Annotated in this window: 51 protein-coding genes (2 of these 51 only partly in view); 41 read left to right on the plus strand and 10 right to left on the minus strand. The window is 67.5% G+C overall.

Annotation, left to right across the window (positions count from 1 at the left end):
* A protein-coding gene (locus tag G341_RS22980; protein WP_081622455.1) for a TetR/AcrR family transcriptional regulator crosses the window boundary here: on the plus strand, positions 1-374 show its 3' portion. 235 nt of this gene lie to the left of the window's left edge; 374 of the gene's 609 nt are visible here — the last part of the coding sequence; its start codon lies off the left edge, out of view; its stop codon occupies positions 372-374.
* Between the two features lie 43 nt (positions 375-417).
* On the opposite strand, the gene G341_RS22985 is transcribed toward G341_RS22980, so the two are convergent.
* The gene (locus G341_RS22985) at positions 418-1,458 is read right to left on the minus strand and encodes a hypothetical protein (protein WP_155826829.1); all 1,041 of its coding nucleotides are present in this window, start codon (positions 1,456-1,458) and stop codon (positions 418-420) included.
* A gap of 25 nt (positions 1,459-1,483) precedes the next feature.
* The gene (locus G341_RS23955) at positions 1,484-2,572 is read right to left on the minus strand and encodes a hypothetical protein (protein ID WP_018178436.1); all 1,089 of its coding nucleotides are present in this window, start codon (positions 2,570-2,572) and stop codon (positions 1,484-1,486) included.
* Positions 2,573-2,735: 163 nt separating this feature from the next.
* On the opposite strand from G341_RS23955, the gene G341_RS21355 reads away from it, so the two are divergent.
* Positions 2,736-3,218 (plus strand): hypothetical protein, encoded by a 483-nt coding sequence (locus tag G341_RS21355; RefSeq protein WP_155826830.1) that lies wholly within the window; start codon positions 2,736-2,738, stop codon positions 3,216-3,218.
* Between the two features lie 28 nt (positions 3,219-3,246).
* Here G341_RS21355 and pgi read toward each other — a convergent pair whose 3' ends face one another.
* Entirely contained in the window at positions 3,247-4,938 is a 1,692-nt protein-coding gene (gene pgi / locus G341_RS0107170; RefSeq protein WP_018178438.1) for a glucose-6-phosphate isomerase, read from the minus strand.
* 14 nt (positions 4,939-4,952) lie between these two features.
* A complete protein-coding gene (locus G341_RS0107175; protein ID WP_018178439.1) occupies positions 4,953-5,249 on the minus strand; it encodes a chorismate mutase in 297 nt (98 codons plus the stop codon).
* A 67-nt stretch (positions 5,250-5,316) separates the two neighbouring features.
* Between G341_RS0107175 and G341_RS0107180 the strand changes: the two genes are divergently transcribed.
* Positions 5,317-7,170: a hypothetical protein gene (locus G341_RS0107180; RefSeq protein WP_018178440.1), complete on the plus strand. Its 1,854-nt coding sequence runs from the start codon at positions 5,317-5,319 to the stop codon at positions 7,168-7,170.
* 58 nt (positions 7,171-7,228) lie between these two features.
* The gene (locus G341_RS0107185; protein WP_081622456.1) at positions 7,229-9,703 is read left to right on the plus strand and encodes a UvrD-helicase domain-containing protein; all 2,475 of its coding nucleotides are present in this window, start codon (positions 7,229-7,231) and stop codon (positions 9,701-9,703) included.
* On the opposite strand, the gene G341_RS21360 is transcribed toward G341_RS0107185, so the two are convergent.
* A complete protein-coding gene (locus tag G341_RS21360; protein WP_162140705.1) occupies positions 9,700-10,650 on the minus strand; it encodes a M23 family metallopeptidase in 951 nt (316 codons plus the stop codon). The genes G341_RS0107185 and G341_RS21360 overlap by 4 nt on opposite strands.
* A 294-nt stretch (positions 10,651-10,944) precedes the next feature.
* Here G341_RS21360 and sucC point away from each other — a divergent pair, with 294 nt between their 5' ends.
* From sucC to G341_RS0107220, 6 genes are all read left to right on the plus strand, one after another.
* Positions 10,945-12,108 carry an ADP-forming succinate--CoA ligase subunit beta gene (sucC, locus tag G341_RS0107195; RefSeq protein ID WP_018178443.1) on the plus strand — a complete coding sequence of 388 codons (1,164 nt, stop codon included), beginning with the start codon at positions 10,945-10,947 and terminating at the stop codon, positions 12,106-12,108.
* 12 nt (positions 12,109-12,120) lie between these two features.
* Positions 12,121-13,023, plus strand: coding sequence for a succinate--CoA ligase subunit alpha (gene sucD / locus G341_RS0107200; protein WP_018178444.1), 903 nt, complete (start codon positions 12,121-12,123; stop codon positions 13,021-13,023).
* 104 nt (positions 13,024-13,127) lie between these two features.
* The gene (locus G341_RS0107205; protein ID WP_026303366.1) at positions 13,128-13,841 is read left to right on the plus strand and encodes a DUF5336 domain-containing protein; all 714 of its coding nucleotides are present in this window, start codon (positions 13,128-13,130) and stop codon (positions 13,839-13,841) included.
* Positions 13,842-13,902: 61 nt separating this feature from the next.
* Positions 13,903-14,289 (plus strand): DUF2834 domain-containing protein, encoded by a 387-nt coding sequence (locus G341_RS0107210; protein ID WP_081622458.1) that lies wholly within the window; start codon positions 13,903-13,905, stop codon positions 14,287-14,289.
* Between the two features lie 56 nt (positions 14,290-14,345).
* Entirely contained in the window at positions 14,346-14,951 is a 606-nt protein-coding gene (locus G341_RS0107215; protein ID WP_018178446.1) for a TetR/AcrR family transcriptional regulator, read from the plus strand.
* 13 nt (positions 14,952-14,964) lie between these two features.
* Entirely contained in the window at positions 14,965-16,401 is a 1,437-nt protein-coding gene (locus G341_RS0107220; RefSeq protein ID WP_155826832.1) for a hypothetical protein, read from the plus strand.
* A gap of 66 nt (positions 16,402-16,467) precedes the next feature.
* On the opposite strand, the gene G341_RS0107225 is transcribed toward G341_RS0107220, so the two are convergent.
* The 3 genes from G341_RS0107225 to G341_RS0107235 form a co-directional block, all read right to left on the minus strand.
* Entirely contained in the window at positions 16,468-16,872 is a 405-nt protein-coding gene (locus tag G341_RS0107225) for a DUF4189 domain-containing protein (protein WP_018178448.1), read from the minus strand.
* A gap of 52 nt (positions 16,873-16,924) precedes the next feature.
* A complete protein-coding gene (locus tag G341_RS21365) occupies positions 16,925-17,683 on the minus strand; it encodes an LppX_LprAFG lipoprotein (RefSeq protein WP_018178449.1) in 759 nt (252 codons plus the stop codon).
* Between the two features lie 161 nt (positions 17,684-17,844).
* Entirely contained in the window at positions 17,845-21,426 is a 3,582-nt protein-coding gene (locus G341_RS0107235) for an indolepyruvate ferredoxin oxidoreductase family protein (RefSeq protein WP_018178450.1), read from the minus strand.
* Between the two features lie 349 nt (positions 21,427-21,775).
* On the opposite strand from G341_RS0107235, the gene G341_RS0107240 reads away from it, so the two are divergent.
* Complete coding sequence (locus G341_RS0107240) at positions 21,776-23,518, plus strand: APC family permease (RefSeq protein WP_018178451.1); 1,743 nt, start codon at positions 21,776-21,778, stop codon at positions 23,516-23,518.
* A gap of 80 nt (positions 23,519-23,598) precedes the next feature.
* On the opposite strand, the gene G341_RS0107245 is transcribed toward G341_RS0107240, so the two are convergent.
* The gene (locus G341_RS0107245) at positions 23,599-25,167 is read right to left on the minus strand and encodes a purine-cytosine permease family protein (RefSeq protein WP_222836589.1); all 1,569 of its coding nucleotides are present in this window, start codon (positions 25,165-25,167) and stop codon (positions 23,599-23,601) included.
* 467 nt (positions 25,168-25,634) lie between these two features.
* Here G341_RS0107245 and G341_RS0107250 point away from each other — a divergent pair, with 467 nt between their 5' ends.
* The 23 genes from G341_RS0107250 to G341_RS0107360 all read left to right on the plus strand — a co-directional run bounded on the left by G341_RS0107250 (position 25,635) and on the right by G341_RS0107360 (position 50,651).
* Complete coding sequence (locus G341_RS0107250; RefSeq protein WP_018178453.1) at positions 25,635-25,838, plus strand: hypothetical protein; 204 nt, start codon at positions 25,635-25,637, stop codon at positions 25,836-25,838.
* A gap of 8 nt (positions 25,839-25,846) precedes the next feature.
* Positions 25,847-27,256 carry an amidase gene (locus G341_RS0107255; protein WP_155826833.1) on the plus strand — a complete coding sequence of 470 codons (1,410 nt, stop codon included), beginning with the start codon at positions 25,847-25,849 and terminating at the stop codon, positions 27,254-27,256.
* Positions 27,257-27,483: 227 nt separating this feature from the next.
* Entirely contained in the window at positions 27,484-28,341 is an 858-nt protein-coding gene (locus tag G341_RS0107260; protein ID WP_081622459.1) for a GntR family transcriptional regulator, read from the plus strand.
* A gap of 190 nt (positions 28,342-28,531) precedes the next feature.
* The gene (locus G341_RS0107265) at positions 28,532-30,106 is read left to right on the plus strand and encodes a carboxyl transferase domain-containing protein (protein ID WP_018178456.1); all 1,575 of its coding nucleotides are present in this window, start codon (positions 28,532-28,534) and stop codon (positions 30,104-30,106) included.
* A 7-nt stretch (positions 30,107-30,113) separates the two neighbouring features.
* Positions 30,114-32,102, plus strand: coding sequence for an acetyl/propionyl/methylcrotonyl-CoA carboxylase subunit alpha (locus tag G341_RS0107270; protein ID WP_018178457.1), 1,989 nt, complete (start codon positions 30,114-30,116; stop codon positions 32,100-32,102).
* Positions 32,099-33,253 (plus strand): acyl-CoA dehydrogenase family protein, encoded by a 1,155-nt coding sequence (locus G341_RS0107275; RefSeq protein WP_018178458.1) that lies wholly within the window; start codon positions 32,099-32,101, stop codon positions 33,251-33,253. The genes G341_RS0107270 and G341_RS0107275 overlap by 4 nt, the downstream gene beginning before the upstream one ends.
* 2 nt (positions 33,254-33,255) lie before the next feature.
* Entirely contained in the window at positions 33,256-33,768 is a 513-nt protein-coding gene (locus G341_RS0107280; RefSeq protein WP_026303367.1) for a MaoC family dehydratase, read from the plus strand.
* A gap of 2 nt (positions 33,769-33,770) precedes the next feature.
* Positions 33,771-34,613 (plus strand): HpcH/HpaI aldolase/citrate lyase family protein, encoded by an 843-nt coding sequence (locus G341_RS0107285; protein WP_026303368.1) that lies wholly within the window; start codon positions 33,771-33,773, stop codon positions 34,611-34,613.
* Complete coding sequence (locus tag G341_RS0107290) at positions 34,606-36,225, plus strand: AMP-binding protein (protein WP_051092691.1); 1,620 nt, start codon at positions 34,606-34,608, stop codon at positions 36,223-36,225. The genes G341_RS0107285 and G341_RS0107290 overlap by 8 nt, the downstream gene beginning before the upstream one ends.
* 10 nt (positions 36,226-36,235) lie before the next feature.
* Positions 36,236-38,164, plus strand: a complete 1,929-nt coding sequence (locus G341_RS0107295) for an acetoacetate--CoA ligase (protein WP_018178462.1) — start codon at positions 36,236-36,238, stop codon at positions 38,162-38,164.
* Between the two features lie 139 nt (positions 38,165-38,303).
* Positions 38,304-39,344, plus strand: coding sequence for a DUF5336 domain-containing protein (locus tag G341_RS0107300; RefSeq protein WP_018178463.1), 1,041 nt, complete (start codon positions 38,304-38,306; stop codon positions 39,342-39,344).
* A gap of 159 nt (positions 39,345-39,503) precedes the next feature.
* Positions 39,504-41,036, plus strand: coding sequence for a cell division protein PerM (locus G341_RS21370; RefSeq protein ID WP_155826834.1), 1,533 nt, complete (start codon positions 39,504-39,506; stop codon positions 41,034-41,036).
* A 102-nt stretch (positions 41,037-41,138) separates the two neighbouring features.
* Positions 41,139-41,600, plus strand: a complete 462-nt coding sequence (locus tag G341_RS0107310; protein WP_018178465.1) for an SRPBCC domain-containing protein — start codon at positions 41,139-41,141, stop codon at positions 41,598-41,600.
* The gene (locus tag G341_RS0107315) at positions 41,597-41,944 is read left to right on the plus strand and encodes an ArsR/SmtB family transcription factor (RefSeq protein ID WP_018178466.1); all 348 of its coding nucleotides are present in this window, start codon (positions 41,597-41,599) and stop codon (positions 41,942-41,944) included. Before G341_RS0107310 ends, G341_RS0107315 begins: the two co-directional genes overlap by 4 nt.
* A complete protein-coding gene (locus G341_RS0107320; RefSeq protein WP_245556932.1) occupies positions 41,941-42,405 on the plus strand; it encodes an SRPBCC family protein in 465 nt (154 codons plus the stop codon). The genes G341_RS0107315 and G341_RS0107320 overlap by 4 nt, the downstream gene beginning before the upstream one ends.
* A 43-nt stretch (positions 42,406-42,448) precedes the next feature.
* Positions 42,449-43,060: a phosphoribosylglycinamide formyltransferase gene (gene purN, locus G341_RS0107325; protein ID WP_018178468.1), complete on the plus strand. Its 612-nt coding sequence runs from the start codon at positions 42,449-42,451 to the stop codon at positions 43,058-43,060.
* The gene (gene purH, locus G341_RS0107330; RefSeq protein WP_018178469.1) at positions 43,057-44,634 is read left to right on the plus strand and encodes a bifunctional phosphoribosylaminoimidazolecarboxamide formyltransferase/IMP cyclohydrolase; all 1,578 of its coding nucleotides are present in this window, start codon (positions 43,057-43,059) and stop codon (positions 44,632-44,634) included. The genes purN and purH overlap by 4 nt, the downstream gene beginning before the upstream one ends.
* Positions 44,635-44,757: 123 nt before the next feature.
* The gene (locus G341_RS0107335) at positions 44,758-45,525 is read left to right on the plus strand and encodes a crotonase/enoyl-CoA hydratase family protein (protein WP_026303370.1); all 768 of its coding nucleotides are present in this window, start codon (positions 44,758-44,760) and stop codon (positions 45,523-45,525) included.
* An 82-nt stretch (positions 45,526-45,607) separates the two neighbouring features.
* Positions 45,608-45,967 carry an ArsR/SmtB family transcription factor gene (locus G341_RS0107340; RefSeq protein ID WP_026303371.1) on the plus strand — a complete coding sequence of 120 codons (360 nt, stop codon included), beginning with the start codon at positions 45,608-45,610 and terminating at the stop codon, positions 45,965-45,967.
* Complete coding sequence (locus G341_RS0107345; protein WP_018178473.1) at positions 45,964-46,461, plus strand: SRPBCC domain-containing protein; 498 nt, start codon at positions 45,964-45,966, stop codon at positions 46,459-46,461. The genes G341_RS0107340 and G341_RS0107345 overlap by 4 nt, the downstream gene beginning before the upstream one ends.
* Entirely contained in the window at positions 46,458-47,015 is a 558-nt protein-coding gene (locus G341_RS0107350) for a maleylpyruvate isomerase family mycothiol-dependent enzyme (RefSeq protein ID WP_018178474.1), read from the plus strand. The genes G341_RS0107345 and G341_RS0107350 overlap by 4 nt, the downstream gene beginning before the upstream one ends.
* Before the next feature lie 238 nt (positions 47,016-47,253).
* Complete coding sequence (locus G341_RS0107355) at positions 47,254-48,633, plus strand: magnesium chelatase ATPase subunit I (protein ID WP_051092695.1); 1,380 nt, start codon at positions 47,254-47,256, stop codon at positions 48,631-48,633.
* A gap of 32 nt (positions 48,634-48,665) precedes the next feature.
* Complete coding sequence (locus tag G341_RS0107360) at positions 48,666-50,651, plus strand: vWA domain-containing protein (protein ID WP_018178476.1); 1,986 nt, start codon at positions 48,666-48,668, stop codon at positions 50,649-50,651.
* Positions 50,652-50,814: 163 nt separating this feature from the next.
* On the opposite strand, the gene G341_RS0107365 is transcribed toward G341_RS0107360, so the two are convergent.
* Positions 50,815-51,750: an AEC family transporter gene (locus tag G341_RS0107365; protein ID WP_026303372.1), complete on the minus strand. Its 936-nt coding sequence runs from the start codon at positions 51,748-51,750 to the stop codon at positions 50,815-50,817.
* 164 nt (positions 51,751-51,914) lie between these two features.
* On the opposite strand from G341_RS0107365, the gene rpmF reads away from it, so the two are divergent.
* From rpmF to G341_RS0107400, 7 genes are all read left to right on the plus strand, one after another.
* A complete protein-coding gene (gene rpmF, locus G341_RS0107370; protein WP_026303373.1) occupies positions 51,915-52,088 on the plus strand; it encodes a 50S ribosomal protein L32 in 174 nt (57 codons plus the stop codon).
* 104 nt (positions 52,089-52,192) lie between these two features.
* A complete protein-coding gene (locus tag G341_RS0107375) occupies positions 52,193-52,804 on the plus strand; it encodes a trimeric intracellular cation channel family protein (RefSeq protein WP_018178479.1) in 612 nt (203 codons plus the stop codon).
* An 84-nt stretch (positions 52,805-52,888) separates the two neighbouring features.
* On the plus strand, positions 52,889-53,575 hold the full coding sequence (locus G341_RS0107380) for a response regulator transcription factor (RefSeq protein WP_018178480.1): 687 nt from the start codon (positions 52,889-52,891) through the stop codon (positions 53,573-53,575).
* A gap of 54 nt (positions 53,576-53,629) precedes the next feature.
* Entirely contained in the window at positions 53,630-55,159 is a 1,530-nt protein-coding gene (locus G341_RS0107385; protein WP_018178481.1) for a sensor histidine kinase, read from the plus strand.
* 289 nt (positions 55,160-55,448) lie between these two features.
* Positions 55,449-57,071 carry a S1C family serine protease gene (locus G341_RS21380; protein ID WP_018178482.1) on the plus strand — a complete coding sequence of 541 codons (1,623 nt, stop codon included), beginning with the start codon at positions 55,449-55,451 and terminating at the stop codon, positions 57,069-57,071.
* A 6-nt stretch (positions 57,072-57,077) separates the two neighbouring features.
* Positions 57,078-57,668: a MogA/MoaB family molybdenum cofactor biosynthesis protein gene (locus G341_RS0107395; protein ID WP_155826835.1), complete on the plus strand. Its 591-nt coding sequence runs from the start codon at positions 57,078-57,080 to the stop codon at positions 57,666-57,668.
* A protein-coding gene (locus G341_RS0107400; RefSeq protein WP_018178484.1) for a hypothetical protein crosses the window boundary here: on the plus strand, positions 57,661-57,671 show its beginning. It continues 181 nt past the right edge of the window; the window shows 11 of its 192 coding nt (coding positions 1-11); its start codon is at positions 57,661-57,663; its stop codon lies off the right edge, out of view. Before G341_RS0107395 ends, G341_RS0107400 begins: the two co-directional genes overlap by 8 nt.

Genomic DNA, 57,671 nt, shown 5'->3' on the forward strand with positions numbered 1-57,671 from the left:
GTGATCAGGGCATCGAGGAGAGCGTCGATACCCTGATCACCGTCGGCATGAACTACATATCTGCCAATCCGCAGGCGCGGCAACTGATTCGGGTGTCAATTGAAGCGTCGGCCGATCCGATGCTCTCCCAGTTCCTGGCGATCAACGAGATCTTCACCGCGAAGGTCGCCGAGTTGGTCGAGCGGCATCTCGAAACCATTGATGCCAAGATCACGTCGGGCAATCCGCGGGCGATCGCCGCCACGATCGTCGGATCGGGCATCGCTCTGGCGCATCACATGCTCGTGCACGGCGACGACGACTTCGAGCGACTGGCGCGCATGCTCTCCACGTTCTTGAGCGGCGGGCTGCAGGCGTTGACGCACCGACGCTGACGACGCCAGCGTCCGGAATACCCTCGTCCGGTGGCTTGTCGGGTTAGGCCGCCTGGTTGATCTTCTCGCGCTGCGCGTTGAACATCTTCACCAGGTCCGCGTTGACCGACGGCTCCAGCGACTTGCCGCTCGAGCCGACCATGAACGACATTCCGCGGGCCGTCCCGAACAACATGCGCGCGTGATAGGTGGCGCCGCTGTCGCTCTCCTTCGACGTCACCTCGATACCCAGGTAGTCGCCGTCGACGCCGCTGGCGGACAGCCTCTTCGTAGTCATCTGGTAGCTGTACGTCGACGTCCGGCCGCTGAGGTTTATCGACATCGTGTTCGTGAAGGTCCGGCACGTCGTCAACAGCTTGTCGAAGTCGGCGAAGATCGGATCGGTCGCCTTCTCGACCGCCGCACGATAGGTAGTCGGCGAGTCGGAGTCACCGCTCTGATCGGTCAGTACCGCCGAGGCCTGGTCGGCGGTGTCGGCCTGCGATCGCCCAGGCTGCCCGATGGCCTCGCATTCGCTGGGATCGTAGGACTCTTTGATGTCCTCGTCGGTCCGGTGGCGCGACGACGTGGCGGAGCTGGGATCGCTGCTGCTGATACGGAATCGGCCATCGCTCACGGTCGGGAATTCCGACTGCCCGATGACGAGCTCCCGCGCTTTCGCCGACGGCATCGGTTTACCGTCGCCGTCACTGCCGAAAACGCCGCCCGCCCACATGCCGACGACCGCGGCGACCACGATGACGACGACGGCGACGCCGGCGCCGATCAGCCACTTGGTCTTACCGTCGGGCGGCGGCTGGTTCGGGGGATATCCGGGGTATCCGCCTGGCGCGGGCGGCATTCCGGGCGGCGGACCACCGAAGCCTCCTGCCGGGTACCCGGGCTGCTGCGGCGGGACCGCGGGGAACTGCTGGCTCGGGAACGGTTGGCCGGGCAACGGGGGCTGCCCGGGGTAGGGCTGCTGACCTGCCCACGGCTGCTGGCCGGGCCACGGCTGATCCGGATACGCCCCGGCCGGTTGCTGGCCGCCCGGTTGTTGCCCACCGGGGAACGGTTGCGGGTTCGGGTCGTCGGGGTTGCCCACGGCCGTCCTTCCGGGTTCGGATGCGTTACTTGGCGTCGAGGATCTTCTGGCGCTGCTTGTTCAGCATCGACACGAGGTTCGCGTCGGCGTCGGAACCGATGTCGGCGCTGCCCTCCGAGGTCATCGTCTGGTAGACCGTCGAGTACGAGACGCTGCGATCGACGGCGAGCAGGATGTGCATCTTCGCGTTGATCGCGATGTCCGACGACGATTCGGCCGACCGCATGGTCATGTCCATCTCGACGCCCTTGTAGTCCCCGGCGACGCCGTCGACCTTCAGCGGCTTCATGGTGACGTCACCGTTGATCTCGACGTCGTCGGTGTTCATCTTGATGCTGAACGAGCTGCAGCTGGACATGATCTGGTCGAAGTTCGTCGTGTAGTCGGGGTCGATCGTCTTCTTGACCTCGGCGGTGTAGTTGCGGCTGTTGAGACCCGACGAGCTGCTGTCGTCGGCGTCGAGCTCGGCCGAATACTGATCGACCGATGGGTCATCGCTCTTGCCGCCCGCGATCAGCTCCTGGCACTTGGGGTTGTCGGAGACGATGTCCGACGACGAGCTGTCGGTATCGGAGCTGTCGGTGTCGAACTCGCCGCCGCTCAGGGTCGGGAAGTCGCTCTGGGTGAGCACGAGTTCCTTGGCCGACGCGGCGGGCGGGGGCGACTGCTTCTTGGACTTGCTGTCACTGCCGCTCAGCGTGATGCCGAGGACGACGGCGATCACGGCGATGATCGCGACGGCGGCGATACCGCCGCCGATCCAGAGCTTCTTGTTGCCCCCGCTCGGCGGCTGTCCGCCGGGCTGGCCCGGATATCCACCCGGGGCGGGCGGCATCCCGGGCGGCGGCGTCGCACCGCCGAACCCGGCGGCCGGGTATCCGGGCTGCTGCGGCGCACCCGGGTAGGGCTGGCCCGGGTACGGCTGACCGGCATAGGGCTGCTGACCCGGCCACGGCTGGCCGGGGATCGGCTGGCCCGGCTGCGAAGCGGGTGGCTGTTGGCCGAACGGCTGCTGTCCGGGTTGCGCCTGCGGCGGCACGAACTGTGTGGGCTCCTCGCCGGAGCCCTCCGGATTCTGCGGCTGCTGCTGTGTCGGATCGAACGGATTGCTCACGGTTCGGCCTTTCGGGTGACCTTGATGGACGGCGGGTCGACGGACTCAAGGATTTGATCCTCGCATAACGCCCACCGGCCGCGCCCTGCTTGTCATCAGATGATCGACACCGGTCCGGCGCGTGCGACCGGAGTCGGTGCGCGATAGCGCCTACGCTGGCGCCGTGTCGAAGAAGCAGGGACAGATCTACGGCGACGGCGCCTTCCAGTTGTACGGCCGCAAACGAGCCGAGCGCCTGGGCGGGCTGCTCGCCGATCTGCTGGATCGCGATGACGTCACCTGTTTCGGTCACGACTGGTCCGGCGTCGTGTATTTCGCTGTCGCCGAGGACGAGTCGGACACGGTATTCGCGTTCGACGTCCCCAGTGGCGAGGTCGGGGACATCTGTTCCCTCGATGAGTTCAACGACGACCTGACGTCGGGCGGCATCGTGGACTTCGTCGGCGGCGACGGATTCGACCAGTGGCGCGCCGCCACCGGCATCACCGAGCTGGCGATGGGCACCTTCGTGCCGACCGTCGACTACGTCTTCGCCGGCGGCGATCCGGCGCAGCGCGCCACCGAGCCGACCGACCTCTACGACTACCTGCTGGTGGCCGCGGCGGAGCTGGCGGCGCGCGCCGAGGCCGAGGACGAGACCGAATAGCCGACCGCGCCCCGGCCGGGCCGGAGAGCTACTCCGCGCGGCCGCGCTGCCCGCGGTACCAGCGCACCATCCGGTCGGTCGACGAATCCGACTGCTCGGCAGGCGGTTCGGCGGAGGTGATGACCGATAGCAGGCGCTTGGCCTGCTCCTTGCCGAGTTCGACGCCGAACTGGTCGAAGCTGTTGATATCCCACACGGCGCCCTCGACGAACACCTCGTGCTCGTAGAGCGCGATCAGCTGGCCGAGGACGGACGGGGTGAGCTTGGGCGCCAGGATCGAGGTGGTCGGCCGGTTGCCGGGCATCACCTTGTGCGCCACGACCTTGCTGTCGACACCGTCGGCCGCGACCTCGTCGGCGGTCTTGCCGAATGCCAGCACCGCGGTCTGTGCGAAGAAGTTGGCCATCAGCAGGTCGTGCATGCTGGTGCCGTCATCGGTGATCAGATCCGCAGTGGGCGAGGCGAATCCGATGAAGTCGGCCGGAATCATCCGGGTGCCCTGGTGCAGCAGCTGGTAGAACGCGTGCTGTCCGTTGGTCCCCGGCTCGCCCCAGAAGATCTCGCCGGTGTCGGCGGTGACGTGATGCCCGTTCACCGTCACCGACTTGCCGTTGGACTCCATCGTCAGCTGCTGCAGATAGGCCGGGAACCGCGCCATGTCATTGGAGTACGGCAGCACCGCGCGGGTCTGCGCATCCCAGAAGTTCGAGTACCAGAGGCTGATCAGGCCGAGTATCACCGGCGCGTTGCGATGCAGCGGCGCCGTCCGGAAATGCCGGTCGATCACGTTGAATCCGTGGAGGAAGTCGGCGAACTGCTCGCGACCGATCGCGCACATCACCGACAGTCCGATCGCCGAATCGACCGAGTACCGGCCGCCGACCCAGTCCCAGAAGCCGAACATGTTGGCGGTGTCGATGCCGAATTCGGTCACCTTCTCGGCGTTGGTGCTCACGGCCACAAAGTGTTTCGCGACCGCGTCGGCGGTCGCCGCGGAGTCGTCCGTGACGCCCAGTTCGCCCAGCAGCCAGTCGCGCGCCGCCGTCGCGTTGACGATCGTCTCCAGGGTGGTGAACGTCTTGGAGGCGACGATGAACAGCGTCGTCTCGGCATCCAGCTGGTCGAAGGTGGCGAGCAGGTCGGCCGGGTCGACGTTGGAGACGAAGTGGCAGCGGATATCGGGGTCGGCATACACGCGCAGTGCCCGGTAGACCATCTCCGGGCCGAGGTCGCTGCCACCGATCCCGATGTTCACGACGTCGCGGATCTTCTTGCCGGTGTGCCCGGTCCAGGCGCCGCTGCGCACGCGGTCGGTGAAGTCGCCCATCGCGTCCAGGACCTCGTGGACGTCGTGAACGATGTCCTGCCCGTCGACCTTCAGCGTCGCGTCGGTCGGTAGCCGGAGAGCGGTGTGCAGCACCGCGCGGTCCTCGGACGTATTGATGTGCTCGCCCCAGAACATGGCGTCGCGCTTGTCCTCGAGGCCGACCTCGCGGGCGAGCTGCAGCAGCAGTTCGATGGTGTCGCGGAGCACGCGGTGCTTGGAGTAGTCGATATGCAGATCGCCGACCTCGATCACCATGTCATCGCCGCGCTGCGGATCGACCGCGAAGACCTCACGCAGGTGCATTGCGTACAGGTGCGGCTGTTGAGCCGAAAGTTCCTGCCACGCGTGTGTTCCGGTGATGTCGAACTCGGGATCGTTCCGATCGGCAGTCATGTGACTGACATTACTTAGCGCCCCAGCGGCCCGCGACCCAGCCTCAACAACAGCATCGCCAGCGTGTGGCCTTCCTGGCCGAGCTCACTGAATCGCTGCAGGACGGCCATCTCGCGGCTGTGCACCAGCTTGGGCCCGCCCGACGCCATCCGCGTCCTGCCGACCTTCTTCGACACCGCGGTGCGCCGCTTGATCGCGGCCAGGATGATCGCGTCCAGCCGATCGATCTCCAGACGCAGCTCGTCGATGCTTTCCGGCAGCTCGTCGACATCCGAGCCGAGGTTGTAGGCGGTCTCGATCTCCTTGCTCACGGCCAAGAGTTTACGGGTCGGCACGAGGCCGCGGTCGCCGTCTCGGCCTGCGTGACAGACTGGCCCGATGCTGCGCCCGATCCTGACGCGCTGGTCCGGTCCGAACCTGGCCGCGGTCGCGGTGATCGCGACCGTCGTGGCGCTCGGGGTGCGGGTGGAGGTGCTGGCGTCCGGGGGCTTTTACTGGGACGACCTGATCCTCTTCGGCCGCGCGGGTACGCATTCGCTGTGGTCGTGGGATCTGCTGGCCTACGACCACGACGGACATTTCATGCCGTTGGCGTTCTGGACGGCGGCGCTCGTCACCACTATCGCGCCGATGTCGTGGCCGGCCGCGGCCGTCAGCATCGTGGTGCTGCAGGCGCTGGCGGCCTGGGGCGTCTGGCGCGGCCTGCGGGCGCTCTGCGACGGCGCGCCGGGTGCCGAGCGAGCCGACCGGTCGACACCCTGGGTGCTGGCTCCATTCGTTCTCTACCTGTTCTCGACGCTGACGGTGCCCGCCGACGCCTGGTGGGCGGCCGCGCTCAATACGTTGCCGATGCAGGCGGCCGCCGGTGCGATCGTCGCCGATGCGATCGCGCTGTGCCGCACCGATGACCCGCGCCGCCGCCGAATCCTGATCGTCCGATCGGCGGTGTTCTTCGTGCTGGCGCTGGGATTCTTCGAGAAGTCCCTGGCCATCTTGCCGATCGCCCTGGTGGCCGTGGCGCTGTGGCAGCACAGCCGGTTGGTCGGCGCCGGCGCCGGCGCGCGGCGACCGGTGCGGGGCCTCGCCGCGGCTTGGAAAGGCGCTGCGGGCCTGTGGCTTTCCATGATCGCGATCGCGCTCTGCTGGATTCTCGCCTATCTGGCCGTGGTGGCCGACCGGCCCGGCGGGCACCAGCTGCGGCAGACCTGGCTGCTGGTGTGGCGTTCGTTGAACCAGGGGATCGCCGCGGCATCGGTCGGCGGACCGTTGCGCTGGCTGTCCGGGTGGGGACAGACGCCGCCCGTGGCCCTCCCGGCGACGTGGCTGCTCGTCATCGGATGGTTGGTGATCGCCGCGATCGCGTTGTGGGCGTGGCGGACTCGGGTCGACGCGATCCTGCCGCTGATCGCGGTGGCCGGCTACGTGGTCGGCGCTCAGGTGGTGGTGCTGTGGCAGCGCAGTTCAGCGGGGACCGTGCTCGAGCTGGCGCAGACCTACCGGTATCTGCCGGACAGTGCCCTGGTGTGCGCGTTCGGTCTGGCGCTGATCATCGCCGCTCCGCGCCGTTCGGGAACCGCGACCCCGCGCCGCGCGACACAGCTGGCCGTGGGGGTGGCGGTCGCGCTCGCGGTGATCGCATCGGTGGCGTCGACCGCGCGGTTCGGCGATGCCTGGCATCAGCAGGGCACGCAGCAGTATCTGAATACCGCTCGGAAGTCCTTGGCGGACAAACGGGATGCCCGAATGATCGACCAACCCGTGCCAGCGCTGGTGCTGGCCCCGCTGGCCTACCCGAACAACCTCGCGTCGCACGTCTTCGCCGCGTTGCCGGACCGGCCGGAATTCGGGCGGTGGACCGATGAGCTCTGGTACCTCGACGACCACGGCCGGATCGACCCCGGCGCGATCTACCCGGTCCGGCAGGCCGCGGCCCTGGGCGGGTCGTGCCGCGATCCGGAGGTGGCGGGCCCGGTCCGGCGCCGGCTCGACGGCCCCTTGCTCGCGCTGACCTGGGTCGCCCAGATCCCGTACTGCGCCGATGGGGCCGGGGAGGTCGCGGTCGGAGCGGTCGGCGGTCCGCCGGTGGTGGCTCCCGTGCAACCGGGCCTGCACGTCCTTTACGTCCAGTTCGACGGCGGCGGTCTGGACCTGCAGATCGCACCGCGGACGCCGGGACTGCGGTTGCATCTGGGCACGATCGCGATCGGCTCCGGCGTCGGTCCGCGATTGTGATCGCGCGGGTGTTTCCGTCCGCCGGCCTGTCCGACGGAGCGGGTAGCGTAGTCAGACGATGAGATCGACTTCTGTGCGCGCTGGTTCGTCCGCCCACCCGGAGCCTGCGCTGCCGGGCCTGGCTCGCGGCAACCTGCGTTCGGACGAGCTGAGCGCTCGTGCCGAGCAGCTCCTCGACGGACTGAACCCGCAGCAGCGGGCGGCGGTGCTGCACAGCGGCTCACCGCTGCTCATCGTGGCGGGTGCCGGATCGGGCAAGACCGCGGTGCTCACCCGGCGCATCGCCTTCCTGCTGGAACAGCGCGATGTGGGACCGGGCGAGATTCTCGCCATCACATTCACCAACAAGGCCGCGGCCGAAATGCGCGAGCGGGTGATCGGGCTGGTCGGTCCGCGCGGCGCGCGCATGTGGGTGTCGACGTTCCACTCCACCTGCGTGCGCATCCTGCGGGCGCAGGCCGGGCTGATCGAATCGATCAACTCGAACTTCTCGATCTACGACTCGGATGATTCGAAGCGGCTGCTCGCGATGATCATCCGCGACCTGGATCTCGACCCGAAGAAGTTCAGCCCGCGCGGCGTCGCGGTGCATATCTCGAACCTGAAGAACGAGCTGATCGGGCCGGAGCAGGCGAGTGCCGATGCGGAGAACGATTCCGATCAGGCGGCGCAGATTCTGGCGAAGATCTATACGCAGTATCAGCAGCGGCTGCGGGCCGCCAACGCCTTCGATTTCGACGATCTGATCGGGGAGACCGTCGCTATCCTGCAGGCGCATCCGGAGGTCGCCGAGTACTACCGGCGCCGGTTCCGTCATGTGCTTGTCGACGAGTACCAGGACACCAATCACGCTCAGTACGTGCTGGTCCGCGAGCTGGTCGGCACCGACTCGACCGGCGGCGTCGCCCCGTCCGAACTCTGCGTGGTCGGCGACGCCGACCAGTCGATCTACGCATTCCGCGGAGCGACGATCCGCAACATCGAGGAGTTCGAACGCGACTTCCCGAACGCCGAAACCATTCTGCTGGAACAGAATTACCGGTCCACGCAGACGATTCTGTCGGCCGCCAACGCCGTCATCGCGCGCAACTCCGGCCGTCGCGAGAAGAAGCTGTGGACCGATTCCGGCGACGGCGATCTCATCGTCGGCTACGTCGCCGACAGTGATCGGGACGAGGCCGCGTTCATCGCCGGCGAGATCGAATCGCTGTCCGGCCGTGGCGATTACAACTATGGCGACGTGGCCGTGTTCTACCGCACCAACACGGGATCACGGGCGCTGGAGGACGTGTTCATCCGGCTCGGCATCCCGTACAAAGTTGTCGGCGGCGTTCGGTTCTACGAGCGCAAAGAGGTTCGTGACGTCGTCGCCTACCTGCGGGTGGTGGCCAACCCCGACGACGCGGTCAGCCTGCGGCGCATCCTGAACACTCCGCGGCGGGGGATCGGCGACCGCGCCGAGGCCTGCCTCGCCGTGCACGCCGAGAACCACGGCGTCAGCTTCTATCAGGCATTGCTGGACGGCGCCGAAGGCAAAGTGGCCCTGCTGAATACGCGGGCGGTGAAGCAGATCGGCGGCTTCGTCGAGCTGATCGAGGGGCTCCGCAACGACTTCCTGCTCACCCACGGTGCCGACGACATCGCGGTCATCGACTCGGGCACCGAGGCCGGTGACATCGGCGATCTCGTCGACGCGATCGTCGGCCGGACCGGCTACCGCGATTCGTTGGAGGATTCCAGCGATCCGCAGGACGGCGCGCGGCTGGACAATCTCAACGAATTGGTTTCGGTAGCAAGGGAATTCAGCATCGATGCGGCCAAGCTCGTCGCCTCCGGCGAGGTTCCCGATCCCGCCGACGGCGAGCCCGAGCCCGGCTCGCTCGCGGCGTTCCTGGAGCGGGTGTCGCTGGTCGCCGATGCCGACCAGGTGCCCGACGAAGGAGCGGGCCTGGTCACGCTGATGACCCTGCACACCGCGAAGGGCCTGGAGTTCCCGGTGGTCTTCGTGACCGGCTGGGAGGACGGCCAGTTCCCGCATCTGCGCGCGCTGGGTGATCCGGCCGAGCTGAGTGAGGAACGCCGCCTGGCGTATGTCGGGATCACCCGGGCGCGGCGACTGCTGTACCTGACCCGGGCGATGGTGCGCTCGGCCTGGGGTCAGCCCGTGGCGAACCCGGAATCGCGCTTCCTGCAAGAGATTCCGCAACATCTGATCGACTGGCGACGCACCGAGCCGCGGCGATCAAGCTGGGGCGACCGGCGCGATTCCGGTCCGCGCGGGGTGTTCGGCGAATCGTCGTACAGCTCGGGTCGCTCGGAGTCGTTCGGGCGTGGGGCGGCGGCGAGCCGGCCGCGCAACAACCAGGTGCATCTGGAAGTGGGCGATCGGGTGACGCATGCCAAGTACGGCATGGGCAAGGTGGTCTCGAAGGAAGGCGCCGGGCCGACGGAGCGGCTCGTGTTCGACTTCGGCGGCGACATCGGCCGCGTCACGCTGCTGGCGCTCGGCGGACTGCCGGTGGAGAAGCTCTAGCCGCCGATGTAGGGGTTGACCTGGACTCCATGCTGGGTCAGCCATGCGGTGGGGTCGGTCTTCACGCCGTGGATCCAGACCTCGAAGTGGCAGTGCGCGCCGCTCGACTGCCCGTTGCTGCCGACCAGGCCGATGACCTGTCCGGCAGTGACCTGCTGCCCCTTGTGCACCAGGACGCCGTTGTCATACATGTGGCCGTACACGGTCTGGGTGGTGCCGTCGAGCGACTTGATGACGATCCAGTCGCCGAATCCCTCGGCCGCACCGGCCTCCTCGACGATGCCGTCCTGAGCGGCGTGGATCGGGGTGCCGATGGGGGCGGCCATGTCCATGCCCCAGTGCGCCTCCGGGCGGAAGCCGTACAGCGAGGTGAACTTGTACTGCCCCTGCGCCACCGGCGACACGTACATCGGCAGCTTGCCGGCATCCTCGGCGGCCTGACGCTCGTCGGCGAACCTTTCACCCACCGGGAGCCCGGCCAGGTAGTTCGAGGTGTCCGACGGGGCGGCGTTGGCGACGTCACCGGTCTGCGGATCGACCGCGGCGGTCTTCGGGCTGGGGGACGAGTGCTGCGAGTGGCCGAGACCGGCGCCCGCCGCGACGGCGGCACCGGCGGCGATCGCGACCATGGCCGCGCGTCCGCGCAGCCCGGAAGGCGGAGCCTGCAGGCGGTGCTTGGAGCCGGTCCGCGGCGGCCGGGGCCGCGACAGGATCGCGGGGATCTCATCGTCGAAGTCGCTCTCGGCGATGAGGATGTCTTGGGTGATCTCGTTGCGGGTCGGGAGGTCTCGACTCGGGAGATCGACGCTCGGGTGGCCACTACGGGGGCGGGGCGAGGTGGTGGTCGTCGCCTGGCTCAGCTCGAGCTCGTATGCGTTGAATTCGTCGAAAGGAATGAGAGTGGTGACGTCCTCGGAGCCGCTTGCGTAGCGTGGCCGCACAGGCACGCACCTCCTTGGTCCCGACATCCGGCTGGCCACCTTGCCGTGACCGGACCGTTATATTTCGACAGCCTTAGCGACGGTAGACCAGGCGCTCGGTGCTATGCAAGGAGGCGGCCGGTAAATTGGGCGATGTGAGTCGCTTCACAAGTGGTTTCGTGAGACGGTTCACATGGTGGAGGTGATCTGCTCCACATCACCCAGGTCTCTTGACCGAGCGCTTGTGCAAGAGGTCTACAGTCAACTCCGGCCCACGGATGTATCCCTATCTGTGGGTAAAACTACGAGATGGTGAGCTGAATGGATCTCTTCGAATATCAGGCGAAGGAACTGTTCGCCAAGCACGGAGTTCCCACTACCCCTGGGCGGGTCACTGACTCTGCTGCCGATGCACGCGCGATCGCCGAAGAAATCGGCAAGCCCGTGATGATCAAGGCACAAGTCAAGGTCGGTGGGCGCGGCAAGGCGGGCGGCGTCAAGTTCGCCCCGACTCCGGACGACGCACAGTCCCACGCAGAAAACATCCTCGGCCTTGATATCAAGGGCCATATTGTCAAGAAGCTGCTGGTCGCCGAGGCCAGCGACATCGCGGAGGAGTACTACATCTCCTTCCTGCTCGATCGCACCAACCGCACCTACCTGGCCATGTGCTCGGTCGAGGGTGGCATGGAGATCGAAGAGGTCGCCGCGACCAAGCCGGATCGGCTCGCCAAGGTGCCGGTCGACGCCGTGAAGGGTGTCGATCTCGCCACCGCGCGCAGCATCGCCGAGCAGGGCCACCTGCCCGCCGAGGTGCTCGACGCCGCGGCGGTCACCATCCAGAAACTCTGGGACGTCTTCGTCAACGAGGATGCGCTGCTGGTGGAGGTCAACCCGCTGGTGCGCACGCCGGACGATCAGATCCTGGCCCTCGACGGCAAGGTCACCCTGGACGCGAACGCCGACTTCCGGCAGCCCGGTCACGCCGAGTTCGAGGACAAGGACGCGACCGACCCGCTGGAGCTCAAGGCCAAGGAACACGACCTCAACTACGTCAAGCTCGACGGTCAGGTCGGCGTCATCGGTAACGGTGCCGGTCTGGTCATGTCGACCCTGGACGTCGTCGCGTACGCCGGTGAGAACCACGGCGGCGTGAAGCCGGCCAACTTCCTGGACATCGGCGGCGGTGCGTCGGCCGAGGTCATGGCGGCCGGTCTGGACGTCATCCTGGGCGACGCCCAGGTCAAGAGCGTGTTCGTCAACGTGTTCGGTGGCATCACCGCATGTGACGCCGTCGCCAACGGCATCGTCGGCGCCCTGGACAAGCTGGGCGACTCGGCGAACAAGCCGCTGGTCGTTCGCCTGGACGGCAACAAGGTTGAAGAGGGCCGCAAGATCCTCAACGACGCCAACCATCCGCTGGTCACCCTCGCGGAGACCATGGACGCCGGCGCCGACAAGGCCGCCGAACTGGCGAACAAGTAAGGGGCCCAAGACATGTCGATCTTTCTGAACAAGAGCAACAAGGTCATCGTCCAGGGCATCACCGGCGGTGAGGGCACCAAGCACACCGCGCTGATGCTCAAGGCGGGCACCAATGTCGTCGGCGGCGTCAACGCACGCAAGGCCGGCACCACCGTGTCGCACGTCGACGCCGACGGCAACGCCGTCGAGCTGCCGGTGTTCGCGTCGGTCGCCGAGGCCATGGAGAAGACCGGGGCCGACACCTCGATCGCCTTCGTGCCGCCGGCCTTCTCGAAGGACGCCATCATCGAGGCCATCGACGCGGAGATCCCGCTGCTCGTGGTCATCACCGAGGGCATCCCGGTGCAGGACAGCGCCTACGCGTGGGCCTACAACGTCGATAAGGGCAACAAGACCCGCATCATCGGGCCGAACTGCCCCGGCATCATCACCCCGGGTGAGTCGCTGGTCGGCATCACGCCGGCCAACATCACCGGCGCCGGTCCGGTCGGCCTGGTCTCCAAGTCGGGCACCCTGACCTACCAGATGATGTACGAGCTGCGGGACTTCGGTTTCTCCACCGCCATCGGCATCGGCGGCGACCCGGTCATCGGCACCACTCACATCGACGCCATCGAGGCGTTCGAGAAGGACCCGGAGACCAAGGTCATCGTGATGATCGGTGAGATCGGCGGCGACGCCGAGGAGCGTGCCGCCGACTACATCAAGGCCAACGTCACCAAGCCGGTCGTCGGCTACGTCGCGGGATTCACTGCGCCGGAAGGCAAGACGATGGGTCACGCGGGCGCGATCGTGTCGGGCAGCTCCGGCACCGCGCAGGCGAAGAAGGAGGCCCTCGAGGCCGCCGGCGTGAAGGTCGGCAAGACGCCGTCCGAGACCGCCGCGCTGGCTCGCGAGCTCCTGCAGTCGCTGTAGTACAAGCGAATGACGTTCGGCCCCATACCTGCTGCAGGTATGGGGCCGAACTCGCTTCCTGCGTGACATGATGTCCGAATGCCATCGCCACCCGCAGGAGAATCATGAGCACGCCACCCGGACAGCCAGGTCCGAATCAGCCCGGACAGCCGGATCCGAATCAGCCCGAGCAGACCGGCCAGTTCCAGCCGACGACCCCGGTGTCGCCGGGCTTCGGCCAGCCCGGGACGCCGCCGTTCGACCCGGCCGCCGCAGGGCCGCCGTCGGGGCAGTTCGCCGCGGCTCCGTCGGGTCAGTTCCCCGTCCCGCCGTCGGGGCAGTTCCCGCAGCCGGGGCCCTACTGGGGCCCACCGCCACCGCCGGGTGTCATCAAGCGACTGGGCGTTCCCAACGTGTTCGCCCTGCTCGCGTCCGTCGCCGGGATCATCACCTTCTTCATGGGTTTCGTGTCCTGGGTGACGATCGATGAATCGCTGGAGCACAAGGCGGAGAACTGGGCCGACGACCAGGGCTCCAAGCTCGGCATCCCCGGTTTCTTCTCGGTGAACATGGTGCTCAACCCCGGCTACTTCTTCCTGCTGCTGGGTGCCTGCGCGGTCGCCGCCGCGCTGGTGGTCGTGCCGGCCTACCGCCGGTTCCTGCCGCTCGTCGCCGTGTTCACGGCCCTCGGCTACCTGGGACTGTTCGCGTCCGCGGTGGTGCTGCCGTCGTTCATCAGTCTCGGTGCGGGGGCGATCGTCGCGCTGATCCTGGGCGCGTTCCAGCTGGCGCTGACGTTGGCCGGGGCGGTGATCGCCGGGCTGCGGACCGGCGCCTGATCGCCGCCGACTTGGGCAATCCGCCGGTGGCTCGCGGGATCGGTGGTTACCGTCGGGAAGCATGAGTACAACAACGACTGCCCATGCTCACAAACGACGCCGCACCCTGTGGCTGATGACGATCGTCGGATTCGTGGTTCCGAACGCGATGTTCGGAAAGTTCTTTTTGGACAACGGATTCGGCAAGGCCAGCTGGAAGAAGCTGGGATCGGAGGCGGTCGGGACGATCCCGTCGGCCGCGATCCTGGCGGACGCCGGCCTGACCGCGCACACCTTCATCACCTGGGCCTCCTGGGATGCCCACCAGCACAAGGTCCGCGGCTGGTGGCTGGTCTACCCGGCGACCTACCTCGTCGGCATCTGTTTCGGAGCCCCGCTGTATCTGCTGATGCGGGAGTACAAGCTCGGCGATGCCGCACCGGTGACAGCGCTGCCGTCGGCCGCGTGATCGGCGACCCGACCCGGTGCTTCGCGCAGCGGGTCGGGCCCGGCTAGGTTGGATCGATGACCGACACCCCCGAGTCGCCGGACGCGACCGATCACGGTACGGCCCGGGACCGCGCGAAGGCGGTGCGTCGGCAGCAATTGCTCGATGCGGCAGCGCGATTGATGGCGCAGCGCGGCTACGCCGGGGTACGCCTGGAAGACATCGGCGCGGCCGTCGGGGTCAGCGGCCCGGCCATGTATCGCCATTTCGCCGGCAAGCACGATGTTCTCGCACAGATGCTGGTGGGTATCTCGCAGCGACTGTTCGACGGCGGCGAGGCCGTCGTCGACGAGGCGACGGACCTGCGCGCGGCGCTGTCCGGACTGATCGACTTCCACGTCGACTTCGTGCTGACCGAGCCGGATCTGATCCGGGTGCAGGATCGCGACTTGTCCTCCCTGGATGACACGGCGCGGCACCAGGTGCGTAGTCTGCAACGACGATATGTCGAGCTGTGGACGGACATCCTTGTGGGACTGAATGATTCGATGGAGCCGGTGGAGGCGCGCGCCCGCGCCCACGCCGTGTTCGGACTGTTGAACTCGGCGCCGCGGCTGCCTGATCTGCCGCCGCGCGAGCTGCGGTCGCTGCTGACGCAGATGGCGAACGGTGCCCTCGCGTGACGGAGGCGCTGTCGTGAGGGTGCGGGCCGGCCTGCTGGCGGCCGCCGTCGCCGCGCTGATCGCGGTCGTGGTCGTGGTGCTGGTGATCACGCTGCAGTCGCCCGCGCTGCACGCGCGGGCGGACACCGCTCCTGCCGTGCCCGTCGGCGGCACCTATGTCCCGTCGCTGGCGAACCGCCCGTCGGCGAAATGGACCAAGACCACCGCCGAATTGTTCGGCAAGCAGGTCGCCGCGACGCCGGGCACGCTGTCGGTGGCCGGCAGCGATCCGCCGACGATCGTCGTGAGCTATGTGCAGCCCGGCCACAGCTATGTCATGGCGGCCGACGCCGCGACCGGCCAGGCGCGGTGGACCAAGCCGACCGAGATCACCGGCGTCGAAGGATGCGACTTCAGCCAGCTCGGCGAACTGATGTGTTACAGCCCTCGGCTGCAGGCGCCGAACCCCGACCCGACCGGCGTCGACGTGTCGATGGTGCGGCGGCACGACGGGTCGATCGCGAAGGCGTTCTCGTTGGCCGGCAACGGAAAAGTCACCGAGAGCGCGGTCGGAGACGGCTTCGTGTTCACCTTCTCGGGCCCGACCGCAAGCACCTATGTGTCGGTCAGCTCGACCGGTGCGACGCACTGGTCGACCACTGGTGTCGGTGGCAAGGAAGAACGGATGGCGTACTCGCCGATCACCGATCTCGTCGCCATCCGGCTCGACGCGAAGACGTCCACCGTGCTGTCGCAGCGTCGGAACGGGCGGATCTTCACCGCTTCCAACGAGGGTGCGCCCGGATACGGCGGCGACGACGATATCGCGTTGAACGCCTTCGGATTCAGCGTGAACGAGCCCAGCGGCCTCGGCGTCTACGACCGCGACGCGCGACGGGTCGGTTCGGTGGCCGGGGCGGCGAACCTGGTCGCCAGCGACCTGCACTCCGGCTCGGCGTTGAGCGGCGCCACGACATGTCCGCGAGTTCCGTTCGTGGAGATGGACTACAGCGGTCGCGGCCAGCTGATGGGCGAGGTGGGGGTCGCCGACGCGACGAATGGCAAAGTGCTGTGGCAGAATTCGCGCTCCGGATTTCCGCTGGACATGACCTGCGTGGGGACGTATGCGGTCACGACCGGGATGCGTTCGCTGACCGACACGCGACTGGTGATCACCAACTACGACCTGGAATCGGGCCGGCAGGAGTCGACCTACGAATTCCCGACGGTCGGTGTCATCGCCGCGGGATTCGATGCGGAGGGCAACGCGACCTATGCGTCGGCGGTCGAGGGATCGGAGAAGGCGATCGCGGCCGCCAGTTACAACCTGGGGACCGGAACGCAGCAGTGGCAGATGACGCTCAGCGACGTGTACTGGAGTCCGACGCTGGGCAATTCGTTCTGGAGCACGACCGCCGGCTTCTTCTATGTGGGCACCAACTCGAGTCTGGTGCGGCTCGCCGGCGCCTGACGGCGCAAAGGGCAACGCCGCCTGCGCATCTCGGGGATGATACGCAGACGGCGTCTCGCCTGATGGCTACTCGTGGCCGGAGGTGCACACCCAGGTGACGATGTAGCCGCCGCCGGATCGGCCGATCGCCCGGCTCTCCGCCGAGTACAGATCGGACGCGGCCCCGCCGCCGTAGGCGGTGGACGATTCGGCCAGTGCGCCACAGCCATTGGTGAACTGGGCGAGGACCTCGCAGTCGGTGTAGCCGCACTGGCTGAGCGCCTCGTTATTGGCCTGGCTTGCGGTGTCGTAGTCCCACGAGCGGCCCCACGACCCGGTGGACGGGGAGACGGCGATCGCGCCGTGGTACATGCCGTAGGCACTGGCGGTCGGGGCGGTGATGACCGAGATGCCGCCCGCCACCAGGGTGGCGGCGAAGGCACCGACGGCGGCGCGTCCCAGATTCTTCTGTCGTTGCGTGAACTTCGTCATGGTCTTCTCTTTTCGCGAGTCTGTGGGATGAGAGGGCTTGTGCGGCCGGGAATTACTTCTTCTGCAGTTCGGTGCCGCCCGGCAGAGCCGGCGGGTTCGACACCGCGGGCTTGGTGGCGGTGACCGGCTTGCCCCAGTCCGAGAACGTCAGCTGCAGGGTGGAGTTGTCGACCGGGGCCGACTGCACCTGGACGAGCTCGTGGTCGCCGGTCTTCTGGATCCAGACGGTGATCGGCACCGGAGCGTTCTTGTCCTTGCCCTGGCCGATCGTCATTCCGCTGAGATTGGACGCGTACGAGGCGGGCACGGTGCCGGAGATCTTCTGCGCGTCCTGGCCGCTGATCATCTCCGAGCCCTGCTCGTGCAGGTTGGTCATGTTGTTCAAGACCCCGGGGATGCCCTTGTTGGCGTCGAACAGGTTGTTGACGTTGTAGATCGCCGTACCCGGTCCGTAGTCGACGTACTTGCCGGTCAACAGGTTCGAGTACATGTGGCCATCGACGAACACCCATTGTCCGTTCTGCGCCTCGCCGACCGTGGCATCGACCGAACCGGAGCCGAGCACCGCAGGCTTGTTCTGCAGGTCGCCCTCGAGCTTGTTCACCGACAGGCTCGGGATCTTGCCGTCGGCGGTCAGCACGAAGTGGGTGGTGGTCAGGTTGGTGCTGGCGGTGGCCGCGTTCTTCACCAGGTTCGCGGCGTCGGCGTTGTCGGAGCTGTTGCTGTTGCTGCCGCCGCAGGCACTCAGGCCGACGGTCAGGGCGGCCGCTGCGGTGGCGCTCGCGGCGACGATCTGGAGCCGTGACTTCATGTAGGTGTCCTCCTTGTGGACTGGCAGTACCGATGGGCTTGTGCCCGGCTGGTCGGCGATCGCTCGCCGCGTTCTCGAATGTGCTGCCGATAGTCTGCACGGCAGCGAGACAGGGCGGAATGGGCAGAACTACCCATTCCGCGCGGGGTTATTCAACCAGGTCAGATGCCGAGATCGGCGATCATTTCGGCCAGTGCGGCGCGGTACCGGTCCACGTTGGCGGCCTTCACCGACTCGTAGCCGCGCACCATGTCCGGCAGCGCGGCCAGGGCGGCGGCACGTGGGAGATCGGCCGCGGTGAGCCGTCTCTCGTCGAGCGCCGACACCAGCCGGTCCAGCACGTCCCGGTACTCGGCGATGAGTGCGCGTTCCGTCTTGCGAATGCGAGTGCGCCCGAACGGGTCGGCGGCCGTACCGCGCAGCCGGCGCATTCCCTTCAACAGGTGGAATGCGGGGGTGCCCCAGGCGCCGATCGACATCTTGTCGTGCATTCCCATGGCGCGCAGCGTCGGCGGGTGAAAGCGGCGGTACACCTTGGCGTCGGAACCGAATTGAGCGGCGACATCGGCGGCGAACTGCGGGTCGAGGGCGAGCCTGGCCACCTCGTACTCGTCCTTGTACGCCATCAGTTTGAACAGGTTCTCCGTGACCGCGGTGGTCAGGTCCTCGCCGCCGAGCGGCGATTCGGAATCGCGCACCCGCCGCAGCATCTCGACGAACTCCGTTGCGTAGGCGAGGTTCTGATACGCGATGAGCTCATCGGCGCGGCGGGCGATGAGCCCACGCAGCTCGGGGGAGACATCGCCGATGTCGTCGGCGAGTCGTCGTGCCGCGGCCGACGGTTCGACGACGACCGGCGCCGGCCGCATGGCGGCGATCGCGGCGTGCACCGATTCGGGATCGGCGACGAGCTGTCGACCGCGCCGGAATGCCTGGATATTGCGCTCCACGGCGACACCGTTGAGTTCGATCGCACGTTCCAGCGAAGCCGCCGAGATCGCCAGGGCGCCGGTCTGGAAGGCGGCACCGACCATCAGCATGTTGGAGTACTGCTCATCGCCGAAGAGCTCCTCGGTGAGCGTTCCCGGATCGAGGTAGATCGCACGGCGGGTACCGCGGTCGATCGGCGAATGCAGCTGTGCCGCATCGGGATAGTGCGTCCCGGTGTCGATCACCATCTGTCCGGTCGGGACCCGGGTCGTCGAGACCACGGCGGTGGTCTTGTCCGGGCTGGCGACCTTGAGATTGGTCTGATCGGCGCCGACCAGACCGTCGCAGGACAGGTACAGATCGCAGTCGCCGGACGCGACCTTGGCCGCCTGCTCGCAGGGCTCGCGGGTCACCTTGAGATCCGATACGACGGCGCCGCCTTTCTGCGCGAGACCGGTCATGTCGACGGTGCGGGCGACATTGCCGTCGAGTACGGCGGCGGTCGCCATGATCTGCGAGACCGTGACCACGCCGGTGCCGCCGATTCCGGTGACGCGCACCGTGAATCGCGTCGGCGGGGCGATCGTCGGGGACGGCAGCAGCGACGCCTCGATATCCGGCACCACGGCCGCGGCGGCCGCACCCTTCCCGGGGATGACCGTCACGAAGGACGGGCAGTCGCCCTTCAAACAGGAGAAGTCGAGATTGCACGACGACTGGTCGATCCGCGTCTTGCGGCCGTATTCCGTGTCGACCGGGTGCACGGACAGGCAGTTCGACTTCTCGCCGCAGTCGCCGCACCCCTCGCAGATCCGTTCGTTGATCATGATGCGCTGTGCGGGAGTGGGTATCGTGCCGCGCTTGCGGCCCCGTCGATTCTCGGCGGCGCAGTGCTGGTCGTGGATCAATACCGTGACGCCGCCGATGCCCGCGAGTTCGCGCTGGACGTCCATCAGTTCCTCGCGGCGGCGCACCTCGACGCCCGCCGGCAGACCCAGCGCGCGCGTGCGGATCGGGTCGTCGGAGGTGACGATCACCTTGGCGACCCGTTCGGCCAGTAGGAGATTGGTGATCTGCGGCAGGGTCATCTGGCCGACCGGATCCTGGCCGCCGGTCATCGCGACCGTCCCGTTGAAGAGCAGCTTGTAGGTGATGTTCGCGCCGGAGGCGACCGCCGCCCGCAGGGCGAGCGAACCCGAATGCATGAAGGTGCCGTCGCCGACGTTCTGGATGTAGTGGTTCTCGTCGACGAACGGCGCCATGCCCACCCACTGCAGGCCCTCGCCGCCCATCTGAGTGGTGCCGGTGACCGTGCCGACCTCGCGCGGATCCATCAGCAGAACCATGGCGTGACAACCGATCCCGGCGCCGACCAGGGTGTCGGGGCCCACCTTGGTGGAGCTGTTGTGCGGGCAGCCCGAGCAGAAGTACGGGGAGCGCACCGCAAGTGGCAGTTCGATCCGGGTGCGCTGGTTGTGCGACCGATCCAGCCAGGCTCGGGCGGCCGGGATGCGGTGGACGCGTCCGAGCCGATCGGCCATGCCGCGGGTCACCGAGTCGATGTCGAGCTCGCCGAAGCGGGAGAACAGCGTTGCCCCGTCCTCGTGGGTCTTGCCGACGATCCGAGGTGTTCCCGTGCGGCCGTACAGCATGTCGCGCATCATCGTCTCGATGAAGTCGCGCTTCTCCTCGACGACGATTACTTCATCGAGGCCGTCGATGAACTGGTGGATGATCTCGCGCTCGAGCGGGTACACCATGCCGAGCTTGAGGATGCGGATTCCGAGGCGGGTCAGCTCGCCGTCGTCGATGCCGATCAGCCGCAACGACTCCCGCACGTCGAGATAGGTCTTTCCGGCAGCGACGATGCCGATCCGATCGTCGCCGCTGCCGACCACGATCTTGTTGAGCCGGTTGATCCGCGCGTACTCCTCGGCCCGCGGCTTGCGCACAGTGAGCTGATTCTGTTCGAGCTCCATCAGGTTGGCGCCCAATAGCTTTCCGCTGGGCACGTGCGGGCTGATGCCGAGGTCGCCGTAGACCGGCAGGATCCGGTCTGGATGCACATCGGCGGTCGACGCGCCGTCCGCCACATGCGCGGAGATCTTCATCGACGTCCACAGCCCGGACACGCGAGACACGATGGCCGCGTGCACGCCGAGATCCAGGATGTCCTGCGAGTCACCGGGATACAGGATCGGCATGTAGAGATCGGCGAGCGCCATCTCGGACGCGCAGGGGACCGTCGACGACTTCGCGCCGGGGTCGTCGCCCACCAGCGCCACGGCGCCGCCGTGCGGATGGGTGCCGATGAGGTTGGCGTGACGCAGGGCGTCGGTGGCCCGGTCGAGCCCGGGCGCCTTGCCGTACCAGTAGCCGACGACGCCGTGGCGGGGCCGGCCGTCGCGGTCGGCCAGATGCGCCACCTGCGCCGCGATCTGTGTGCCCATCACGGACGTGGCGGCGAGTTCCTCGTTGAGGCCGGGCCGGTGGACGATGTCGAGCGGGGTGAGGTAGGCCTGGCGCCGCGCGATCTCGAGGTCATAGCCGGCGAGCGGCGAGCCCTCGTAGCCGGAGATGAACGATCCGGTCGCGAGATTCTGGCGCTGGTCGAGCCGCGCGCGATCGCGAACCATCCGGACCAGGGCTTGGATGCCGGTGAGATAGACGGTGCCGGTTTCCCGGGTGTACCGGTCATCGAGGGAGAACGATTCGACGCGGGCGGTGCCGCCGCGCGGATCGGCATCGTGCAGGCCGTCGGCATCGGCCGAATCGGTGGAACGCTGCGTGTTGTTGTCGGGGGCGATGGACATGGGTGGGTCCTGCTCTCGTATCGCGCCGGTCGCGGGATCGCCGCAGCCCAGCAGTCTTGTGGGTACCCGGGGTAATGGGTCTATCGACATCGTAGGCCTGGACGTGACGCGGATCACGCACGTTCGGCCGAGGTCGCCCGCCGGTTATTGCATCGATATTCAAATCGGGGTCGCCGGAATTATCTGATTGACCCGAAATTCGCCGCGATCGTATAAAGCGGACAAATGCCGGGGCCGTATTTTGAAACGTGTTTGTAACGGCCCAATGGTCGGCGATTCTCGGTTTCCGGTGGCATGCTTTTCCCACCCAACTCGGATTTCTTCTCGTCACCCATGGACGGAGTTCTCGATGGCCACCGGAATCGAAAGTCCGGCACCGCAGCAGCATGTCGATCTCGACGGATCGAAACTCGACCGCGGTGTCGGATTCTGGGGACTCCTCTGGGCGTCGGAAGGATCGCTCATCGGTTCGGGCTGGCTCTTCGGCGCCCTCACCGCCGCGTCGATCGCCGGCCCGTCGGCGATCATCGCCTGGATTATCGCGTCGATCATCGTCATCCTGCTGGCGTTGGTGCACGCGGAACTCGGCGGGATGTTCGCGGTCAGCGGTGGTACCAGCCGGTTTCCGCACTACGCCTTCGGCGGGTTCGCCGGCGCCGCCTTCGGGTGGTTCTCCTACATCCAGGCGGCGACCGTGGCCCCGATCGAGGTGCTCGCCGCGATCCAGTACATGTCCACCGCGAGCTGGGCGAGCGGCCTGTACAACGGCAGCGACAACACCCTGACCGCGTCCGGCGTCTGGATGGCCGTCGCCCTGATGGTGTTCTTCGTGATTCTCAATCTGGTCGGCGTGCGCTGGCTGTCGCGGTTCAACAGCACATTGACGATCTGGAAGGTCGGACTTCCTATTCTGGCCGTCATCGTCCTGATGGCCGTCAGTTTCCATTCGCACAATTTCTCGGCCGGCGGCGGGTTCTTCGTGCACGGCGCGGAACTCAAATCGATCCTGATCGCCATTCCCAGTGGCGGCATCGTCTTCGCGATGCTCGGATTCGAGCAGGCGGTCCAATTGGGCGGGGAGGCGCGCAATCCGAGCCGCGATCTGCCGCTGGCGGTCATCACCTCGATCCTGCTCGCCGCGGTGCTGTTCGTCCTGATCCAGGTGGCCTTCATCGGCGCTCTCGAGCCGAAGCTGCTCGCCGAGGCCCACACCTGGACCAACCTGTCGGACGCGACGATGATGAAGCAGAATCCCGACCTGGAAGCGCTCAACAAGGGGCCGTTCTGGCAGGTCGCGACCCTGGCCGGACTCGGCTGGCTCGCCGTGCTGCTGCGGATCGACGCCGTGCTCTCGCCCGGCGGCACCGGGCTGATCTACGTGACCACGTCGTCCCGGCTGACGTTCGGGCTGAGTCGGAACGGCTACCTGCCGCGCGCGTTCGAGTGGACGTCAGGTCGATCGCGGGTGCCGTGGTTCGGCGTGCTCGTCACGGCCGCGATCGGGTTGCTCTTCCTGCTGCCGTTCCCCAGCTGGAGCAAGCTCGTCGGCGTCGTGACCAGCGCGTCGGTGATGATGTATGCAGGCGCACCGCTGGCATTCGGCGCGCTGCGCCTGCAGAAGCCCGACCTGCCGCGACCGTATCGCCTGCCGTGGGGGCCAGTGCTCGCGCCGGTCGCGTTCATCTTCGCGAACTTCATCGTCTACTGGTCGGGGTGGCAGACCTACACCACGCTGATGGCGGTGATGGTGATCGGCGCGATCCTGATCGGCGTCTCGATGGCGCTGAAGCTCAATCCCGCGATGCCGGAGATGGACTGGCAGGGAGCGATCTGGGTGCTTCCGTATCTCGTTGGTATGGGCGTGATTTCGTACTTCGGCGGTTTCGGCGAGGGCGGCATCATCGGCGGGGTCGGCGTCTTCAGCGACGTGTGGGTCGGCGGCAGGGGCGCCCTGGGCCTGTGGTGGGACATGCTCGCCCTCGCCGTCTTCAGCCTCGTCATCTACTACGGGGCGATGCGGTACCGGCTGGCGCCGCAGAAGGTCGACGAGATGATCGCCGCCGTTCACGTGGAGCCGGTCGAGGGCCACTAGTTGCTGAACAGCCTGGGCTCTTTCTTGAGCAGCCTGAGCAGACCGCGGCAGCTCGCCGAACCGGGGTACCACGCGGCGGCTCACCGATCGGCAGGTTCGGGCTGACGGAGTCGAGGGGCGGGCAGCCAGACCGGTGCCGCGAGTGAGGTCGGATGCCACGGGTGGTCTTTGCAGCCGTCGTGGCATTTGGACTCGGTGGAGCAGCACAGCGAGCACACGATCCCCTTGTGATGGGGGCAGGCTGCCATGTCATGGCGGTCGAACTGGTCGCCGCAGGCGACACATGTCAGTTGCGGGTCGTCGGGTAGCACAGAGGTGCGCGCCAGATACCAGCGCCCGTTCGTCAGCCAGGCCAGCACGGGCGGCAGTACCAGTGCAATGGCCAGCGCGATGAACGGGGACAGCTCCTTCGCGGTGTGCCCGAATGCGTCGAAGTACGCGATCATCGACACGGTGGAGGCGATCACGAGTGAACCGAATCCGACGGGGTTCAGGTTGTAGAGGTGCGCCCGGTGGAACTCGATGACCGGTGGGCTCAGCTTCAACCACTTCTTGTTGATCACGAGGTCGGCGACCAATGTGCCGATCCAGGCGATCCCGATGTTCGCGTACCAGCCGAGGATGGTCACGATGTGGCTGAACACGCCCCATTCCATCAGTGCCAGTGCGAGGGCCACCTGGAAGAACACCCACGTGGCCCGCCCCGGGTGCCGGTGCAGCAGCCGCGAGAAGAAGTTCGACCACGACAGCGACCCCGAGTACGTGTTCATGATATTGATCTTGAGCTGACTGAGGATGATCAAGGTGGCCGAAAATGCTAGTGCCACTGCGTGATTGCCGAACACTCGCTGGTAGACCGCGGTGAACAGCGACACCGGATTCAGCAGCTCGGCGGCCGGAACACCCGCGCTGGCCGCGAATCCGACCAACAACGATGACGCCAGGAAGATCACGATCGCGAACAGGCTCATCCCCGGCCCGCTGAATGCGACCGCGGCGCGCCACGAACGCATGGTGGCAGGCCGTGGATCGCGCATCAGCCGGAGATAGTCGCCCTGTTCGCCGACCTGTGTGGCCAGCGACAGGTTGGCCGCCGCGATGGTGGTGACCGCCACCAGGCTCACGCCGCCGAAGTCGCCGCCATGCACCCCGAAGGGATCTGTCATGTGGGTGGCCGCATGCGGCGAGGTGGCCGCGCCGACGATGGCGATACCGATCAGGATGATCCACACCGGCCACGTTCGGGCCTGAAACTTCGCCGTGAACGACATTCCGTAGAGAGTGAGCGGAATCATCACCAGCGACACGATCAGATACGTCCATGCCAGCGGAATGTGGGCGACGGCGGTGACCGCCTGGGCCATGATCGCGCCCTCATACGCCAGGAAGATGACCGTGTAGGTGGCGTACACCAACGACGTGATCGTCGATCCAAGGTAGCCGTAACCGCAGGCGCGCGTCAGCAGATCGATGTCGATGTGGTTGCGCGCGATGGCGAACGCGATGACGACGGTGAGGGGCAGGGTCACCGCCGCCGCGACGGCGAAACCGACCGCGGCATTAGTGAATCCGAATTCGCCGACGAACGCCGCATCGAGTGCGTAGCCGGCCATCGCCGACAACGCGACGAGACAGCTGGACACGATCATGCGGGGCGACCATCGCCGGAACGATGGCGGCGCGTATCGAAGCGAATAGTCCTCGTACTTTGGGTTATTCGCCAAGTTCTTGACCGCGAGTTTCATGCGGATGACCCCTTCGGTTCGGAAGCGCTGAGGGCAGACTTGCGTCGCCGAAAGCAGCATCGGCCGCCGGGGTTGCGTCTCGGTCACCAAGCCGTTGTGCGTCCTTTACGCGGCAGGAAAGGCTGACTGTCCGCGAATTCCCCTGATGGAACCGCGTGTTTCGCGGCAATGACTCCAGCATTCGCGGATAGCGGGATCTGCCCGCGATGGTGCGACGCCGCCCGCCCTTCGCGCAGCTCAGCATCGGATGACAGCCGCGAAACCTGATCGTTTCCGAAAACGGTTGCCGCGTAACATCGCCCGGGCCACCGTTGGGCACTGACCGACCCTGCAAGTGAACTTCTTGCAGGCCATCTCAGAAAGGATGCCCGATGTCCGATGACCTCTTCCGCAAGCGCCACCTCGAGGCGTTGACGACGCTGACCGGCCTGCCCGGTTCTGACCCGGAGCTTTCGGCACTGACCGACAACGCCGCGGAGTTCCGGGCGATGGCAGACCTGCTCTACACCTGCGACGAAGCTCGCTACATCGAGCCGGCCATCACCATCCGTCCGATCACCGAGGGTGTGCGATGACCCCACTGATGACCATGAGCGAAGCGGGTGCTGCGCTGCGCGCGGGTGAACTCACCTCGGTGGAGCTCACCGAACAGGCTCTGGCTCAGACGGACCTCCTCGACGGTGTCGTGGGCGGATTCGTCAGCCGTTTCAACGACAAGGCCCGGGCCGCGGCGCGGCAGGCCGACGTCGAATTGCGCGCCGGTCGCGATCGTGGCCCGATGCATGGGATTCCGTTGGGGATCAAAGACATCATCACCACCGAGGACGGGCCGACCACCGCGCAGAGCCTTGTGCATGACGCCGCGTGGCATCCGCAGGACGCGGTCGTCGTGGCGCGGTTGCGAGCGGCGGGAGCGGTGATCACCGGCAAGCTGACCACCATGGAGTTCGCCATCGGCACTCCCGATGAGAGCAAACCCTTTCCGATTCCGCGGAACCCGTGGAATACCGACCGTTGGGCCGGCGGTTCGAGTTCGGGTTCGGGCAACGCCGTCGCCACCGGCATGGTATTCGGTGCCCTGGGGACCGACACTGCCGGCAGTATTCGTATCCCGTCGGCCTATTGCGGCATCACCGGACTGATGCCGACCTTCGGTCGCGTTCCCAAATCTGGTTGTGTCCCTTTGGGTTACACCCTTGACCATATCGGTCCGATGGCACGCAGTGCCGCCGATTGCGCGGCGATGCTGGATGTGCTCGCCGGATACGACGCGTCGGACCCCACCTGCATTGATCTGCCGACCGGTGACTACTCCGGCGCGCTCAGCGGCGATCTGGCGGGGTTGACGGTGGGGGTCTGTTCGCTCATGGAGCGGGCGGGTGAGTTGGCAGACCCGGCCGCAGCGGAAGTATTCGCCGCCGCGGTCGGCGTGCTGGCCGACCGCGGAGCCACGATCGTCGACGTCGAGCTGCCGCTGTATGACGAGATGCGTGCGGCGAACATGGTGATCATGCTGTCGGAGGCGCTGGCATACCATGCCACAGACCTGCATCGATGCTGGGCGGAATACTTTGCCGGTACTCGGGGGATCGTCTCGGCAGCAGTGAGTTTCACCGGTGCCGACTACGTGCAGGCGCAGCGAGTGCGACGACTGGCACAGCTGAAGATGGTCGACGTCTTCGACTCTGTCGACCTGGTCGTGACTCCGACAGCGGCCGCGGGGGCCACTGGGCTGGCCGGCACGGACGATGTGACCAAGGACGATGGGCTGCGTGCAGTATTCACCCAGTACTGGGACTGCATCGGCAATCCTGCGCTGTCGGCGCCGATGGGGTTCACCGTCGATGGCCTCCCGCTGGGGCTGCAGATCGCGGCACGCCCCTTCGGGGAGGCAGTGGCGCTGCGGGCCGCGGACGCGTTCCAGCGGGCAACGGACTGGCATCGACGAGTTCCGACCGTCGTCACGTCGGACGGGACGGAGTCGGCGGCGTAGGGGCGCCGCCCTGGCCGGACGGCGGCGATTGGCGGCCGTTCCCGGCCATTTCGGACAGCCGCGTAACTCTCGTTGCTCGCGCTCGTCGGGCCGACGACGGTATCGACCTGGCGGGCGGCGCTGCGAAAATGCCGCGCCGACCTCGGTGCTTCCGCGGCGGTCGAGACGTAACGAAAGTTTTACCGCACAGGGTTTCCGCGTAACCGACCATCGTCGATGGTCGAGACATGACTATCCAATCGGTTTCCGGCCAATCGGTCCCCGGTCCGCCGCCTGCGAGACATCAGCGGGCGGCGGGCAAACCGACCGGGCCGTGGCCGGGAGCGCGCCGCGGCCGACCGCGTACCGCGGGCGCCGAGCGGAGTCTGGTGGTACAGCGGTTGCACGATCTGCTCCGGGTCGCGATCTTCGACCGGAGCATCGTTGTCGGTGATCGACTGGCCGACGAAGCGGTCCTGATCAAGCAGTTCGACGTACCGCGCGACGTACTGCGCGAGGCGCTGTCGATGCTCGCCGCCGACGGGTTGATCGTTCGCCGGCGCGGTCTCGGAACGCTGGTGGTCGGATCCAGCTTCACCGTTGATTCCGGACTTCCCGTTCCCGAAGGTGACCTCGCAGATCAGATCCGCGGTCCGGGCGAGCTCTCGACCCGGTTACTGCATTGGAAGTACGAGCCGGTTCCGGCCGTGGTGGTCGCGCACCTGGACGATGTGCGCGAGCACGATCGGTGTCTGTGCATGGAGTACGTGATGGTGCTCGGCGGGCGTCCGGTTGGATTGATCACCAACTATCTGCTCGCCCGGGCCGCAACGGGTATGCGCGCTGATGACTTCCGCGGCGACTTCTATCAACTGCTCGACGCCTACGGCGTCGACATGGCCAGCTACGACATTCAATTGGGGACGCAATCGGCCGAGCGACGCATCGCCGAACTGCTCGATATCGATGAGGGCGACCCGATCATCCTGTTCGAACAGGTCATCCGTGATTCCGGTGGCGCGGGCTTCGACTTCGCGCTCGGCAGGCTCAGCCGCGAAGTACGGTTCACGGTGACCGGCATCGGGCGGGTGAGTGCCGTCGCCTGACGCGTGCATCATTCAGGACGGACGAGCAGGCCCGGGTTGATCCGCATCCGCATTGCGACGGAATTCCTGGCCGCACGCGCACGAGTGACTAATGTGGACCTCGGGGCGTGAAGTGGGTCACACTCATTATCGCAACCGAGCGTGATCGCCTACCCTCAGGTTCAGTTAATGACGAATAACTGAAGGGAGGGTGTCGGTGACGACGGCGACTCGGTCCGACCATGAGCGCAACGTGGCGGAACTCCGTGACCGGCTGGCTCGGGTGGCGCTCGGCGGCGGCGAAAAGGCCCGCCAGCGCCATCTCTCTCGCGGAAAGCTCTTGCCGCGTAACCGAATTGACACCCTGCTCGACGTCGGTTCGCCGTTCCTCGAGGTCGGCCCCTTGGCCGCCGAGGGGATGTATGACGACAAGGCCCCGGCCGCGGGCGTGATCGCCGGGATCGGCCGGGTCAGTGGCCGCGAGTGCATGATCGTCGCCAACGATGCGACGGTCTCCGGCGGCACCTACTACCCGGTCACCGTCAAGAAGCACCTGCGGGCGCAGGAGATCGCGGCACAGAATCGGCTGCCCTGCATCTACCTCGTCGACTCCGGCGGCGCGATGCTGCTCAAGCAGGACGAGGTGTTCCCGGACCGCGAGCATTTCGGCCGGATCTTCTTCAATCAGGCGACGATGAGCGCCGCCGGGATCCCGCAGATCTCCGCGGTCCTCGGGTCATCCACCGCCGGCGGTGCATACGTCCCGGCGATGAGCGACGAGAACGTGATCGTGCGCGACCAGGGCACGATCTTCCTCGCCGGTCCACCGCTGGTGAAGGCCGCCACCGGTGAGGACGTCACCGCCGAGGAACTCGGTGGGGGACATATGCATTCGTCGGTGTCCGGCGTCACCGATCACCTCGCCGAGGACGACGAGGACGCCCTGCAGAAGGTGCGGCAGATCGTCGCCACGCTCGGTCCGCTGGATCCGCCGCAGTGGGATGTGCAGCCCACCCGCGAGCCACTTCGTCCGCAGACCGACATCTACGACGTGGTGCCCACCGATCCGCGCCAGCCGTACGACGTTCGCGAAGTCATCGAGATCATCTGCGACGCGGGCGAGTTCACCGAGTTCAAGTCCGAGTACGGCACCACGCTGGTGACGGCCTTCGCGCACGTGCACGGGCATCCGGTCGGCATCATCGCCAACAACGGCGTGCTGTTCAGCGAGGCCGCGCTCAAGGGCGCGCATTTCATCGAACTCTGCGACAAGCGGCGAATCCCTTTGCTGTTCCTGCAGAACATCACCGGCTTCATGGTCGGCCGCGAGTACGAACAGGGCGGCATCGCGAAGAACGGTGCCAAGATGGTCACCGCGGTCGCGTGCGCCCGGGTGCCCAAGTACACGGTGATGATCGGCGGGTCATTCGGCGCCGGCAACTATTCGATGTGCGGGCGGGCCTACTCGCCGCGGATGCTGTGGATGTGGCCGAACGCCAAGATCTCGGTGATGGGTGGGCCGCAAGCAGCCGACACTCTGGCGACGGTGCGGCGCAATCAGATCGAGCGCGGCGGCGAATCGTGGGCGGCCGAGGCCGAGGAGGCGTTCAAGGCGCCGATCCGCGGGCAGTTCGAGACGCAGTCGGATGCCTACTACTCCACGGCCCGGCTATGGGACGACGGCATCATCGACCCCGCCGACACCCGCACGGTGCTCGGCCTGGCCCTGTCCGCCGGCCGGCACGCCCCCCTGGCGCCGGTCTCCTACGGCGTCTTCCGGATGTGAGGCAGCGATGATCGAAACCGTCTTGATCGCCAATCGTGGCGAAATCGCCTGTCGCGTCATCCGAACCCTGCGGGAGCTCGGCATCACCAGCGTCGCTGTCTATTCCGATGCCGACGCGCAGGCCCCGCATGTGAAACTGGCCGACCGGGCCGTGCATATCGGCCCCGCAGCCGCGGTCGACAGCTATCTGCGGATAGACAAGATCGTGGCCGCGGCACAGGCCACCGGCGCGGATGCGGTGCATCCGGGCTACGGATTCCTGTCGGAGAATGTCGAATTCGCCCGCGCGCTGGATGCGGCGGGCATCGTCTTCCTGGGTCCGCCCGTGGCGGCGATCGACACCATGGGCGACAAGATCGCCGCCCGGGCCGCCGTCGTCGAACGGGATGTTCCGGTGGTGCCCGGCATTTCGCGGCCCGGACTCACCGACGCCGAATTGATCGCGGCCGCAGAAGACATCGGGTATCCGGTGCTGATCAAGCCGAGCGCCGGCGGCGGCGGCAAGGGCATGCATCGCGTCGAGAACGCGGGCGATCTGCCGACCGCCCTGCAAACCGCGCGCCGCGAGGCCGGCGCCGCATTCGGCGACGACACCCTGTTCCTGGAGCGATTCGTCGATACGCCGCGGCATATCGAGGTGCAGGTGCTCGCCGACACCCACGGCAACGTCGTGCATCTCGGCGAGCGCGAATGCTCCCTGCAGCGTCGGCACCAAAAGGTGATCGAGGAGGCGCCGTCCGCCCTGCTGGATGCCGAGACGCGGGCCCGGATCGGCACCGCGGCCTGCGATGCGGCGCGCAGCGTCGGCTACACCGGCGTCGGTACCGTCGAATTCATCGTCTCGGCCCATCGGCCCGACGAGTTCTTCTTCATGGAGATGAATACCCGGCTGCAGGTGGAGCATCCGGTCACCGAACTGGTCACCGGACATGACCTGGTGCGCTGGCAGATCCGCGTCGCCGACGGCGAGAAACTGGACTTCGCCCAGGACGACGTCGTGATGACCGGACATGCCGTGGAGGCGCGGGTCTACGCAGAGGATCCGGCGAGCGGCTTCCTGCCGACCGGCGGCGAGCTGCTCCGGGTCGACGAACCATCGGGGACCGGCGTCCGCGTCGACTCGGGAATGGCCGACGGCGTCGTGATCGGCTCGGACTATGACCCGATGCTGGCGAAGGTCATCTGCTACGCCCCGGACCGGGCGACCGCACTCGACCGACTGGACGAGGCGCTCGCGCAGACCCGCGTACTCGGGCTGGGGACAAACATCGACTTCTGCCGATATGTGTTGGCACGCCCGGAGGTTCGCAGCGGCGAGCTCGACACCGAGCTGCTCGATCGGCTCGTGGGCGACTACGCCGAACCGGAACCGACGCCGGCCGCGCTGCTCGCGGTCGCACTTCGCCGCGCCACGCCCGCTGTGTCGGACGATCCGTGGCAGAACTCGATCGGCTGGCGCGTGGGCCAGCGGGCGCCGGTGATCTCGCGGCTGCAGTGGCGCGACCGGCTGCACGTTATCAGCGTCTCGCCGGACACTGGGCGGACCACGATCACGGTCGATGACGACGAGGTCTGGTCGGGGACGGCGGTTCTCGACGGCGATCGGCTGACCGTCGACGGCGTCAGCGACACCTGGGCGGTGCTCGGCGCCGACCATATGTGGTGGGTGTCGGGACCGGAGGGCACCTGGAAGCTCACCCTTGCCCGGACGCTGCGCCGACGCCGAGATGCCCAGGCTCACAATGATCTGACCTCGCCGATGCCAGGGACCGTGGTCGCCGTGCACGTGGAGTCGGGTGCAGCCGTGGAACCGGGCCAGCCGGTGGTGGTGGTCGAGGCGATGAAGATGGAACACACCCTGACCGCGGCAGTCGCCGGCACGGTGACCGTGTCGGTGCGGGCCGGCGAGAAGGTGCGCAGCGGGCAGGTACTTGCGAGCGTGGAAGCCGCCGAAGCACCGACAGAACCGACTCTCGAAGAGAAAGTGGATGCATGACCCTGACCGATGAGCTGAGCTCCGAATACGCCGATCTGCGCGACACAGTGCGGGATTTCGCCCAGCAGGTGGTCGCGCCGGTCTCGGCGAAACACGATGCCGAGCACAGCTTTCCGTATGACGTCATCCGGCAGATGGGGGAGATGGGCCTGTTCGGCCTGCCGTTCCCGGAGGAATACGGCGGCATGGGCGGTGACTACTTCGCCCTCGCCCTGGCGCTCGAAGAGCTCGGCAAGGTCGACCAGTCGGTGGCCATCACGCTGGAGGCCGGGGTCGGCCTTGGCGCGATGCCGATCTACCGGTTCGGCACCGAGGAGCAGAAGCAGGCCTGGCTCCCCGACCTCGCGACCGGAAAGCGGCTGGCGGGCTTCGGATTGACCGAACCGGGCGCGGGCTCCGATGCCGGCGCAACCGCGACCACGGCCGTCGAGGACGGCGGCGAGTGGGTGATCAACGGCAGCAAGCAGTTCATCACCAACTCCGGCACCGACATCACGTCGCTGGTGACGGTCACCGCGGTCACCGGTACCCGGGACAACGGCAAGAAGGAGATCTCCACGATCATCGTGCCCTCGGGCACACCGGGATTCACCGCCGAACCGGCCTACAACAAGGTCGGCTGGAACGCCTCCGACACTCACCCGCTGACGTTCGCCGATGCGCGCGTGCCGCGCGAGAACCTGCTCGGCGAGCAGGGCCGCGGCTACGCGAACTTCCTCTCGATCCTCGACGAGGGACGTGTCGCGATCGCCGCGCTGGCCACCGGCGTCGCGCAGGGCTGCGTCGACGAATGCGTGAAATATGCCAAGGAGCGCACCAGCTTCGGTCAGCCGATCGGGGGCTACCAGGCGGTCGCCTTCAAGATCGCGCGCATGGAGGCGCGGGCCTACACGGCGCGGCAGGCGTACTACGCGGCGGCCGCGAAGATGTTGGCCGGCAAGCCGTTCAAGAAGGAGGCGGCCATCGCCAAGATGGTCTCGTCCGAGGCGGCGATGGACAACGCCCGTGACGCCACCCAGGTGCACGGCGGCTACGGCTTCATGAACGAGTACCCGGTCGCCCGGCACTATCGCGACTCCAAGATCCTGGAGATCGGCGAGGGCACCACCGAGGTGCAGCTGCTGCTCATCGCGCGCGAGCTGGGGTTCTGACCATGAGTTCAGGGACGAGCGGGAGTGCCGACGCGGCCGGCCGAATCGTCCAGCGCGGTTTGTGGTTCGAGGAGTTCGAGCCGGGCGTGATCTACGAGCACCGGCCGGGCCGCACCGTGACCGAGGCCGACAACGTCCTGTTCACCACGCTCACGATGAATACCCAGGCACTGCATCTGGATGCGGCCTTCGCCGCCACTCAGCAGGGGTTCGGCGGCGAGCGCCTGGTGAATTCGATGTTCACCCTGTCGACGATCGTCGGCCTGTCCGTGGCGCAGCTGACCCAGGGGACGCTCGTGGCGAACCTGGGGTTCTCTGAGATCGCCTTCCCGAAGCCGCTGTTCCATGGCGACACGCTGTACGCCGAGACGGAATGCCTGGGCAAGCGGGAATCGAAGTCGCGCCCGGGTGAGGGCGTCGTCGACCTGAAACATGTCGGCCGGAACCAGAACGGCGATATCGTCGCCAGTGCGACCCGAGCCACGCTGGTTCGGCTGCAACCGAAGGAGCGCTAGCCATGAGTTGGGTGCCACCTGGACCCGCGATGTTGTTCTGTCCGGCGGATCGACCCGGGCGATACCAGAAGGCGGCCGATCGGGCCGACGTGGTGATCCTGGACCTCGAGGATGCGGTGCGCGGCGAGGCGAAGGCCGACGCGCGGGCCGCGCTGATCGACAACCCGCTCGATCCCAATCGGACCATCGTGCGGGTGAACCCGGCCAACACCGGCGACTTCCGCCAGGACCTGCAGACCCTGGCCGAGACCGACTACCGCGTCGTCATGCTGGCGAAGGCCGAGGCCGCGCAGCAGGTGCACGACACCGGCCTGCAGGTGATCGCGCTGATCGAGACCCCGCTCGGCGCGCTGAGCGCCGCCGAGATCGCGGCCGCCCCGGAATGCATCGGAATGATGTGGGGCGCAGAAGATCTGACCGCGGCACTGGGTGGCCGGGCCAGCCGTTTCGGACCGGGCGAGCCGAATAGCGGCCAGTACCGACAGCTGCCGCAGCATGTGCGGTCGACGGTGCGGCTGGCCGCGGCCGCGCACGGCAAGTTCGCCGTCGATTCGGTGTACCTCGACATCCCGGATACCGCTGGCTTGCGCAACGAAGCGCTCGACGCCGCGGCGCTCGGCTATGAAGCGACCGCCTGCATCCATCCCTCCCAGGTCGAGGTGATCCGGGCGGCGTACCGCCCGACCGACGACGAGATCGAGTGGGCCGAAAAGATCCTCAGTACCGCGCCCGACGCCCACGGCGTCTTCCGGCTGGACGGCCAGATGGTTGACGCTCCGGTGTTGAGACAGGCTGAAGCGATTTCTCGCCGCGCCGGCATCACAGGAGGTGGCGACCATGCCTGAACTGTCCTACGCGCAGGGCGAACCCGTGCCGGAACTGCTCGAAGTGACGATCGGTCGGTCGTTGGCCGCGACCGCGGAACGGTTCGGCGACAACGACGCGTTCGTCGACGTGACCGCCGGGGTGCGATACACCTATACCGAATTCTTGGCGCAGGCCAGGGCTTTGGCGTGCGGCATGCGCCGGGCCGGGCTGGGCGTTGGCGACCGCGTCGGCATCTGGTCGCCGAACCGCATCGAATGGCCGCTGGTGCAGTACGCGACGGCCGAGCTCGGCGTCATCCTGGTGAACATCAATCCGGCCTATCGGTTGAATGAGCTCGAGTACGCGCTGACCCAGTCGTCGGTGGCCGCGATCGTCGCGGCGCCGGAGTTCAAGGGTTCCGACTACGCGGGCATGATCGAGCAGGTCCGGCCGAACTGCCCGCAGCTGCGACATGTGGTGCTGCTGGACTCGCCGCTCTGGGCGGAGTGGAACGCCGAGCCGACCGCCGACGAACTCGCGGAGCTGGCACAGATCTCGGCCAGCCTGTCGGCCACCGATCCGATCAATATCCAGTACACGTCGGGAACTACGGGAAATCCCAAGGGCGCCACCCTGTCGCACCGCAACATCCTGAACAACGGCTACCTGGTCGGCGAGTTGTGCAACTACACCGATCAGGACCGGATCTGTACTCCGGTGCCGTTCTATCACTGCTTCGGCATGGTGATGGGCAACCTCGCGGCGACCACCCACGGCGCGGCGATCGTCATCCCGTCGCCGGGCTTCGATCCGGCCGCGTCGCTGAAAGCCGTTGCGGACGAGCGCTGCACCAGTCTCTACGGCGTCCCGACGATGTTCATCGCCGAGCTCGCGCTGGGTGATTTCGACAGCTACGACCTGTCGAGCCTGCGGACCGGGATCATGGCCGGCTCGCCGTGCCCGGCCGAGGTGATGCGCAAGGTCATCGATCGGATGCACATGAGCGAGGTGTCGATCTGCTACGGCATGACCGAGACCTCGCCGGTATCCACACAGACCCGCGTCGACGACACCTTCGAACGTCGGGTCGGCACGGTCGGCCGAGTCGGTCCGCATCTGGAGATCAAGATCGTCGACCCGGTGACCGGCGAGACGGTCGAGCGCGGCGGCACCGGCGAGTTCTGCACCCGCGGCTACAGCGTGATGAACGGTTACTGGGAGAACCCGGAAAAGACCGCGGAGGCAATCGATTCCGACGGTTGGATGCACACCGGTGACCTGGCGGTCATGGACGACGCCGGCTACGTCCAGATCACCGGACGGATCAAGGACATGGTGATCCGCGGCGGCGAGAACATCTATCCCCGCGAGATCGAGGAATTCCTCTACGGCCACCCGGATATCGTCGATGCCCAGGTGATCGGCGTGCCCGACGAGAAGTACGGCGAAGAGTTGATGGTGTGGGTGCGGCTGCGCCCCGGGGCGCCGACGATGGATGCGGATTCGCTGCGCGAGTACGCCTCCGGCCAGATCGCCCGACACAAGATTCCGCGGTACGTGCATGTCGTCGAGGACTTCCCGATGACCGTCACGGGCAAGGTGCGCAAGGTGCAGATGCGACAGGAATCCATCGAAATCCTGGGTCTGTAGGAGTAGCAGCGTGTCTCAGATCGATCGGCTCGCCGACCAGGTCGGCCACAGCCGGAACTACGGTGAATTGTGGCAGTGGTCGGTGGACCGGCCCGCCGAGTTCTGGCGGGCTCTCTGGGAGTTCTACGACCTGCGCGCCCTGGGCGGCACAGCGGTCGGCCCGGATGACGCCGACATCGTCGACGATGTACCGATGCCGGGGACCGGGTGGTTTCGCGGCGCTGCGGTGAACTATGTCGACCAGGTGCTACGGCATGTCGACGAGCGACCGGATGCCGTTGCGGTGGTGAGTATCTCCGAAGACGGTGGGCGCCGGACGCTGACCTGGGCGCAACTGCGCGACCAGGTCGCATCGCTGTCGGAGGTCCTGCGCGAGCGGGGCGTGCGACAGGGAGACACCGTCGCCGCGTATCTACCGGATATCGGCGAGGCGGTCGTCGCGTTCCTGGCCAGCGCGGCGATCGGCGCGATCTGGTCGGGCTGCGGGCAGGACTATGCGCCCGAGGGCGCGGCCGGCCGGTTCGCCCAGCTGGAGCCGACGGTGCTCTTCTGTGCCGACGGATATCGATACGGCGGCAAGGACATCGACAAGCGCGCCGACTCGGCCGCGCTCGCATCACTGCTGCCATCGCTGAGTACGGTGGTGAGTATCGGTGCACCCGTGGGGGTCTCCGGCGAGCTGGACTTTGCGGATTGCGTCGGTCGGGACAGTGCGCAGCTGCGGTACGACCCGGTCGACTTCGCGCATCCGCTCTGGGTGCTGTTCAGTTCGGGCACCACCGGCAAGCCCAAGGGCATCGTGCACGGGCACGGCGGGGTGATCGTCGAACATCTGAAACAGGCCGGGCTGCATGCCGATATCGGTCCGGACGATGTTTTCTTCTGGCAGACCGCGCTGTCCTGGATGATGTGGAACTACCAGCTCGCGGGCCTGCTCGTGGGAGCGCAGATCGTCTGTTACAGCGGCCATCCGCTGTATCCCGACGCGGACCGGCTGTGGCAGATCCTGGAATCGGAGAGGGTCACGTTCTTCGGCACCAGCCCGGGGCAGCTGCAGGCGTCCCGCAAGGCCGGGCTGCGGCCGGGTGTCGACCACGACCTGTCGGCGCTGCGCACCCTCGGCAGTACCGGCTCGACACTCGCGGCCGACTTGTTCGGCTGGGTGGATGACAATGTGCGCCAGGGTATTCCGGTGTCGTCGGTGAGCGGTGGCACGGATGTGGTGTCGGCTTTCGCGGGCGGCAGCCCCGGCGTGCCGGTGGTCGCCGGCGAGCTTTCCTGCCGGTATCTCGGTGTGGCGCTGGAGAGCTGGTCCCCCGAGGGCGACCCGCTGGTCGACGAGGTCGGCGAGATGGTGATCACCACCCCGATGCCGTCGATGCCCGTGAAGTTCTGGAACGACCCGAACGGCAAGCGTTACCGGTCGGCTTATTTCGATCACGAGTGGGTAGATGGGCCGCGGCCGCATATCTGGCGGCATGGCGACTGGGTGACGGTGACCGATCGCGGTTCGCTGATCATTCACGGTCGCAGCGATGCCACGTTGAATCGCAACGGAATCCGGATGGGCTCGGCCGACATCTACGAGGTCGTCGAGGGGATCGAGCAGATCGCCGAGGCGTTCGTCCTCGGTGTCGACGGGCCGGATGGTGCGTACTGGATGCCGCTGTTCGTGACCCTGGTTCCGGGGGCCGACCTCGACGACGATCTGGTGGCGCGGATCCGCCACGATGTGCGTACCAAATTGTCGCCACGGCATGTGCCGGACGAAGTCGTGGCCGCGCCGGGGATTCCGCATACCCGCACCGGCAAGAAGCTTGAGGTGCCGGTGACCGCGATGCTGGCCGGGCGATCCGATGTCGCCATCGATCCGCGCGCGGTCGACGATGTCGATCTGCTCGATTGGTATCGCGAACAGGGAGTGCGCCACCGCTGGTAGTCGGTCAGTCGGCGGACTTCTGCGCCCGGGTTGTCGCGATACCTTGCCACCGCGCCGTTCTGTATTAGCGTGGGCAGTCGGATGCGGCCGGCCCGAGATTCGGGCGCGGCATGATCAGACGTCGAGCAGGGGAGTTCGAATGACTTACCAACCAGGCGGTTCCGGCTACGGCGAGCACCAGCAGCCGGCCTACGGGCAGCAGCCACAGCAGCAATACCCACCGCAGCAGGGTCAGCAGTACGCGGGCCAGCAGCAGTACGGCTATGGCCAGTACGGCGGTTACCCGCAGCCGGCACGCCAGGGCCTGCCGGTGAATCTCTGGCAGTACCTGGTCTACGGCCTCGGCGTCCTCGGCCTGGTCAACCTGTTCATCGGGTTCGCGCCCGCGTATGACACCAAGGGCCACGACATCAACGGCAACAACCTCTATCAGGTCGGCTATGTGGCGCCGCTCGTCATCCTCGCCGCCGCCGGCTTGATCGCGGCTGCCTCTCTGCTTCCCAAGCAGACGAAGCCGACCGGCGCGGTCGCGGCCCTGTCGATCGTCGGCGCGGTGGTGGCGTTGTTCATCCTGGTGACCGACAACGTCTATCTGACGATCTTGACCGGCAGCTTCGGCGGCGACAGCGGCGATACGCATCCGGACGCCGGCATCGGCGCCATCCTGCTGGTGGTCTTCGGATTCGTCCAGGCCGCGCTCGCAGTCGCTTGGCTGCTCGTCGAGGCCGGCGTGATCAAGACCGGTCCGGCGGCTCCGCAGGGTCCCGATGTCTACGCCCAACAGCTCGCGGCCCAGCAGGCGGCGGCACAGCAGGCCGCGGCGCAGCAGCAGGCGGGCGGCCAGCAGTACGGCCAGCAGGCGCAGACCTACGGCCAGGCCGCCGGTGCCGGATATGGCCAGACCACGGCGGTCGGCTACGGGCAGTCGTCGGCTCCGACCACCGCGACCCCGACTCCGGCTCCGCAGTCTGCGCAGTCGTCGGCCACGCCGTACAGCCAGTCGGCGTCGCCGGTCGCCGACGATGCGGAAGCCGGTACGTCGATCATCAGCACTGCCGGCACCGCGGCCGCGGCCACCGGTGACGAGGCGACGACCGCTATCGGCGGCCTCGGCCAGCACTCGGCGCCGGCCGCGGCCGACGACGCTGCGGACAAGCTGGAGAAGCCGGAAGGCCAGTAACCAGCCCCAGAAGTAGATCCGCATCTCAATCCAGCGACCCCCGGCTGCGACCCTGTGCGCCGAGGCCGACACCTTGCGAATGGTGCGTACGTCACCAATACGCGTCGGCCCGGCGCGCCTGCGCCGGGGGTCGCTGCATCGATGCCACGCTCGAAAGTGATGTCATCACCACGGAACGGTTCCAGCGCGTCGCGACTACGGGCATTGCGTAATGCCCGGGGAGCGCGGGCGCATCAGGAGGCGACGACGGCCCGGTCCCTGATGACCGTGGCCTTCGGGGTGCCGGTGACGGCGCTGGTGATCCTCGCCGTGTTCGGCGCGGTGGTGCTGCTCGCCGCGCACGAGGGGCTCGGGTCGCTGGCATCGGTGGTGAGTGGAATGTGGCTCGCCAGTCACCAGGTGCCCGTCTCGATCACCGAAGTCACCATCGGCATCCTGCCGCTGGCGCCCACTCTGCTGCTGGCCGCCGGCACCGCGCGGACCGTCCGCCGTCACAGCGCCGAGCGCGCGAACCAGGACCTGCTGCCGCTGCTGATCTCCGCTCTCGGAGGCCCGCTGCTCATCACCGCGGTGTCGCTGGCCGTGCTGATGGATGCGGCGTCCACCGACCCGGTTCAGAGCCCGAATGCGCTGCTGTCATTCGGCTGGACCGTCGCCGTGCACGGCATCGGCATCGCGTTCGCGCTGGCACCGCGGTGGTTCGGCCTACTGGTCCGGCGACTGCATATCGCGCCCGACGCGATTCGGGCAATGCGCAGCGGTGCGTTGGCATTCGGCATCGTCCTGGGCGGCGCGGCGATCGTCGTCGTGATTCGTCTGGTGCTGCGGTTCAGCACTGCCCGCGAGATGTTCGGGACCGGCAACTCGGCCCTCGGTTATCTCGGTCTCCTGGTCCTGTCCCTGCTGTATCTGCCGAACATCGTGATCGGCACGGCCGGAGTGCTGGTCGGCGCCAACGCGCATGTGGGGCCGGTGACCGCGGATCTGTTCAACCCGCACGCTGGTCAGGTGCCGCCGCTGCCGATTCTGTCGGTGCTGCCGGCGGGCTCGGCCGTGTATGCGCCGCTGCTGTTCGTCGTAGCCCTCGTCGCGGCGGTGTGGCTGGGTCGGGAGGCCGACGGCTGGTCGCTGGGTGCCCGGGTGCGCGCGGTGCTGATCGCCGCCGGCGCCGCCGCGACCTTGATGGTGCTCGCGGCCGTCTTGGCGGGCGGTGAGCTCGGCGTCCTGGGCACGGCCGGTGTGAACATCCCGGCCGCCGGCGTGTTCATGTTCTGCTGGCTGGGCGCGGGCGGCACTCTCGCCACCGTCGTTCTCGGTCGGGACGGCGTGCGGCCGCGCGGGGCGCCCAGCTGGGAGGACGAGACGTCGCTGCCGCGCCCGGCGGTCGACGAGATCGAAGACGCCGCACAGTCTCCGGAACCGGCGTTCGAGGACGAGGTGGAGCCGGAATTCGCCGGCGAGGATCCGGCCGATTCGACCGGGCCGGCCTATCTGACCGGGTCGGCCCAGGCGACCGAGCCAGACAGCGCGGTCGAGGTCGACGAGGAGGTCGTCACCGAGCCGTTCGATCGCGCCGACGAGGCTCCGCGGGAGTCGGCGGAGCGGCAGACCGGCTCGGCGCCAATCGATTTCGACATCGACGAGGATATCGACGATGCGGATATCGATCTGATTCTCCGCAACAAGAACTAGACGATCTCCGCCTGCCGTAACCCCGATCTGCAACTAATGGTTGCGTATGCCCGCCATGCGCGCTAGCGTCATATGCAACCAATGGTTGCGAAAGGACAAGACATGGAAACCACCGAACTGCAGTACAGCAAGATCGAGCGCGAGATCCGGATCGCCGCGTCGCCGGAGGTCGTCTACCGCGTGGTCAGCACGCCCGAGCACATCGCCACCTGGTGGTCGGATGAGGCGTCGATCGACGCCGACGGCGTCGGCGAGGTGGCCTGGGCCCGCGGCGATGCCGACGAGCACATCGAGGGCCTGGTCGTCGTGGAGGAACAGCCGCCGAACCTCTTCGCCTTTCGCTGGATCTATGACGACTGCGTCGCCGGGCGCGGGACGTCGCTGCTGGTCACCATGCGTATCGAGGCCGACGGCGAGGGGAGCGTGCTGCGCCTGACCGAGTCCGGTTTCCGCGACAAGGGTTGGGACGACGACATGCTGGCCAGCCAGTACCGCGGCCACGAGGACGGCTGGAACCTGCATCTGCCCGACCTGGCCGCCTACGCCGCGAAGGTCGGCCGATGACGCTTCCGGGGGCCGTCGACGACGACTTGTGGTCCGCGATCGGTGAGCCGACCCGCCGACGCGTCGTCGACCTGTTGCTCGCCGGTGGTCCGGGCACCGCGACCAGCCTGTGCGCGCAGTTGCCGGTGACCCGGCAGGCGGTCAGCAAACATCTGGGCGTCCTCGACCGCGCGGGTCTGGTGCATTCGGCGCCGGCGGGCCGCGAACGCCGCTACGAGGTGGACCCGGGCCAGCTGGCGCGGGCCGTCGCGCAGCTCAACGACGTCGGCAACGCGTGGGACGCCCGGCTGCGGCGCATCAAGCGCATCGCCGAGGCCATCGAGAAACAACAGTCGAAGAAGTGACACGAGGGAAGTGGGAAGACATGCACGACATCAGGCATCTAGTGGGAGTGCGGGCCGCACCGGAGGACGTGTATCGGGCGCTTGCCACGATCGACGGACTGGCCGGTTGGTGGACCGAGCAGACCAGCGGATCGGCCGAGGCCGGCGGAACGATCGACTTCCGCTTCCCCAACGGCGCATTCGCCATGAAGGTCGTCGATCAGGTTCCGGGCCGATCGGTGCGCTGGACGGTCATCGACGGTCCCGAGGAATGGGTCGGCACGGAGATCCGCTGGGATCTGCGCCAGGAAGACGACTTCACGAAGCTGGTGTTCACGCATGCCGGCTGGCGCGAGCCGGTCGAGTTCATGCACCACTGCAGCACCAAGTGGGCGGTGTACATCCTGAGTCTCAAGCAGCTGGTCGAGACCGGCACGGGCGCGCCGTCGCCGCATGACCCGAAGATCGACAGTTGGGATTGAACAGGTAGTCGGGATTGAACTGGGGGTTGTTAGGCTCATCGGCGTGAATACGCCATCCCGTCAGATCGTGGTGATGGCGTCCGGTACCGGTTCGCTGCTGGCCTCCTTGCTCGAGGCTGCCGATCGCCCGGACTTTCCGGCCCGTATCGCGGCCGTCGTCACCGATCGTGAATGCCGAGCCCAGAAGCTCGCCGACGACCGCGGAATCGCCTCCGCGGTCGTTTCGCTGCGTGACTACCCGGACCGTGCGGCCTGGGGCAAGGCGCTGCTCGACGAGGTGTCCCGGCATCAGCCCGACTTCATCGTCGCCGCCGGCTTCATGAAGATCCTCGACGGCGAGTTCATCGGTCGTTACCGCAACCGGATCATCAACGCGCACCCGGCGCTGCTGCCGTCGTTCCCCGGGGCGCGCGCGGTCGCGGACGCCCTGGCGCATGGCGTCCGGGTCACCGGCTCGACGATCCATCTGGTCGATGACGGCGTCGACACCGGGCCGATCCTGGCGCAGGAGCCGGTGATCATTCGGCCCGACGACGACGAGCAGACGCTGCACGAGCGGATCAAGGCCGTCGAACGCGACCTGCTGGTCCGGGTCGTCACCGATTTCGCCACCAAAAGCATTGATATCCAAGGACGAAAGGCGCGCTTGCTGTGAGCACCTCCACCGATTCCGGACAGCGGCCCGTGCGGCGGGCGCTCGTCAGCGTCTACGACAAGACCGGCCTGGCCGAACTCGCCGGCGCGCTGCACGCCGCCGGTGTTGAGCTGGTATCGACCGGATCGACCGCCAAAACCATTGCCGCGGCTGGTGTCCCGGTCACCGAGGTCGCCGAGCTGACCGGGTTCCCCGAGGTGCTCGACGGTCGCGTCAAGACGCTGCACCCGCGCGTCCACGCGGGCATCCTGGCCGACACCCGGCTGGATGCCCACCTCGCACAGCTCGAGGAGCTGGGGGTGGCGGCCTTCGAGCTGGTGGTGGTGAACCTCTACCCGTTCAGTGCGACCGTCGCCTCGGGTGCGACGCCGGACGAGTGCATCGAGCAGATCGACATCGGTGGACCGTCGATGGTGCGCGCCGCGGCGAAGAATCATCCGTCGGTCGGCGTCGTCGTCGATCCGGCGGACTACGACGAGGTGCGCGCCGCGGTCGTCGGCGGCGGATTCACGCTGCAGCAGCGTCGGGCTTTGGCGCTCAAGGCATTCCGTCACACTGCCGACTATGACATCGCGGTCGCCTCGTGGCTGGGTGCGACCGTCGCGCCGGATACCGAGGAGGGTTCGGTATTCCCCGGCTGGGTCGGCGGCTCGTGGCATCGCGCCGACGTGCTCCGCTACGGCGAGAATCCGCATCAGCAGGCGGCGCTGTACCGCAACGCCTCGGGCGGACCGGGTCTGGCCACCGCCGAGCAGCTGCAGGGCAAGGCGATGAGCTACAACAACTACACCGACGGTGACGCCGCCTGGCGGGCCGCGCACGACTTCGATGCGCCCGCCGCGGCGATCATCAAGCACGCCAACCCCTGTGGGGTGGCGGTCGGTGCCGACGTCGTCGAGGCGCATCACAAGGCGCACGAGTGCGATCCGGTCTCCGCGTACGGCGGCGTGATCGCCGTCAATCGCGAGGTCACCAAGGCGCTGGCGGAGCAGATCGCGCCGATCTTCACCGAGGTGCTGATCGCTCCGTCCTACGCGGATGATGCGCTGGAAGTGTTGGCGGCCAAGAAGAATCTGCGCGTCCTGCGTGCCGAGGCCCCCGAGCGGTCGGGCGCCGAGCTGCGGCCGATCTCCGGCGGGGCGCTGCTGCAGCAGCGCGACGTGCTGGACGCCGATGGCGACTCCGCGGCCAACTGGACGCTGGCGGCCGGACCCGCGGCCGACGAGAAGACGCTAGCCGATCTTGAATTCGCCTGGCGGGCCTGCCGTTCGGTGAAGTCGAACGCCATCCTGCTGGCTGCCGACGGCGCATCGGTGGGCGTGGGCATGGGACAGGTGAATCGTGTCGACTCGGCCTTCCTGGCCGTGAAGCGGGCGGGGGATCGGGCGGCGGGGAGCGTCGGCGCGTCGGACGCCTTCTTCCCGTTCCCGGACGGTCTGCAGATCCTGATCGATGCCGGCGTGCGCGCGGTGGTGCAGCCGGGCGGATCGATCCGCGACGAGCTGGCGATCGAGGCGGCCAACGCCGCCGGGATCACGATGTACTTCACGGGCGCAAGGCACTTCGCGCACTGAGTTGCCGGGCCCGCTGCACCGATGGCAGCGTTGTCAGTCGGCCGATAAGGCTTCGCTGTCATCGACCTCCTTCCGCCTGCCATCGGCACAGCGGAATCCCGGCAACTGGGGCAGGATGCGGCTATGGAAGACATTCGAGTTGAGCGTGACGGCGATGTCGCCGTCATCGTGATGTGTCGGCCGGAGCGCCACAACGCCGTCGATGGTCCGATGGCCGCCGAGCTGGTCACGGCCTTCCGGGAGTTCGAGGAATCGGACGCCAAGGTGGGCGTGCTCGCCAGCGACGGGCCGTCGTTCTGCGCCGGAGCCAATCTGAAAGCCGTGGGCACCGACCGCGGCAACTCGCTGACGCTCGAGGGCGACGGTCCGATGGGGCCGACCCGGTTGGATCTCGACAAGCCGGTGATCGCGGCGATCAACGGCAACGCGGTCGCCGGCGGCCTGGAGCTCGCGATCTGGTGCGATCTGCGGGTCGCCGACGACGATGCGACGCTCGGCGTCTATTGCCGGCGCTGGGGCGTGCCGCTCATCGACGGCGGCACGGTCCGGCTGCCGCGGCTGATCGGGCATTCGCGCGCAATGGATCTCATCCTCACCGGTCGCTCGGTGGACGCCGCCGAGGCGCTGTCCTTCGGCCTGGTCAACCGGGTCGTACCGGCCGGGACCGCGCGTGCGGCCGCGATCGAGCTGGCGCAGCAGATCGCACGGATGCCGCAGACCTGCATGCGCGGCGATCGGCGGTCGGCCCGAACGCAGTGGGGGATGGCGGAGCCGGATGCCCTGTTGCGCGAGTTCGCGATCGGTATGACCTCGCTGTCATCCGACGGCATCGAAGGCGCGGCGCGATTCGCCGGCGGCAAGGGCCGCGGCGGCTCGTTCGACGACATCTGAAAGTAATTCAACCAATGGGTTGACAATGTTCGTCGTCGGGTGCACTCTGGTATTCAACCAATTAGTTGATGAAGGAGGCGAATTGGCCGACGAACTGTCGAAGGTGTTCGCCGCTCTGGCGGACCCCACTCGACGCGACATGATCGCGCGGCTCACCGTGGCCGACGCGACCGTGAACGAATTGGCCGAGCCGTACGACGTCAGCCTGCAGGCGGTGTCCAAGCACCTCAAGGTGCTCGAGGATGCCGGTCTGGTCACCCGATCGCGCGAGGCGCAGCGGCGGCCGGTGCATTTGGAGGCAGGAGTCTTCGACCTCATGACCAAATGGATCGAACGATATCGGCGGCAGGCCGAGGCGCGGTATCAGCGTCTCGATGCCGTGCTCGCCGAGATGAACGAAGAATCACCGAAACCCAACTCCCGGAAGGGGAAAGCATCATGACCACCGCAGCCGACCGCTACGCCGAGGCCGCCATCGAGGCCGATCCGGCGCTGCCGATCATTCGCATCACCCGCGACTTCAAGGCGACCGTCGGGCAGCTGCACAAAGCGCACACCGATCCGGAACTGTTCGCCCGCTGGGTCGGGCCGGACGGGATGGAGAACGAAATCGTCTACTGGGATGCCCGCGACGGCGGCTCCTGGCGGTACATCGCCCGCCGTGATGGCGTCGACTTCGGGTTCCGCGGGTGCTTCCATACGGTTGCCGATGATCTCCTGGTGCAGACCTTCAGCTACGACGGCGCGCCGGGCCAGGTCGCCCTGGAGAAGGTGACCTTCACCGACCTCGGCGACGGGTACGTCCGGCTCGTCGCCCAATCGCTGTGCGACAGCATCGAAGACCGTGATGCGTGGCTGGCGTCCGGCATGGAATCCGGTGTGCAGCAGGGCTACGCGAAGCTGGACGAGCTGCTCGCCGACGGCGCGGCCGCGTGATCGCGATCGGCGATCTCGGGCCGGCCGACCGGCATCGGGTGGTCGCGTCCCGCTTCGGTGAAGTCGCTGCGGCCGTGCCGGATTGGTCGTCCCAGAGCCCGGTCGCCGAGTGGCGGGCGGCCGACGTCGTCGACCATCTGCTGACCTGGTTCCCCGAATTCCTCGGGGCCGGCGGCGTGAAGCTGGCGCCTGTATCGACCGATGACCGCGCGGCGGCCTGGCGGGAGCGGTCGGACGAGGTGCAGGGCCTGCTCGACGGCCCCGGCGCGGCGACCGAGTTCACGCATCCGATGGTCGGCACGCTGCCGCTGGCCGCCGCGGTCGACCAGTTCTATTCAACGGATGTCTTCATGCACACCTGGGATCTGGCGCGGGCGGCCGGTGTCGAGCACGGTCTGGATCCGGAATTCGCCGGGCAGGTGCGCGCGGGAATGGAGCCGATGGAGGAGATGCTGCGCGGGTCGGGCCAGTACGGCCCGGCGGTTCCGGTCCCGGTCGACGCCGACCCGGTGGCGCGGCTGATGGGCTTCATCGGCCGCGACCCCAACCCCTGACCGGACGCTCAGGTACGCCGACCGGACGCTCAGGTACGCCGACCGGACGCTCAGGTACGCCGACCGGACGCTCATGTTCATCTAGCGGACAGGCTGTCCACTCGACGCCCGCCAGCGTCCACTCGGCGCGTATGAGTGTCCACTCGCTGAACATGAGCGTCCGGTCAAGGGTGATCGCCACGGGCGAACCGCCCGGACCGGATGGTCCCTCCGGCGTAGCGTTGTACGAGTGAGTCAGATGCCCACCGAAAAGACCGTCGCGCAGCTCCGTGCCAGCGGCCATGTGCAACGCGACGTCCGTGACGAGATCCGCAACAACCTGCTGACCAAGCTGCGCGACGGTGATGACCCGTGGCCCGGCATCGTCGGCTTCGAGGACACGGTGTTGCCGCAGGTAGAGCGTGCCTTGATCGCCGGCCACGACCTGGTGATGCTCGGCGAGCGCGGCCAGGGCAAGACGCGACTGCTGCGCACGATGGTCGGGCTGCTCGATGAGTGGACCCCGGTGATCGCCGGAACCGAGCTCAATGAGCACCCGTACGAGCCGATCACGCCGGCGGCCAAGCGCCTGGCGGCCGAACTCGGCGACGACCTGCCGATCGAGTGGCGACACCGCGACGAGCGCTACAGCGAGAAGCTGGCGACGCCGGACACCTCCGTGGGCGACCTGGTCGGCGACGTCGATCCGATGAAGGTGGCCGAGGGCCGCAGCCTGGGCGACCCGGAGACCATCCACTTCGGCCTCATCCCGCGCGGTCACCGCGGGATCGTCGTCATCAACGAGCTGCCCGATCTGGCCGAACGAATCCAGGTCGGCATGCTCAACGTGATGGAGGAGCGCGACATCCAGGTGCGCGGCTACACGCTGCGTCTGCCGCTGGACGTCATGCTGATGGCATCGGCGAACCCGGAGGACTACACCAACCGCGGTCGCATCATCACCCCGCTCAAGGACCGATTCGGTGCCGAGGTGCGCACCCACTACCCCCTGGAGCTGGACGACGAGATCGAGGTCATCGAGCAGGAGGCCGATCTGACTGCGTCGGTGCCGGCGCATCTGATCGAGATCCTGGCGCGATTCACCCGCTACACGCGTGATCATCCGTCGATCGACCAGCGTTCGGGCGTGTCGGCGCGGTTCGCCATCGCCGGCGCGGAAACCGTTGCGGCCGCGGCGCTGCACCGGGCGACGGTGCTCGGCGAGGAACTCGCGGTGGCGCGGGTGGTCGACCTGCAGTCGGTAATCGAGGTACTGCGCGGCAAGGTCGAATTCGAATCCGGTGAGGAAGGCCGCGAGCTGGAGATCCTGGAGCATCTGCTGCGCAAGGCGACCGCCGACGCGGTGCGTGCCCATCTCGGCGGCGCCGACCTGACCTCGCTGGTGACGGCTCTCGAGGGCGGCGAAGGCATCGTGACCGGTGATCGGGTGCGCGCCGAGGATCTGGTGAAATCCATTCCGCCGCAGGCGGCCGGGGTGGTCGACGAGATCGCCGGCCGGCTGGAAGCGGAGTCCGCGGGTGAGCGGGCCGCGGCGCTGGAGCTGGCGCTGGAGGGCCTGTTCCTGGCCCGAAAGATCAGCAAGGAAGCCGACGAGGCCGGGCAGACGGTCTACGGCTGATCGACGACCGGCTCGGTTGGAGGCGAAAGAGCATGGCGCCCAAAGATTTTCATCGAACACACTTCCATCGGTCGCGCTACGGGCGCTACCGGGGCGGGCCGGATCCGCTGGCACCGCCAGTCGATCTGAGCGCCGCGTTGGATGCGATCGGCCGCGAGGTGATGGACGGCGGCTCGGCCCAGTGGGCGCTGCGCGAACATCTGCGCCGCGGGTCCGAGGGGATGCGGGGCCTGGACGAACTGCGTGAGCAGGTGATGCGCAAGCGTCGGGAGATGTTGGCGCGCAATAATCTCGACGGCACGTTCGCGGAGATCAAGGAGCTGCTCGACGAGGCCGTGATGGCCGAGCGCAAGCAGCTCGCCCGGGATCTCGATGACGATGCCCGCTTCGCCGAGATGCAGATCGAGAATCTGCCGGCGTCGCCCGCGCAGGCGATCAACGAACTGTCCGACTACGACTGGCGCAGTCCGGAGGCCCGGGAGAAGTACGAGCAGATCAAGGATCTTCTCGGACGGGAGGCGCTCGATCAGCGGTTTGCCGGCATGAAGCAGGCCCTCGAAGGCGCAACCGACGAGGACAAGCAGGCGATCACCGCGATGCTCAAGGATCTCAATGAACTTCTCGCCGCACATAATCGGGGCGAAGACACCACCGCGCGGTTCGATCAGTTCATGGCCAAGCACGGCCAGCACTTCCCGGAGAATCCGCGTAACACCGAGGAACTCATCGACGCGCTGGCCAAGCGCGCCGCCGCGGCACAGGCAATGTACAACTCGCTCACCCCGGAGCAGCGGGCCGAGCTCGACCAGATGATGCAGCAGGCCTTCGGGTCGCCGGAACTGCAGTCGCAGCTGGGGCAGATGGATGCGCAGCTGCGGGCGGCCCGGCCCGGGCTGAACTGGGATGACGCGCAACAGTTCTCCGGCGACGAGCCGATGGGCCTGGGCCAGGCGACCCAGGCTCTGAACGACATCGCCGAACTCGAGGAACTGGCCGAGCAGCTGTCGCAGCAGTATGCGGGCGCCGACCTGTCCGACATCGACCTGGATGCGCTGGCCCGGCAGCTGGGCGACGAGGCGGCCGTCGATGCCCGGACGCTGGCCGAGCTGGAGAAGGCGCTGACCGATCACGGCTTCTTCAAGCGCGCCGACGACGGTGCGCTGCGGCTGTCGCCGAAGGCGATGCGCCAACTCGGCGAGTCGATCTTTCGTGATGTGGCGAAACAGCTTTCGGGCCGGCCCGGTGCCCGCGACACCTCGCGCAGCGGCGCGCTCGGCGAGGCGACGGGGTCCAGCCGGGAGTGGGAGTTCGGCGACACCGATCCGTGGGATGTCACCCGCACGATCGGCAATGCGGTGCTGCGTGAGGCCGGCGAGGGCACGCTCGACCCGAGCAGCGGCGTGCGCATCGATGTCGGTGACGTCGAGGTCGCCGAGACCCAGGAACGTACGCAGGCCGCGGTGGCACTACTGGTCGACGCGTCGCTGTCAATGGTGTTCGAGGGCCGCTGGACGCCGATGAAGCGGACGGCGATCGCGCTGAATCACTTGATCAGCACCAGGTTTCGCGGCGACGAGCTGGCCTTGATCGCCTTCGGCCGGCAGGCCCGGACCATCGACGTCGGCGAGCTGGTCGCGCTCGAACACAACTACGACGACCAGGGCACCAACCTGCATCACGCGTTGTTGTTGGCGCAGCGACACTTTCGCAAGCATCCCGGCGCGCAGCCGGTGGTGTTGATCGTGACGGACGGCGAACCGACCGCGCACCTGGAGAGCGGCGGCTATCCGTTCTTCTCGTACCCGCCGCTGCCGCAGACCATCGGGCTCACCATCCGGGAACTCGACAACGTCAGCCGGATGGGCGCGCAGATCACGTTCTTCCGTCTCGGCGACGAACCGCGGCTGGTCGACTTCGTCGATCGGGTGGCGCGGCGGATCGGCGGCCGGGTGGTGGCGCCGGATCCGGACGGCCTCGGCGCCGCGGTGGTCGGCGACTACCTGCGCAACCGCCGCTGACAAATCCGCCGAGCGGACATCCAGGTTCGCCGACCGGACACCCACGGCCGTCGACCGGCCGATCATGTTCATCGACTGGATATCGATGTCCGGTCGATGCGCACCAACGTCCACTCGGCGTGCGTGACGGTCCACTCGACGTGCATGAGTGTCCGGTCGGCGATCAGCCGAGGAGGCCGGCGACCAGGGCGATCGCGGGTATCGACAGCAGGGTCGTCACCAGCCCGGCGTTGCGGGCCAGGACCATGCCGCGTTGGTAGCGCGTCGCGATGATCAGGGCGTTCTGCGCCGTGGGCAGGGCCGCCAGCACGACCTCGGCGAACAGCCGGTGGCCGGACTGGTCGAGCAGATACTTGGCGACCACGAACACCAGCACCGGCTGCACGATCATCTTGAGCACCGTGACCAGGGCCAGGTCGCGCCAGTCGGTGCCGTCGCCCGCCGTGTCGACAGAGAGCGCGGTGAGCGAGATGCCGAACGCGAGCAGCGCGCCCGGCACGGAGGCGTTGCCGAGCATGTTGATCGGTTCGAGGATCGCCTTCGGCGGATGCCAGCCGACGAGCGAGATCACCAACCCGGCGATGCCGGCCATGACGATCGGGTTGCGGAACGGCGTGATGATGCTCTGCAGCAGCGACATTCGTTCGGCGTGCGGCCGGGCGGTCAGGTCCAGCGCGGTCAGGCAGATCGGCTGCAGCAGCATCACCTGATACATCAGCAGCGGCGCGATGAACGACGCGTCGTGCAGCACGAAGACGGCGATCGGCACCGCCAGGTTGACACTGTTGACATAGCTCGCCGACAGTGCGCCGACGACGGCCTCGGGTACCGCGCGGCGCAGCCACAGCCGGGCCACGATGACGTAGACGACGGCGATCGTGCTGGCGCTCGCCGCTCCGATCGCCAGGCTGGACGTCCACACCTGCGAGATATCCGTGGTCGCGAGGCTGTACAGCAGCAGCGCCGGGGTCAGGACGAAGAACACCACCCGCGACAGCACGGCCTGCGCTTCGGGGCCGGCGACGCCGCTGCGGCCCAGCAGATAGCCGACGCCGACCACGATGAAGATCACCGTGAATCCCTGCAGCACACCTGACACGAGGCTGGATTCGATCACCCGAGCGCCCACCGACGCAAACGGGGATGACCCAGGTCACCGGACCCTCGTTTTGGCACTACAGCGGGTCAGCCGGTAAAGTATCGCGGGTTGCGCCCAGGCCTTCTGGCCGGCGCTGAATACAGACTTTTACCTGGAGGAAGATCATGGCTGTTCCGAAGCGCCGGATGTCGCGGGCCAACACCCACGCCCGTCGTTCGCAGTGGAAGGCGGACAACGCCGCATTGCAGGAGGTCAAGATCGGTGGCGTGACGCAGCGCATCCCGCGTCGCCTGGTCAAGGCCGTCAAGCTGGGCCTCGTCGACCTGGATCGCCGCTAACCTCAGCGCAAGCATCTGACCGGCCGCTCCCGATCGGGGGTGGCCGGTTTTGCTGTGTCCGGACCCGGCCCGCACCCACTCCTTGCGACTAGGAGGTCACCGCCATGCTGCTCGACGTCCTCAACTACGCCGGGATCGCGATCTTCGCGGTCTCCGGCGCGATGGTCGGGGTGCGGAAGAACTTCGATCTCTGGGGAATCCTGACGGTCGGCGTGTTCACCGGTGTCGGCGGCGGCATCCTGCGCGACCTGCTGCTCGGGATCGTGCCGCCGACGTCGATCGTGCATTGGCCGAACATCACCATCGCCTCCGTGGCCGCCGCGTCCGCGGTTCTGCTGCACCCGATGTACGCCCGGCTGCATCGGCCGGTCCTGACGCTGGACGCGGTCGGTATGGGCGTGTTCGCCGCCTCGGGTGCCGCCACCGCGCTCGACCATCACGTGGGCTGGTTCGGCGCCACCCTGATCGGCATCACGACGGCGATCGGCGGCGGCGTGATCCGCGACGTGCTGTCCGGCGAGGTTCCGCTGCTGCTGCAGCAGAGCGACCTGTACGCGGTCCCCGCGATGCTCGGCGCGTTGACGGTCGGCGTGCTCGGTGCGGCCGAGGTTGCGCAGTGGGTGGCGCTGACCTGCGGCGCACTGCTGGCGACGGCCCTGCGGCTGGCGAGTCTGCGATTCAAATGGCGCCTGCCGACTGCGCCGCGGCGGCACTGATCGCGGCAGGTGCCGACGGACACGTGGGGGCTATGTCAGCGTTCTTTTAGCGAATTCTCACCTCCGCCGGTAAGACTTGACCTCATGCGCATTCTGGTGGTGGACGACGATCGTGCTGTGCGCGAGTCGTTGCGGCGGTCGTTGGCGTTCAACGGCTACACGATCGAGACGGCCGGCGACGGCGTCGAGGCCTTGGAGAAGATCGCCGCGGACCGGCCGGACGCGGTGGTGCTGGACGTGATGATGCCGCGGCTGGACGGCCTCGAGGTGTGCCGGCGATTGCGCAGCATCGGCGACGATCTGCCGATCCTGGTGCTGACCGCGCGCGACAGCGTGTCCGAGCGGGTCGCGGGGCTCGATGCGGGGGCCGACGACTATCTGCCGAAACCGTTTGCGCTCGAAGAGCTCCTGGCCAGGCTGCGGGCCCTGATGCGCCGCGCCACCGCTGACACCTCCGGCGATTCGGAGGTGATGGTCTTCGAGGATCTGTCGATGGATCCGGCGACTCGCGAGGTCACCCGCGGAACCCGGTCGATCAGCCTGACCCGCACCGAGTTCGCGCTGCTGGAGATGCTGATGGCCAACCCGCGTCGGGTGCTCACCCGCAGCCGGATCCTCGAAGAGGTCTGGGGCTACGACTTCCCGACGTCGGGCAATGCGCTCGAGGTCTACGTCGGCTACCTGCGACGCAAGACCGAGACCGACGGCGAATCGCGGTTGATTCACACCGTCCGCGGCGTCGGCTATGTGCTGCGGGAGACCCCGCCGTAAATGGAGACGTCCCGTCAATGAGGATTTCCCGTCAACGAGGATTTCAGGGTAGCCATGCGTTTTCTCCCTGATCGGCGCCGGCGCGGTCGTGCCGGTGCGCCGTCCGTTGCGGCTTTCACGCCGTCGGCCCCGGCGGCCGAACACCCGCCCGAGCACGATCCCGCGCTCGCGCGCACCATGCGCGATCCCATACCGCTCACCCGCACGGTGTCGTTGCGGCTGCGAGTCACCCTGCTGGCGGCCACCGTGGTCGGTATCGCGGTGGCCGTGATGGCCCTGGCGGCCTATGCCGTGGTCGACCGGGCGATGTACGCCGACGTCGACTCGGGCCTGAACAACCGCGCGGACGGGATGACCAGCCTCGCGGCGACCGGCGTGCTCGACGACAACCCGGCGAATATCGCCTTCGGGGCGGCATTCTCGCGTGAGGTGTCGGTGGCGCTGCTGTGGCCCGGTGTGCACGGCTTCCAGTCCGGCGACGTTCCGGTCGGCGATGTCGAGCGCAAAGTCATTGACGGGCAACAGAAATCGTCATTGCGGACGGTCAGCGGGCAGCGCGTCCTGGCCCGCCGGCTGCCCGACGGATCGACGCTCGTGATCAGCCAGAGCCTGCATCCCACCGAGGACGTGCTCACCAAACTGGCCTGGGTGCTGCTGGTGGTCGGCGGCTGCGGGGTGATCCTGGCCGCCGTCGCCGGCACCACGGTCGCGCGCGCCGGCCTGCGTCCGGTGGCCAGACTGAATCAAGCGGCCCAGCGGGTCGCCAGAACGGATGACCTGCGTCCGATTCCGGTGGTCGGCAACGACGAATTGGCCCGGCTCACCGAGAGTTTCAATACGATGCTGCGGGCGCTCGCCGAGTCCCGCGACCGACAGAGCCGATTGGTTGCCGACGCCGGCCACGAGCTGCGCACGCCGCTGACCTCGCTGCGGACCAACCTCGAACTCCTGATGGCCTCGAGCGCGCCGGGGGCGCCGCCGATCGCCGCGTCCGACATGGTCGAGCTGCGCACCGACGTCATGGCGCAGATCGAGGAATTGTCCACGCTCGTCGGCGATCTCGTTGATCTCGCCCGCGAGGACGCCCCCGAGGTCGTGCACGAGGAGGTCGACCTCGTCGAGGTGATCGATCGGTCGCTGGAGCGAGTTCGCCGACGCCGCAACGACATCGAATTTGCCGCGTCGCTGACGCCCTGGTTCGTCTATGGCGAGTCGGCTGGACTGTCGCGGGCGGTGCTCAATGTGCTGGACAATGCCGCGAAGTGGAGTCCGGCCGGTTGGCCGGTGCAGGTACGGCTCGCGCAGCTGGACCCGGGACATGCGGAACTGACTGTGGCCGATGCCGGTCCGGGCATTCCGGTGGAGGACCGGGAGCTGGTCTTCGAACGCTTCTATCGTTCGGCCACGGCTCGCTCGATGCCGGGATCCGGCCTGGGGCTGGCAATCGTCCGACAGGTGATGACGCGGCACGGCGGCACGGTGACGGTCGATCAGGCGGCGGCCGGTGGGGCGTTGGTGCGCATCGTCATCCCGGGGCAGCCGGTCCCGCAGGAGCTCGCGCCGCAAGTGGTCAACCAGCCGTGACGACGGGCCGAGACGCCGTTTCGCCCGATTCCGGGAAGTTCTATGGTTCGCCGTCCGCGAAACCCCAGTGTCATCTCAGCGTGGTCTCAGGGCAGTACCGCACGCTGACTGTGCCAACCAGAACCCGACAGTCGACATTGATAGCCCGCCGGCGACATTCAGAAATCGCAACGCGATATCGAGAAACCGCAAGGTGACGTCGAGAACAATGACAATCGGCCAACGGATTTGGGAGCATTCTTCTCAAGGGTGACGCGCGTTCGCGTGTCCGACGAACGGAAAGCTGGGAATGACGGATAACTCGGGTACCGACAACCCGCGCGATGACCGCGCCGGCGCGGCATCGAATCCGCCGGCGGATGCCGGTGCCGCGCCCTCAGTGGGCGGCGGCAATGACTTCACCCGGCCGACCGGCACGGCTGCCCCCGGACAGCACTCGGCCGGCGGCTACCAGGCGGGTCCGGCCGCCACCGGACAGTCCGGCACAGGCGGTTTCCCGGCCCAGGCGGCGTCCCAGGGCGGTTACCAGCCGTCGGCTCAGCCGGCGAGCGGCTACCCGGCCTCCGCGCCACAGCCGCCGACGGGATACCCCAGCCAGCCGCATACCGGCGGCTTCCCGGCTCAACCCGCCGGCTCGGCCCCGGGCACCAGCGGGTTTCCGCCGATCGGGAGCGGCCAGCCCACCAGCGCGATGCCGGCCGGCTTTCCCACCGCGCAGACGCCGCCTCCGGGCAGCGTCCCGCCCGGTCATCTCCCGCCGGGTACTGGGGAGCCGGGTGAGCCGCCCAGCGGCGGTGGCAAGAAGACGGGCCGCGGGAAAGCGGGCCTGGCTGCCGGCGCGGTCGCGCTCGTCCTGCTGGGCGGCGGTGTCGGCGGCGCCGTCGGAGCCAAGGTCGCCGACGACAACAACTCCAACACGACCAGCACCACGCAGACGCTGAGCAGCGGACCGCGGGACAACAGCCAGCCGACTGCGGCGGCACCGGGCTCGGTGCCCGCGGTCGCGCAGAAGGTGCTGCCGTCGGTGGCGTCGATCTTCGTGAAGACCTCGCGGGCCGAGGGCAGCGGGTCGGGCATCATCCTGTCCAGCGACGGCTACATCCTCACCAACAATCACGTGATCACGGCCGAGGGCACCACCCCGGCCAGCGACCTCACGGTCGTGTTCAACGACAATTCGACCGCGAAGGCCCGGGTGATCGGCACCGACCCGATCTCCGACATCGCGGTGGTCAAGGTCGATCGCACCGACCTGCAGGCGATCACGATGGGTACCTCGTCGAATCTCTCGGTCGGTCAGGAAGTCATCGCGGTCGGCTCCCCACTGGGGCTGTCCGGCACGGTCACCAGCGGCATCATCTCCGCGCTCAACCGCCCGGTGTCGACCACCCAGCAGGGCGACAAGCAGGCGTCGGTGATGGATGCGATCCAGACCGATGCGGCCATCAACCCCGGCAACTCCGGTGGTGCGCTGGTCAACGCGAACGGCGCCCTCATCGGCGTCAACAGCGCCATCGCCAGCCTGTCGAGCGGCGACTCGCAGTCCGGCAGCATCGGCCTGGGCTTCGCGATCCCGATCGACCAGGCGATGCGAATCGCCAACGAGCTCAAGGCGACCGGCAAGGCCACCCAGCCGAGCCTGGGAGTCCAGGTGACCGACCCGCAGTCGGACACCGACCTCGGGGCAATGGTGGCCGAGGTCGTCGCCGGCGGTCCGGCCGAAAAGGGCGGAATCCCGAAGGGTGCCTTGATCACCAAGTTCGACAACCGCGACATCACTTCGGCCGACGGACTGGTCGCCGCGGTACGGTCGCACGCCCCGGGGGACAATGTCTCCGTCACCTACTCGGTGGGCGGTCAGACGAAGACCACGCAAGTCACCCTCGCCACCCTGGATACCGGAGGTCGCTAGATGAATATGAGCATGCCTGAGACCGTTGAGGTCGATCCGGCCGACGCCGCCGCCGCTGAGCAGGCCGCCCAGCTGGCCAGTTCCGGCGCGGGGGAGGCGAGCGGCGCTGCGGACGGGCTGGCGCGTGCCCTGGTCGTGGTGGTGGACGATCGCGTGATCCACACGGCGCAGCCGACGGATGCGGGGGACATCGGCCCGCTGGTGGCGGAGCTCCTCACCGAGGCCGGATTCCATGTCGATGCCACGGTCGGCGTCGCCGCCGACGAGGTCGATATCCGAAACGCGTTGAACACGGCCGTGATCGGCGGTGTCGACCTGGTGGTGTCGATCGGCGGCGTCGGCGTCGGCGGTCGCGATGTGACCCCCGAGGCCACCGCCGAACTCCTCGATCAGCCGCTGCCCGGAATCTCCGAGGCGCTGCGGAGTTCCGGTCTGGCGGCCGGCGCCACCGACGCCGGGCTGTCCCGCGGTCTGGCCGGCGTCAGCGGCCAGACGCTGGTGGTGAACCTTGCGTCGTCGCGGGCCGCCGTCCGCGACGGGATGGCGACGCTCGCGCCACTCGCGACGCACATCATTCGGGAAATCGGCGGTGTCTGAGAC

The organism is Jongsikchunia kroppenstedtii DSM 45133, assembly GCF_000380485.1.
In the GTDB taxonomy this organism is placed as follows: domain Bacteria; phylum Actinomycetota; class Actinomycetes; order Mycobacteriales; family Mycobacteriaceae; genus Jongsikchunia; species Jongsikchunia kroppenstedtii.

Bases quoted from the DNA above. Each gene is read 5' to 3' on its own strand.
- G341_RS0107360 (WP_018178476.1), top strand. From the start codon at position 48,666: ATGGCGCCCAAAGATTTTCATCGAACACACTTCCATCGGTCGCGCTAC.
- G341_RS0107225 (WP_018178448.1), bottom strand. From the start codon at position 16,872: ATGACGAAGTTCACGCAACGACAGAAGAATCTGGGACGCGCCGCCGTC.
- G341_RS0107245 (WP_222836589.1), bottom strand. From the start codon at position 25,167: ATGATCGTGTCCAGCTGTCTCGTCGCGTTGTCGGCGATGGCCGGCTAC.
- G341_RS0107345 (WP_018178473.1), top strand. From the start codon at position 45,964: ATGACCACCGCAGCCGACCGCTACGCCGAGGCCGCCATCGAGGCCGAT.
- sucD (WP_018178444.1), top strand. From the start codon at position 12,121: ATGTCGATCTTTCTGAACAAGAGCAACAAGGTCATCGTCCAGGGCATC.
- G341_RS0107300 (WP_018178463.1), top strand. From the start codon at position 38,304: ATGACTTACCAACCAGGCGGTTCCGGCTACGGCGAGCACCAGCAGCCG.
- G341_RS0107280 (WP_026303367.1), top strand. From the start codon at position 33,256: ATGAGTTCAGGGACGAGCGGGAGTGCCGACGCGGCCGGCCGAATCGTC.
- G341_RS0107270 (WP_018178457.1), top strand. From the start codon at position 30,114: ATGATCGAAACCGTCTTGATCGCCAATCGTGGCGAAATCGCCTGTCGC.
- G341_RS0107285 (WP_026303368.1), top strand. From the start codon at position 33,771: ATGAGTTGGGTGCCACCTGGACCCGCGATGTTGTTCTGTCCGGCGGAT.
- G341_RS0107335 (WP_026303370.1), top strand. From the start codon at position 44,758: ATGGAAGACATTCGAGTTGAGCGTGACGGCGATGTCGCCGTCATCGTG.
- G341_RS0107255 (WP_155826833.1), top strand. From the start codon at position 25,847: ATGACCATGAGCGAAGCGGGTGCTGCGCTGCGCGCGGGTGAACTCACC.
- G341_RS0107205 (WP_026303366.1), top strand. From the start codon at position 13,128: ATGAGCACGCCACCCGGACAGCCAGGTCCGAATCAGCCCGGACAGCCG.
- G341_RS0107210 (WP_081622458.1), top strand. From the start codon at position 13,903: ATGAGTACAACAACGACTGCCCATGCTCACAAACGACGCCGCACCCTG.
- G341_RS0107395 (WP_155826835.1), top strand. From the start codon at position 57,078: ATGAGCATGCCTGAGACCGTTGAGGTCGATCCGGCCGACGCCGCCGCC.
- G341_RS0107185 (WP_081622456.1), top strand. From the start codon at position 7,229: ATGAGATCGACTTCTGTGCGCGCTGGTTCGTCCGCCCACCCGGAGCCT.
- G341_RS0107385 (WP_018178481.1), top strand. From the start codon at position 53,630: ATGCGTTTTCTCCCTGATCGGCGCCGGCGCGGTCGTGCCGGTGCGCCG.
- G341_RS0107315 (WP_018178466.1), top strand. From the start codon at position 41,597: ATGACGCTTCCGGGGGCCGTCGACGACGACTTGTGGTCCGCGATCGGT.
- G341_RS0107355 (WP_051092695.1), top strand. From the start codon at position 47,254: ATGCCCACCGAAAAGACCGTCGCGCAGCTCCGTGCCAGCGGCCATGTG.
- G341_RS0107215 (WP_018178446.1), top strand. From the start codon at position 14,346: ATGACCGACACCCCCGAGTCGCCGGACGCGACCGATCACGGTACGGCC.
- G341_RS0107290 (WP_051092691.1), top strand. From the start codon at position 34,606: ATGCCTGAACTGTCCTACGCGCAGGGCGAACCCGTGCCGGAACTGCTC.
- G341_RS0107310 (WP_018178465.1), top strand. From the start codon at position 41,139: ATGGAAACCACCGAACTGCAGTACAGCAAGATCGAGCGCGAGATCCGG.
- pgi (WP_018178438.1), bottom strand. From the start codon at position 4,938: ATGACTGCCGATCGGAACGATCCCGAGTTCGACATCACCGGAACACAC.
- G341_RS0107380 (WP_018178480.1), top strand. From the start codon at position 52,889: ATGCGCATTCTGGTGGTGGACGACGATCGTGCTGTGCGCGAGTCGTTG.
- G341_RS0107250 (WP_018178453.1), top strand. From the start codon at position 25,635: ATGTCCGATGACCTCTTCCGCAAGCGCCACCTCGAGGCGTTGACGACG.
- G341_RS21380 (WP_018178482.1), top strand. From the start codon at position 55,449: ATGACGGATAACTCGGGTACCGACAACCCGCGCGATGACCGCGCCGGC.
- G341_RS0107260 (WP_081622459.1), top strand. From the start codon at position 27,484: ATGACTATCCAATCGGTTTCCGGCCAATCGGTCCCCGGTCCGCCGCCT.
- G341_RS0107275 (WP_018178458.1), top strand. From the start codon at position 32,099: ATGACCCTGACCGATGAGCTGAGCTCCGAATACGCCGATCTGCGCGAC.
- sucC (WP_018178443.1), top strand. From the start codon at position 10,945: ATGGATCTCTTCGAATATCAGGCGAAGGAACTGTTCGCCAAGCACGGA.
- G341_RS0107180 (WP_018178440.1), top strand. From the start codon at position 5,317: ATGCTGCGCCCGATCCTGACGCGCTGGTCCGGTCCGAACCTGGCCGCG.
- G341_RS21370 (WP_155826834.1), top strand. From the start codon at position 39,504: ATGTCATCACCACGGAACGGTTCCAGCGCGTCGCGACTACGGGCATTG.
- G341_RS0107240 (WP_018178451.1), top strand. From the start codon at position 21,776: ATGGCCACCGGAATCGAAAGTCCGGCACCGCAGCAGCATGTCGATCTC.
- G341_RS21365 (WP_018178449.1), bottom strand. From the start codon at position 17,683: ATGAAGTCACGGCTCCAGATCGTCGCCGCGAGCGCCACCGCAGCGGCC.
- G341_RS0107235 (WP_018178450.1), bottom strand. From the start codon at position 21,426: ATGTCCATCGCCCCCGACAACAACACGCAGCGTTCCACCGATTCGGCC.
- G341_RS0107375 (WP_018178479.1), top strand. From the start codon at position 52,193: ATGCTGCTCGACGTCCTCAACTACGCCGGGATCGCGATCTTCGCGGTC.
- rpmF (WP_026303373.1), top strand. From the start codon at position 51,915: ATGGCTGTTCCGAAGCGCCGGATGTCGCGGGCCAACACCCACGCCCGT.